Origin of the sequence: Klebsiella sp. w6, from assembly GCF_033100215.1 — a bacterium.
Lineage (GTDB): Bacteria > Pseudomonadota > Gammaproteobacteria > Enterobacterales > Enterobacteriaceae > Klebsiella > Klebsiella variicola.
The window spans coordinates 5,074,386-5,131,450 of sequence record NZ_CP136907.1 but is presented as its reverse complement, the minus strand read 5'-3'; the positions used below and the strand labels follow the sequence as shown (position 1 = coordinate 5,131,450).

Here is a 57,065-nt window from a genome sequence, read left to right as displayed (position 1 = left end):
ACCTCCACCAGGCGGCCAAAGAGACACAATATCGCATGGGTATCGCGAAGCCCTATGGCGAAGCGTTCAGGCTGCCCGGCAAAGGGAAAACGGCCGCCGAGTAATCCCTTTCTTCATGGCGTTTGCCTGACGGCTTCGTCTTATCCGGCCTGCGTTTGCGCAGGCGTTTCCTCATCCCCCAGGCCCGTGCAAGCGCAGCGCCGCCGGGTGATATACATCAGAGGCCGTACCCGCGGTTGTGCCGGAGGGCGGCATAAATGCCTTATCCGGCCAACGAGTCCTTTCGCAGGCTCAAACAGCGTAGGCACGCGCAAGCACAGCGCCACCGGGCGATACACATCAGACGCCGTACCCGCGGTTGTGCCGGATGGCGGCATAAATGCCTTATCCGGCCTACGGGTTCTCCACAGGTTCAAACAGCGTAGGTCCGCGCAAGCGCAGCGCCACCGGGCGATACACATCAGACGCCGTACCCGCGGTTGTGCCGGATGGCGGCATAAATGCCTTATCCGGCCTACGGGTCCTCCACAGGTTCAAACAGCGTAGGCCCGCGCAAGCGCAGCGCCGCCGGGCGATACACATCAGACGCCGTACCTGCGGTTGTGCCGGATGGCGGCATAAATGCCTTATCCGGCCTACGGGTCCCCCCGCAGGCTCAAACAGCGTAGGCCCGCGCAAGCGCAGCTCCGCCGGGTAGGGGATCATAGAGTGGAGTTCGATGAAGAGTCCGGATGCAGAAAAGCAAAAACCCGCCTTTTGGGCGGGTTCTTTAAATAGTGGTGCCCGGACTCGGACTAACGCCGCAGGCGTTGAACAGCGCGCTTGTCGCGCTGGCCCCGAAGGGGTGAGCCGCTGTACGGCGAATAATCGAACGGAGTTCGATGGAGAGTCCGATCGTAGAAAAGCAAAAACCCAGCCATAGGCTGGGTTCTCTAAATAGTGGTGCCCGGACTCGGAATCGAACCAAGGACACGGGGATTTTCAATCCCCTGCTCTACCGACTGAGCTATCCGGGCAACGGGGCGCATTAAACCGTAATCCGCCCACCCCGTCAACCAAATTTCTTAAATTACTTATCGATTGCTTATCTTTGCGGCAATTCTGCGTTCAAAGGCGCGTTTTGGCTTAACTTCACTGCATGCCGTTATCACCCTCGCGGGTTTTCCAGCCGCTGGTAATGGCGATTACGTGGCGCAACCCGGAGATAATATAATCGCCAATGACCTCTTCATCCTCGCGCGGGGAGCTCAGCGTAATTTCCGCATCCACGCCGTGGCGATAGGCGCCATGGTGGCTAAAAATAGTGCCGATATAGCACTTCCCGTTCAGCCAGACCGGAATATAGGCCACTGTCTCATAGATATAGTTGATGGCGACGCCGCTGTAGTAGTTATCCGCCTCGTCGGCGGAGGTGCCCGGTGGGATGGGGCAGATCGGCGCATCGTTGTCGCTGACGGGTTTGTCTTTCAGCAGGCTGCCCTGCATGACCTCCAGCGAACGCAGCAGATCCGCTTTATCGCTGTCGCTGAGGGGTGGGGTTAACGGCTGGTCTTTCTCCGGGGAGCGGATGCTGTTCAGCGTATAGCGATAGCGAACCGTCACCGCGGGCGTCTGGCTCGCAGTGCTGAACGGGCGCAGCAGGTAGAGATTATCTTCGCCAAACTGGCCGTTGTACCACAGGGCATACACCTGACCGTTGATTTTGACCCAGTGGTTCCATTGGTTAGCCCCGCGGCCATTGATAGAAAAGAGGGCGCCGGGCACCCCGGCATCGAAATCATCGCCGTTATCACTGTCGCTGCCGTCGACGGCGGCAAAGTCATTATCGCCGCGCCGGAGCACCCCGGTGTAGCTGAAGAGCCCGGTGCCGCCCACGTAGCTGTCGATGATCAGATCGCGTTTGCCGTCACCGTCGAGATCGATCAGGGTAAAGCTGACTTTACCGTTTTCTGAATCTGCGCTGATCGAGGAGCGCAGAAACGCCTGCCACTCGTCATCGCTGATATCCGGGGAAGGTTTGCTGGTCGAAACCAGGGTGTCATCGGCGTAGGTGAGCGTGAAGTCGGTAATATGGCCGGTTAACGGAAACTGCTCGGCGACCTTATTCAGCGACAATTCTGGATCGCTTTTTTGCGCTTTCAGCACTGCGTTATACAGCGTGCGCAGGGCGAGGTTATCCGCCTCTTTCTGCTGCCTGGGGATCACCTGGCTGACAAAGGTCGGCAGCATCCAGGTGCCGCCGGGGGTGATTTCCCGACACATACCGGTGCTGTACTTCAGGCTGGGGGTAAAGGTTTTACCGTCCCAGACGCGGGTTTCGCCGGTTAGGCAGTCGGCAATGCCCCGTTCTTTGTGCAAAAAGACGATAGTGCCGTTGGCGTAGCTCGAGGCCTCGGTGGTCAGCAACCGTGGCTTGTTCAGCTGGGCGTTATCGACCAGCCACAGCGCATAGCCGTCGTTATAGGGCGCTCGCCAGCAGAGCGCCTGCACCAGAGAATGGGTTTTATCCAGCGCGGTCAGCGTGATCTGGCGCTCTGCCGCCGGGATGGCCGGGTTCTGCCAGTCGTCACAGCGCTGGTTCAGCAGCGGCGTCAGGGAGGGCAGCAGCTTCTGGCGCTGAAGTATGCTCAGCGCCACCGGCTGCGCGTTATGGATCACCGGGGCGGCGATAATCTCCGGGGCGGCAGTGGCTGGCAAAATGGCATCGTCGCCGGCATCGCCTTTATCCAGCAGCGCGTCGGCGGTGCCGGTGCGTCGCTGAAACGCATCCATTTTACCCAGTACCTCGCGGCTGCCGGCGCTGGAAAGCGGCAGGTGCTGGCCGTTAAGGGTGAATTCGATTTTGCGCTGATTCGCCAGGGCCTGTAGCAGGGCGGCAGTCTGATTGCTGTCCAGACGGAAGTGGCTGTCGTCCTGGGCGTCCAGCGCGCCAAGATCCCGGTCGTCGATCAGCAGGCTGGCGGTGGAGTCGGCGGGGATATCGTGCTCGATTTGCGCAAAGGTGGCCGTGGCGGCGAGGCGCTGTTCGCTGCCGGCGTTGCGGGTCAACAGCACGCTGACCTCGCCCATGCGGACGCCGTAACCCGCCGCCCGGCAGGTGCCAGTGTTATCGCAGGCGAGCTCCCAGTCTTTTTGCGTAAAGGAAAAACCTTGCAGGGGAGCCGCCAGCAGAGGTGTGGAGCACAGCCCCAGCCAGGCAGCCCAGAAGAACGCGCGCATATCAATCCCTGTCAGCAATCAGTGAGGGGGAAATTATAGGCGCGACGTGGCGGTTAGGATATCAGAATCAGGTTAAGGCGCCGCCCATACGACACTGGGCGAAGCGCAGAATATCTTCTGCCAGCCGCCGGGCCGTATCCACATCCGTCTGGCTACGCTTGATCAGCAGACGGCTCAGGCAGCCCTCGACGATCAGCTCCATCTGTTTAGCGACCATTTCCGGGTCATCCACCTCCAGCTGAGTCAGCAGCTCATGAGTATAGGCCAGCGAAGCCTGCTTCTGCTGTTCCGCCAGCTGGTGAATGGGGTGCTGGGGATCGGGATAGAAGGTGCAGGCGGCGATAAACAGACAGCCGGGGTAGCGGTGGTTACTAACGCAGGTGGTGAGCGCGGCATAGCGTGCCAGCAGCTTTTGCTCTGCGCTTAAGGTGTCGTCCAGCAGCAACTGTCGGCGCCAGGCATCCACCTGCTGGCTCAGATAGCGAAGCGCGTCGTACAGCAGCGCTTCGCGATCGGGCCAGAAGCGTTTCAGGTCGCTCGTCGGACAGGACACGCGCTCAGCGACCATCTCCAGCGACGTGTTGGCGATACCTTCAATTTCAAGAATTTTAATGGCTTCTGCCAGGACGTCTTCACGTAGCACGGTGTTCTCCTCCATCTTTCCTCCTAAAGTGTCGCTCACGCTTGCCAATCGCGCAAATGGGCGCTGAATGCCGCGGCATCCATAAAGCCGGTGACTCGCCGCTCAGGCTGTTCCTGACCCTCAGCGTTGAAGAACAAGATCGTCGGCAGACCGAGCACCTGCAGGTGTTTCAGCAGCGCGACGTCTTGCGGGCTGTTCTTCGTCACATCAATCTGTAATAACACGGTGCCTTTCAGCGCCTGCTGCACGTCAGGTGAACTAAAGGTGTATTTTTCAAACTCTTTGCACGCCACGCACCAGTCGGCGTAAAGATCGAGCATCACCGGTTGGCCTTTTGCCTGCGCCAGCGCCTGGTTAAGCTCGGCCACCGAGTTGACGCGGGTGAACGTCAGATGCGCCTGCTGCTCGACTGCCGGAGCGCCAAATGCCCAGTCCTGCAGGGGCCGCGCGCTGACCAGCGCGGCAGCAAGCAGGATGATTTGTACCAGCCGCATCCACGGCCGGGTAGCGCCCAGCGAGGTGATAAACGCCCAGCTGAAGAAGGCGACGCCAAGCATTGACCACAGACGTAATCCCCACGGGTCGCCGACAATGCGCTCCAGCAGGAAAACGGGCAGAGCCAGGATCACGAACCCGAAGGCGGTCTTCACATGGCTCATCCACGGGCCGCTCTTCGGCAGCAGACGGTTGCCAAATACGGTGACGAGGATCAATGGCAGGCCCATGCCCAGCGCGTAGAGGTACAGCGTGCCGCCGCCCAGCCAGAGATTACCGCTCTGGGCGATATACAACAGGATGGCGCTCAGCGGCGCGGTGGTGCATGGGGAGCAGATCAGTCCGGCAATGGCGCCCATCGCGAAAACGCCACCGGGCGAGCCGCCCTGGCGCTTATTGCTGAGCAGCGCCAGCCGCGTCTGCAGCGAGGAGGGCAACTGGAGCGTGAACAGGCCGAACATGGAGAGCGCCAGCAGAATAAATACCACCGACAGTCCCGCCAGGACATACGGGTGCTGCAGGGCCGCCTGGAACTGCAGACCGGCGGCGGCCACTACCAGCCCCAGCGCGGTGTAGGTTAAGGCCATCCCCTGGACGTAAATAAAGGCCAGCAGCAGGGCGCGCGCGGTGGAAAGCCGCTGCTTTCCGCCCAGCACAATGCCGGAAATCAGCGGGTACATCGGCAGTACGCAGGGGGTGAAGGCGATACCAATACCTATCAGCAGCGCCCACAGCGCCGTAAAGGGCAGGCGGGCAGGCGTGTCTGCAGGCGGCACTGCGGCAGGCGCAGGTGATGTGGCGAGCTCCGGGGCCGGTCGCGGCTCAACCGGCAGCGGCGGGTTGAACGCCGGACGGCTGCTCGTCGACGGCATGGGCTCGATGGCGGTTGCCTGGCCGTCGGCAGAAGTCGCCAGCACGGCGCTCAGCGGGATCACTTTGGTTTCCGGTGGATAACAGAATCCGGCATCGGCGCAGCCCTGCCAGGTGACGGTGAGGGTGGCGTCTTTCTCCGCCTGCTTCACCGTGACCGGCACGGTCAGGCGCTGGCGGAAAATCTCGCTTTTGCCGTAAAACTCATCTTGATGCCACTCTCCTGCCGGGAGCGCCGGTTCGTCGATCGTCGCCCCGGCGGCGCGAAAGGTAAACTGTTGACGATAAAGATAGTAACCATCCTTGATTTGCCAGCTCAGGTTGACATCGTGCTGTTGCTGCTGAAAGTCAAAGGCGAAGGCCTGGTCAGCAGGCACGAAGTTCGAGCGCCCCGGCGCGTCGAATAACCCGGCGGTGGCTGACGTGCTGCACAGCAGCAGGATCAGCGTAATGATGCGGTAAGCCATGAGAGGTAATCGTTGTCTCCATGAATGACGGGTAGAACCAGCAGTTCAGGGGTTTGATACGGGTGGTGAGACTTCAGGCAATCCAGCAGCGCCTGCTGATGGGCAAGGTCGGTTTTGAGCAGCATCTGAACTTCATACTCCTGCTCGAGTTTCCCTTCCCAGTAATAGAGCGAGGTGGCGCCCGGCAGCAGCGTGGCACAGGCGGCCAGCTTGTCCGCCAGCGCTTTTGCCGCCAGATCCTGGGCGGTCGCTTCATCCGGCGCGGTACAGAGCACAACAACAGCATCAGGCGTAGTCATCATGAACCTCGTATCAGCGAAAAGAGGCACTATAGCACGCAAGATGCGGGGATATTAGCGTCACGATCGGGGGTAGGGGAGGGAAACGGGCAGCGGGCCCGCGCGGGGCCCGCCGCCAGCGGTATTTACAGCATAATCCCGCCAAAGATAAAGCCCAGGATCACGCACAGCGTGATAGCGATAACGCCGGGGATCAGGAAGGCGTGGTTAAAGACGTATTTGCCGATGCGCGTCGAGCCGGTGTCGTCCATCTCCACCGCCGCCAGCAGGGTCGGATAGGTTGGCAGGACGAACAGTGCCGAGACGGCGGCAAACGAGGCGATCGCCGTCAGCGGGCTGACGCCGAGCAGCAGCGCGGCGGGCATCAGCGCCTTGGTGGTGGCTGCCTGTGAGTAGAGCAGCGTGGCGGCGAAGAACAGCACCACCGCCAGCAGCCATGGGTAATTGTGCAGCAGGTCGCCGGCCACGGCCTGGATATCGCTGATGTGCGCTTTAACGAAGGTATCGCCCAGCCAGGCGACGCCGAGGACGCAGACGCAGGCGCTCATCCCGGATTTAAAGGTGCTGGCGTTGAGCACTTCGCCAGTGTCGATTTTGCAGGTGATGCTAATCAGGGTGGCGATGGTCAGCATAAACACCACGATCGCTTCGTTACGCGGCAGCACCGGGTTCTTAATCAGGCCGACGGTATCGCTGATGGCCGTGGCGTAGAACATCACCGCCACGATGCCGATCAAAAACAGGAGGACAGAGCGTTTGGCGTGCGGCTTCAGCTCAAACACCTGGCTGCCGCGCAGTCTAACTTCCCCCTTGGCCAGCCGCTCCTGGTAAATGGGATCGTCTTTCAGTTCGCAGCCGAGGAAGTTGCAAACAATCGCGGTGAGCATTACCGCCAGCAGGGTGACCGGAATACAGATGGCCAGCAGCGTCAGGTAGCTAACGCCCAGCGGCTCAAGGATCCCGGCAAAGAACACCACCGCCGCGGAGATAGGCGAGGCGGTGATCGCTATCTGAGAGGCCACGACCGCAATCGACAGCGGACGAGATGGGCGAATGCCTTGCTCTTTGGCCACTTCGGTGATCACCGGCAGCGTGGAGAAGGCGGTATGGCCGGTGCCGGCGAGTACGGTCATAAACCAGGTCACCAGCGGGGCAAGGAAGGTAATGTACTTCGGGTGGCGGCGCAGCATCCGTTCGGCGAGGCTGACCAGGTAATCCATCCCGCCGGCGACCTGCATGGCGGCGATAGCGGCGATGACCGCCATGATGATTTCAATAACGTCGAAGGGGATCGCACCCGGTTTGATTTGAAAAATAAGCGTCAGGACAAGGACGCCAAGGCCACCGGCAAAGCCGATACCAATGCCGCCGAGCCTGGCGCCGAGATAAATCGCCAGCAGGACAATAACCAGTTCTGCACCAAACATATATGCCTTCCTTGTTTTTTAACAAGTTGATATTGAATTGTTGTATTTTAGTAAAACTAAAAAGCAAAAAAGGCATGTCATCGCTGACATGCCTTTCAATGACTAACCGGAAAGATTACTGTTCGCTTTCATCGGTATAACGCTTCGCTTTATAAGCAGGATGCATCAGGTTTTGCGCGGAGAAAATATCATCCAGCTCCGCCGCCGTCAGCAGCCCACGCTCCAGCACCACTTCCCGCACGCTCTTGCCGGTTTCGGCGCAGATCTTGCCGACGATATCGCCATTGTGGTGGCCGATAAACGGGTTGAGGTAGGTGACGATGCCGATTGAGTTGTAGACGTAGCCTTCACATACCGCTTTATTGGCGGTGATGCCGTTAACGCATTTCTCCAGCAGGTTGTAGCAGGCGTTGGTCAGGATATGTATGGATTCGAACATCGCCTGGCCGATCACCGGCTCCATCACGTTCAGCTGCAGCTGCCCAGCTTCGGAGGCCATGGTCACCGTGGTGTCGTTGCCGATGACTTTAAAGCAGACCTGGTTGACCACCTCCGGCACTACCGGGTTAACCTTCGCCGGCATAATAGAGGAACCCGCCTGCAGCTCCGGCAGGTTGATTTCGTTGAGGCCTGCGCGTGGACCGGAAGAGAGCAGGCGCAGGTCGTTACAGATCTTGGACAGTTTCACCGCCAGGCGTTTCAGCGAACTGTGAACCATAACGTACGCCCCGCAGTCCGAGGTGGCTTCAATCAGATCTTCCGCCGGAACGACCGGTAAGTTGCTCACTTCCGCCAGCTTCTGCACCGCCAGCTGTTGATAGCCGTCCGGGGTGTTGAGGCGTGTACCGATGGCGGTGGCGCCGAGGTTCACCTCCAGCAGCAGCTCCGCAGTGCGCAGAATACTTTTGGTCTCTTCATTAAGCAGCACATTGAAGGCATGGAACTCCTGGCCGAGGGTCATCGGCACCGCGTCCTGCAGCTGGGTGCGGCCCATTTTGAGAATGTCCTGGAACTCCACGGCTTTCGCCTGGAAGCCTTCGCCCAGCTGTTTAATCGCATCGATTAACTTCAGGATGGAGGCATACACCGCGATGCGGAATCCGGTCGGGTAGGCATCGTTGGTGGACTGGCATTTGTTGACGTGATCGTTTGGGTTCAGGTACTGGTATTCGCCTTTCTGATGGCCCATCAGCTCGAGGCCGATGTTCGCCAGGACTTCGTTGGTGTTCATGTTTACGGAGGTGCCGGCCCCGCCCTGGAAGACATCGACCGGGAACTGGTCCATGCATTTGCCGTTATTGAGGACTTCGTCACAGGCGGCGATAATCGCATTTGCCGCGCTTTTGGGAATGGTCTGCAGCTCCTTGTTCGCCAGCGCGGCGGCTTTCTTCACCATCACCATGCCGCGCACGAATTCTGGTATGTCGCTGATTTTGCTGTTGCTAATGTAGAAGTTTTCAATCGCTCGCAGAGTATGAACGCCGTAGTAAGCGTCCGCGGGAACTTCCCTGGTGCCCAACAGATCTTCTTCGATACGAATGTTGTTTAACATGTGAACCTTCTTTTCAAGCTGCCAATGAATTCACCAAATACACAGAATATCCAGGATTCAGTATATTTTCTGGCCGACGATTATTTCCTTAACCGGCCTGGTGCCCAAGATCATATGCTGATGATAGCGAATATCAGTAAGCTTGATCACTTATTACATCGCGGGTGTGAGAAGATTTATTAATCTGTGAAATGGGTCACCGCTTTCCTATTGCTGGAAAAAATAAGCATTTCCGCTGATTGAAAAGCCGCGCAGCATCCCCATCTTAGAGGGATGCGATCAGCAAATTGATGATTACGGGGGCTGAGCTCAGCGCCCGTTGATGAAGGAGACGCCGGTGCGTTGGATTCCGTTTATTGCCTTTTTTCTTTACGTTTACATTGAGATATCGATCTTTATCCAGGTCGCGCACGTGCTGGGCGTCTTTATGACCCTAATCCTGGTGATCTTTAGCTCGGTGGTAGGGATGTCGCTGGTGCGTAACCAGGGCTTCAAAAATTTCCTGCTGATGCAGCAGAAGATGGCCGCAGGCGAGAGCCCGGCGGCGGAGATGATCAAGAGCGTTTCACTGATTATTGCCGGTCTGCTGCTGTTGCTCCCGGGGTTCTTTACCGACTTCCTTGGCCTGCTGCTATTGCTGCCGCCAGTGCAGAAGCACCTGACGATGAAGCTGATGCCGCATCTGCGCTTCAGCCGGATGCCGGGCGGCGGCTTTAGCGCCGGAACTGGCGGCGGTGAGACCTTCGAAGGGGAATTCCAGCGTAAGGATGAGCAGCGCGATCGTCTGGACCATAAGGACGATCCCCGCGATTAATACACGCCCGGCCCGGTCAGCAAATGCGACCGGCCGGTTTCTTTCCTGGCTTACACGCTACCTGTCGCCAGCTTGCGCCTGGGTAAAAACAGCCACAGCCCCGCCAGCATCACCAGCGCGTACAGACTCTTCCAGCCGACCATCGCCAGCAGCAGCAGACAGAGAATACTGCCCACCACCGCCAATAGCCGATAGCGCCCGCGCAGCAAACGACAGCCGGCCAGCATGCACAGCAGATAGATCATGATGAAAATGCCGTTGGCATAGACGATCAGCGCGTCCAGGTTGATATCGAGCAAATAGATACACAGGGTGCTGACCACGCAGGAGCCCAGCACGGCGTTGAGGGCATTGCGCGGGATCTGCCGTGGCGACAGCCGTGCGAGGTAGCTTTCGGGCTTATGCTGCGCCTGCGACCAGACCAGGCGGGCGAAGCTTTGAATATAGATGTTGAGGCTTGCGAAACAGGCGAGATAGCCGATGACGCAGGCCACCCACAGCGCTTCGACGCCGAACAGACGGACCACGATGTTCGGTAGTGACGCCGCCGCCGCCATCTCCTCGCCAAAGGCGTGGAAGTGCAGCACCAGCACGGTACAGGCCCAGTAGACCGAACCGGCAAGCAGCAGGCCTATCATCAGCGCCCTGGGGAAGTCACGCTCGGGATGTTTAAACTCCGAGGCCAGGTGAGCAAAAGCTTCCAGACCGACAAAGCACCAGAACATGACCGATAGCGCGGAGAAGAGCTGACCATGGTCGATCTCCGTCAGGGCGGGGAAGGGGATCTGCGCCGGGCTTATCCCGCCACGCCACCAGACGGCGACGATCAGCGCCACAATCAGCACGGCAACCAGCGTCTGCAGGTTGGCGCTGGAGCTGGCGCCACGCGAACCGATCCACCAGACGATGGCCAGGGTGCCCAGCTCCGCCAACAGTAGCTGCGCATCATGCCAGCCGAACAGCGCCTGGCCGAAGCCGGTGGCGATGTGCAGCGCGGCGGGGAGTCCGACCGGGATAACGGATAAAAACAGCCAGCCGGTGACGCTGGCCAGACGTGGGCCAAATGCCATATCGACAAAGTGGGCCACGCCGCCCGCGCTGGGAAAATGGCGGCCCAGCAGGGCAAAGACGATGGCAATCGGGAAAACAAGGAGAATGAGCAGCGGCCATGCCCACAGACTGTTATCGCCAGCGACCAGCGCCGCCAGCGCCGGGACGGCGAAGACGCCGGTACCCAGCAATGAGGTGGAAAGTAATCCGACTCCCTGTCCCAGTCCCAACTCCTGTTTTAAACCACTCATGATTCCATCCTGCGCCAGTGAAAAAAAAGAGAGTATCACAATCGCTTTTCCTTATGACGCATTGGCCGATAGCGCTGCTTTTTGCGCACTAGCGCAAAGGTAAAAATTTTTTTTGATTTTGCCCTTGAAGCGGGAAATGGCCACCCCCATCTCTCTCTGCACTAGCCGGTAAACCGCGTTCGGCCCGGCGTCACCCATAACTGATAATGACTTTCTCGAAGGAGAGCTATCAATGAGTATTCGTCCGTTACATGATCGTGTGATCGTCAAACGTAAAGAAGTTGAAACCAAATCTGCAGGCGGCATCGTTCTGACCGGTTCTGCGGCAGCTAAATCAACTCGTGGCGAAATCATCGCTGTCGGTAAAGGCCGCATTCTGGAAAACGGAACTGTGCAGCCGCTGGACGTTAAAGTTGGTGACATCGTGATTTTCAACGATGGCTACGGCGTGAAGTCTGAGAAGATCGACAACGAAGAAGTGCTGATCATGTCCGAAAGCGACATCCTGGCAATTGTTGAAGCGTAATTCGCACGACCCTGAACGAATTTGAGGAATAAAAGAAATGGCAGCAAAAGACGTAAAATTCGGTAACGACGCTCGTGTAAAAATGCTGCGCGGCGTAAACGTACTGGCAGATGCAGTTAAAGTGACCCTGGGCCCGAAAGGCCGCAACGTGGTTCTGGACAAATCCTTCGGCGCGCCGACCATCACTAAAGATGGCGTTTCCGTTGCTCGTGAAATCGAACTGGAAGACAAGTTCGAAAACATGGGTGCGCAGATGGTGAAAGAAGTTGCCTCTAAAGCGAACGACGCGGCAGGCGACGGTACCACCACCGCAACCGTGCTGGCTCAGGCTATCGTGAACGAAGGCCTGAAAGCTGTTGCAGCAGGCATGAACCCGATGGATCTGAAACGTGGTATCGACAAAGCTGTCATTGCCGCCGTTGAAGAACTGAAAGCGCTGTCCGTACCGTGCTCTGACTCTAAAGCGATTGCTCAGGTTGGTACCATCTCCGCTAACTCCGACGAAACCGTCGGTAAACTGATCGCGGAAGCGATGGATAAAGTTGGTAAAGAAGGCGTGATCACCGTTGAAGACGGTACCGGTCTGGAAGACGAACTGGACGTAGTTGAAGGTATGCAGTTCGACCGCGGCTACCTGTCTCCGTACTTCATCAACAAGCCGGACACCGGTGCCGTTGAGCTGGAAAGCCCGTTCATCCTGCTGGCTGATAAAAAAATCTCCAACATCCGCGAAATGCTGCCGGTTCTGGAAGCCGTAGCGAAAGCGGGCAAACCGCTGGTTATCATCGCTGAAGACGTTGAAGGCGAAGCACTGGCGACCCTGGTGGTTAACACCATGCGCGGCATCGTTAAAGTGGCTGCGGTGAAAGCACCGGGCTTCGGCGACCGTCGTAAAGCCATGCTGCAGGATATCGCTACCCTGACTGGCGGTACCGTTATCTCTGAAGAGATCGGTATGGAGCTGGAAAAAGCGACTCTGGAAGATCTGGGCCAGGCGAAACGCGTGGTTATCAACAAAGACACCACCACCATCATCGATGGCGTTGGCGAAGAGTCTGCAATCCAGGGCCGTGTAGCTCAGATCCGTAAGCAGATCGAAGAAGCGACCTCCGATTACGACCGTGAAAAACTGCAGGAACGTGTCGCTAAACTGGCTGGCGGCGTGGCAGTAATCAAAGTCGGTGCGGCTACCGAAGTTGAAATGAAAGAGAAAAAAGCACGCGTCGACGACGCCCTGCACGCAACCCGTGCTGCGGTTGAAGAAGGCGTGGTGGCTGGCGGCGGCGTAGCGCTGGTTCGCGTTGCGGCGAAACTCGCTGGCCTGACCGGTCAGAACGAAGATCAGAACGTCGGTATCAAAGTTGCGCTGCGCGCAATGGAAGCACCGCTGCGTCAGATCGTGTCCAACGCCGGTGAAGAGCCGTCTGTTGTTGCTAACAACGTGAAAGCTGGCGACGGTAACTACGGTTACAACGCAGCAACTGAAGAATACGGCAACATGATCGACTTCGGTATCCTGGACCCAACCAAAGTGACCCGTTCTGCTCTGCAGTACGCGGCATCCGTGGCTGGTCTGATGATCACCACCGAGTGCATGGTGACCGACCTGCCGAAAGGCGACGCGCCTGATTTAGGTGCTGCTGGCGGCATGGGCGGCATGGGCGGTATGGGCGGCATGATGTAATCGTGCGCTCTACGGCATAAAAAAGCAGAAACCCCTGGCCAGCAATGGCTGGGGGTTTTTCTTTTGGCGCGCTTTTTAGTATAAGGCTTATACATAAAAATCATTTAAGCTGCATCAGAGCGGCAAGCACCTCCGTTTCGGGCGTGAACTGACAAGCGCGACCGGGGAGGAAATGAACGCGGCTCATGCCGACGCAGTTTGAAGGATGACAGATTTACATCCGGGCCAGTGCGTCCAGCTCATCGATCATGGGGAATAACATGCAGGTAAAATATTTAGCAGGGATTGTCGGCGCAGCCTTACTGTTGGCAGGTTGCAGTTCCAGCAATGAATTAACCTCTGCCGGCCAGAATGTGCGCTTCGTGCAGGAGAAGCCGGGCGCAGAGTGTCAGCTGTTAGGGACCGCGACGGGTAAACAGAGCAACTGGCTCTCCGGCCAGAATGGCGATGAGGGTGGTTCCATGCGCGGTGCGGCGAACGCTCTGCGTAACCAAGCGGCAGCGATGGGCGGCAACGTGATTTACGGCGTCAGCAGCCCGACGCAGAATCTGCTGTCGAGCTTTGTACCTACCGACAGCGAAATGAACGGCCAGGTTTATAAGTGCCCGAACTGATGCGTGACGCCTCTCTCTGCGAGCGCGGAGAGAGGCGTGGTCGCTAGATGAGGATCAGGCGCTAAGCTCCGCTTTCTTCTCCAGATAGAAGGCGTGCAGAGGACGCAGGCACTCTTCCAGACTGAGCATTCTTCCCGGTTGGGAAGGGATAATGGTACTAAAGATCTGGCATGGCGCCAGCTCCGCGTGCATCGCCTTGAGCTTGGGGCTTTTCTCGATAATCCGCGTCACGACGTTGTTTTCCAGCTCCGACAAATGCGGCGCACTGGTTTTGACTACCGCACCGGAGACAATTTTCTTCCCTTCCTCCGTCTCGCAGCAGTACAGTACGCCCAGGTAATGGGAAAACAGGTTCAACTTCCACTCTTCCTGAGGATACTGCTGGTAATCAATATTTGGCTGAGTGGTTAAGTCCACGGCATAGCACATTAAAAAATCCATATTTGAACTTAAGTATTGAATAACTGCTTGGTCATTCACTGTTTTCAACGCTTGTTGAATACCTGCGAGTAATGCCTCTACCTGCCTGTCTTCAATACATAATGTGCAGATTTGCTCATTCTGGAGAACCAGAATGAGAGTCGATTCAGTCTCGCCTGGTTTAAGAGTAATCGACATAATACGCCGCTCAGGATTCGGCTGCTGAATCTCCGCCATCTCTACGGCAGGGATGTTAGCGATCAGCGATTCATTATAAGCGATAAGCTCTTCTTTACAGGTTTCCCCTTTTTCGTGTAATCGCTTATACGTCGCAAGCAGACGGTTTTGAAGTATGAGAAGAAGATCGTGTAGTATGGGCGCTTGCAGATAATATTGCTGACAGAGCCCATTCGGCTGCTTTATTTTTAACAGCAGCGCCAGAAATCGATCTTCAAAGGTAATACCTGCGGTATTAAATCCAATAAACGTTCCTTGCATTATTTTCTCCTTTTTAAGCAGGCGCCAAGGTTTTCGACTGTGACAGGTCGATAACGCGATCGGCGGAGGCAATCGTCGATGGCCGGTGGGCGACAATAATTCTTGTAATACTAAGTGATGAGATGGACTGATTTATGACCGACTCATTGTTTAAGTCAAGATGGCTGGTTGCCTCATCCATAAACAGAATGCTTGGTTTACGATACAGCGCTCGGGCAATTAGAATACGCTGTTTTTGTCCACCGGAGATCCCCAGTCCCAGTTCGCCGACTATGGTTTCATAGCCCATCGGCATCTTCATGATCTCATCATGAATATTGCAACGTTTGGCGCATTCCATTACAAAATCAAGGTCGGCGTTGTCCTGAAAGCCGCTGATATTATCGATAAGCGATCCGGAAAAGAGGCGGTCTTCCTGCAGTACACAGGCGGTGCCAAGTCGATAATTATTAATACCAATTTTAGTGATATCAAGATTATCCGCTAAAACATCGCCACTGGTTGGTGAAAGCAGACCACACATCACTTTTAACAGCGTGGTTTTACCAACGCCTGAAGGACCGACCAGGGCCACGGATTCTCCTGGCTCAACCGTGATATTTAAATTTGAAAAAATCGGCTGAGAAAATGGATCATATTGATAACAGAGGTTTTTGACCTCCAGTTTGGCGCCTGAATCCGGAGAAAATACTTCTCGCGCGGGGAGCTCTTTTTCCGGCTCGCTAAAGACGATCTCTGACAGACGTTCGTTATGTAAAGAGAGCATTCGCAGTTGCATACACAAATCGACCAGGCTGGAGGCGCGCTGCGAGAATTGTCCACGGTAGGCGTTAAATGCCATAAACATACCGAGGGTCATATTATTATCAATAACCATGATGGCACCCAGCCAGAGGACTGCGACCTGATCGATAGCGGTAATGAAAGTGTTCACTCCTCCAAACATCATATCAAAGCGGGTTTGCTTAATACCGGCGTTGCAGGCTTCGATATTAATATTGAGCCAGTGCTGCGAACGACGTTCTTTAAGATTTAGCGCTTTGATGGTTGAGATGCCGTACAGAGATTCCATAAAGTGCGAGCTGGAGCGGGCACCTTTAATCACTTGCTCTTCAGTTACACGGCGATAAAACCGATAGGTTGCCAGGCGCATAATCGCATAGCATAGGGTAAAACCAACGACCACCCAGGTCAGCCAGCCGCCGTACAGCGTCAGCATGATCAGCAGGCCAATAGTCATGATCGAGTCGATAATGCCGCTGACAATACTATTCGTAAACGTCGAGCGTATCGTATCCAGGGAGGAGAAACGTGATTGAATATCTCCAAGATGACGTTTTTCGAAAAACGATAGCGGCAGACTCGTCAGATGATCGAAAAGGGTGGTTTTCCACTGAATATTCGTTAGCGTGTTCAGCGTCAGTGAGGTCCAGGCACGCAGCATACTGATGAAAGTGCGAAATAGCGTAAAAAAGACCAGACCGATACAGATGACCGACAGCAGGCTTTCGTCATGCGCCATAATGACGTGGTCAGTGACTAGTTGGGTGCCTATCGGTAGCAGTAAGCCAATCGCTTCAACGACAACGGAGAAGGCAAATATTTTCAGCAACACTGATTTTAAGCCGACAATATTGCGCATCAGATCTAACAAGCGCAGGCGAGACTTGGCTTTTTCCTGCTGGAAATTCTGATCGGGCCAGAGCTCTAAGGCGATGCCCGTAAAATAATTGGACATCTCCTGATTACCAATGATGCGCTTGCCTAGCGCTGGGTCGTGCACCACAAAGCTGGATTTGCGGACTTTGGTCAACACCACATAGTGGTTCATCCCCCAGTGCAGCACGCAGGGGAGTTTAAGCTGGCGAATCTCGTCAAGGTCTAATGACAGCGCCCGGCTTTTTAAACCAGCATGCTCCGCCGTTTTGCTCAAGGACATCAGCGTGACGCCCTGCGAAGGGCTGCCATAACGCTGGCGGAAATTGAACAGATCAATGTCCAGACCATAGTGGCCGCAAACCATAGCCAGGCAGGCGATTCCACACTCAGCGGCTTCCGATTGTAAGATAACGGGGGTTTTCTTCAGGAGAGAAAAGTTAACTTTTGCGATGATCTTTTCAAACAGTTCGTTATTCATTGACAGGGCCGCTCACACTTTGAGAAATCTTATAAACAGGGGTAAACATCCACATATAAAGCGGGCGCTCTTCAAGAAAGACGACGGCTTGTGCCTTAAGACCATTAGATAAACGCAACGTTTTACCATTGTGTTTGAACTCTTTATCTTTAATTTTCACAATTGCTTTATAAAGTGCCAGTTCCTGTTGTGCGGTACCATCGCCAACGTTAGTGTATTCAGACATTTCCTGTCGGGATGCCGGCATGGAAGATATGGAGAGAATCGTCCCGGGAAATTGGCCAAATTTATCCGAAGGAAATGCATCATATCTTATATTGATCGGATCACCGACTTTAAGATAAGGGATGGCATTATTCGGTAACCAAAGGATAAGATAGTATTCTACATTTCCTGTGGGTTTAATCTGCGCCAGGCTGCTGCCGTTTTCAACGGTCTGGCCTTGCGTTGCCGATAAAGACTCAATTCTACCATCGCTGGTCGCTTTAATAACCAGATTGCCGTTAGCATTGGATTCAACCAGCTGGTTTTTATAGTCATTAGCCTGGTTATACTGGCTGGAAATCTGGTTATCAAAGTCTGCAGCTTTTGTAACCCTGTCACTATTTAACTGGGTGATCTGTGATTCCAGTTGCATCTTTTGACTTACCAGCGACTGATAAGCACTCTGTTGCTGAAAGTATAAAGAGTGTTGGTAGTTATATTGATCCTTGGTGATGAGTCCATCGCTAAGGTATTTATCGTAGCTTGCAAGGTTAGCATGCATTTTTTTGAGTCCGGCCTGGGTGTTTTGTAACATCCGGTTGGTCTCTTTCAACGAATCGGTTGATGTTTTTAATTGTGCGTTTAACGCGTTAATCGTCTGGTTTTTATTATCAACCAGTTTTTTGATAATATCATTGGAGTTTTCAATTTTTTCGTTGATAGCTTCAATTTGTGCAGCGCTAACGTTACCGCTGGAGGTGTTGCGGGATACATCTATCTCATACAGCGGTTGGCCTTTCTTAACAAGATCGCCAATCTGTACATATTGCTTAATAACAAAGCCCTGTTGTGGAGAGAAAACGTTAATAGAATGAGGTAGCGTGATCACCTCACCTTTAACGTCTATACGTTGTGTGAATTTGCAAAATACTATTGCTGTTATTAACGCAATTAGAAACAGAGCGGACAATAAGGTCACGGCCCACGCAGGTAATCCGGCTAGCAATAATGCTTTACCTCTCCAGTGGTGCCTTTTATATTCAATCGCTTCCTTGCGATAGAGTTTATTATTCATGTTTTGCTTTTACTAAGTTGGCTTGTTTTAACTAAGGAAAAACAAAGGCCTAAAAGGCCTTTGTTTTGGTGAATATAACTCTTAGTATGACGGCCAAGGTGTAAAGGTGCCATCAAGACCTGAATCAATGAGATCTTTTAAATAATTAATACACTCATCCCAACCGATTGATGCAGCACCCACAGCCCCACCAACTGCGCCGACTGCCATACCAGCAAACAGACCTACCAGGTTTCCGAATAAACCAAAGCCCAGAAGCCCGCCATTAGTACCGCCCAGGGTGCCACCGATACTGGCGCCGATTGCCCCTACAACTACTGCGCCAAGGAAGGCACTACCTACGGCTTCAACGGCATTTCCCAGTAATGAGGTTACACCTGCTGAAAGTGAAGAAAAGTCCCAGCTATATCCGCCAGAGATCTCTTCCATTTCAAAAACAGTTAATTGTTTCATTAGCATTATTCCCTTAAATATTATATGGGTTGAAATTACGGGTCGATGTAATCGCCCGGTGCAGAACAATAGGAGGAAAAACCGGATTTATCAACAATATCTTTATGAATTATATGTGAATTAAGATAGGTCGATTTAATTTCATATATTATTTTGATCGGCGATGTCATCATAAAAGATGAAGTACTTTTCCGGGGTAGTACTTTAAAAACTATCATATAGGTATATTCATATTAAAGTGAGAAGGTGTGGAGGCAAGTTGCCCTTGCTTTTTGGGGGCATGTACGCCCCCAGACAAGACTATTGGAGAGGTTAATCAATCTTCCTGAATAACAACTTCCATCATTCCTTTTACAAGTCCAAGTGTGACATCGGCGCTACTATCGCTTTGCCGATAATAATCGGCAGTTAAATTGATGGTTTTATTGAGGTCATTGCTGTTATTTATCTTGTAATAGTAGCTATCGGTATCGTAGAAAGTAACAGGGCTACCCGATAGCTTGAATATGACTCCTACCTTATTGGCTGCGCCTGTTCCGGTAAGCATATTGTCGACAATACCATCACCTGAAGCACTAATCCCGCCAATTGGGTTGAACCAGTAGGTCACCGTGTTACCTACTGAATCATTCGGGCAGCTAATATTCATTGCAATGGTCTTCTGCGCTGGCGTTGTTGCCCCGCGAGCCAGTGACATGAGTTGTCCTTTGTCGATGCGATTCAACGTGACCTGCGATCGAGGCGTAGAGATGTTACAGGATGTGGTACGATAGTTAATGTTTTTAATTGTGATTGAACTTACTTCATATAATAATCTATCACTAGCGCTAGGGTTGGTTAGCAAATTTCCCACAGAGAAGGAAACTGATGGGTTTGAGGTGGACTTAGTGCTGGTATCAATTACGGTCTTTGTTTTAATTAACCATACCGTAATAAACTTATAGTTGTTTTCAGATGAGCTCGAAATGGGAACCACCGTTGAGCCCGCCTCAGCGGCTACCAGAGAACCGTTCTTACTACGTAATAAATCTGAGACCTGAAACCCAATTCCATCTATCCCTGTCTCATATACCGGACCACCCTGAATACCCGTGACACCTGGAACCACAGCAGCACCGATATCAATAATGTATTGGTCATTGGTGTTTTTATTACAAGTGAACGTTTTATATGAGCCTGTGCCAAATTTACGAGTATATAATACGGAACCCACAGGGATAGAAGTATCCGTGGGGATTTTAACATTATTTAGCGTTAGCCCCTGACGTTGGACGGAGCCACCGTATGTGCACTTAGCAGCTGCTTCACCACCCAGCATCAGCAATGTTATTAGGATAAAAATTCTTTTCATCAATATATTCCCCTATGGATGACTAACGGCAAACCGCTTCGATTTGACTGATGCCAGTCGCTTTGCCTTCCCTGGCCGGTAAAGTAAATGAAGCATTGCACTGCTGCGCGGCGCTTTTGCCCCACTGAACGTTAAGGATCCCGGTCTGCTGCAAGCCGGACATATAGACCATGCCCGCGTCGCTGACGATGCTTGGCTGCGATTTACTATTTCCGGCGAGCAGGACCATTGCGCCATAAGGTACGTCCTGACCATTGGCGGTTTTCAGATGCACAAAGGCCCGCTGGCCGATATTGCCGTCATAACTTGCACGCACGATGGCACCGCGCGTCGGAACAACGCTCTTCGTGGTTTCTGGCAGTTCCATATCTTCACCAAGGGTGGTGCTGTCCAGTGTGATATCGGTGCGACGATAAGGCGTAACGTACGGGACAATAGCGTAACCGCGATAGTCGGTGGAGATGGTGTTATCGTTGGCCAGTCTGACGTTATCCAGCCCTGGTGCTTTAATCAGCACGGCAGCGTCGGTGATGTCCTGGCCAAGCGTGATGCCATCGGCATGGGCAAGAATGCTGCCGTTGGCGCCGTAGTCAATACGTTGGCTGTTATTGTCATAGCTGTAGCCGGCATTAACGCTGCCGCGGGCGCCGTTATAAGTCCCGCGCATATCGCCGCTGTAGTATTCCCGGTTGCTGTAACCTTGCTGCAGGCTCCACTCGAGGCTGTCGTTATCCAGCCCAACTCCCCCTATGGATACCGACTGATCGGTGGATCCTGGATTGCTGTTGGTTAACTGATAGCTGGTATAGGTACCCGGCAGCCAGTTGCTCAGCGGCAGGGTCACCGTCAGGGTGATGCGTTGATCGTCCTGGGCGTCTTTACCGGAGCTATCCCCGCTCCAGGTGTAACGGTTATAGCTATAGCCCAGATAGTAGTTCACATTGCGGAAGCCGCCGTTGTACCCCACGCTGATCGACTTGTTGGTGCGCTTATCGTCCCAGTAATCTTCAATTAACCCACTAACGGACAGGCTACCCAGGCCTTTACCCAGGCTTTGGTTAACCGTCAGGTTGGTACGGTTACGCAGCGAACGCGGGCTATAGTTGCCGTCATTAGAGTAGCTATCCAGCACCTCGGAGAGGGTATTAAACCCGCGGGTGGAATAGCGGTAACCCGCGATGGTGACGTTAGTGCCGGTTTCGACGATGTTTTTCCCGTAACGTACGCGCCAGGACTGCCCGGAGGTCTTTTCATCGTCTTTCATTTTCGACCAGGCTTGGGTGACGTCTGCCGAGGCGGCGCCTAGCTCGCCGAGGTTATAGCCGAGACCCGTCGATAGCGCCTGGTAGCGCGAGGCCGCCTGCATGCCGCCATATACTGTCAGGCTGCTGGAGACGCCGTAGGTCGCGGTAGCCTGAGTAAATGGCGTTTCATCGACTCCACCATCGTAAGGACGATATTTACCGGAAGTAATCTCATACTCCAGTTGATTTTCACGCACCATGACCGGCAGGGTGGCGAACGGCACAACAAATTCTTGCTTGGATCCGTCGGACTCTTCCACGCTGACGTAAAGGTCGCCGCTACCGCCGCTCGGGTACATATCGGTGATTTCAAATGCCCCGGGCGCCACGTAGGTCTGGTAAACCTGGTAGCCGTTCTGTTTAATGACGACGCGGGCGTTGGTTTTGGCGATACCGCGAATAATCGGCGCATAGCCGCGCATACTTTCCGGCAACATCGTGGTATCGGTGGCCAGCTGAATACCGGTAAACGGCACGCTGTCGAAGATGGTTGAGAGTGAAGAGCTCTCACCCATCACCAGGTTACTGTTGATCGGGCGGATGCTGCGTTGCATATAGAGATAGGCGGAATCCCAGTCCCCGGCATCGCCATTGTTTTTATTCCAGGTGCTGAGGTTGCGGATACGCCATGGGCCAACGTTGAGGCCAGACTGCAGGTTCAGGCTGTAGTATTCATCATTGGCCTGCATGTCGTTCGAGCCGCTGAACTGGTAGTTCACCAGCAGGGCGTTGATGCCATCATCAAACTGATCCGGTGGAATATATCCCTGCGCGGTGGTGGATAAGGCCGCCTGCGGAATAGAGATATTTAAGCGCTGGGCGGTGAAGTCAAAGTCCGCTTTGGTGTCCGGAATGACAGAAAAGTTTGCACAGCCGTTTTGATCCTCGGCTAATTCTGGAAAGGCTTTTATCCTTACGCCATATTCCGCCAGTGCTTTTAGACTCAGGCAGGGAACCAGAGCGGGTTCGCGGTTATCGCTGCTGGCACGATTGTTGGCGACAAACTTTATCGTCCTGGTATCCAGGTAGCGGCCATTAAACATGATATCGACCCGATAATCCCCCGGCGCCTGCGCGTTCTGGGTCTGAAATACGGATAAGTCAGGAGTGGTTGATGGATCGCTACCATTCAATGAGCTAATGAATGAGGGATCGAAAAAGTCACGTGCTTGCGCTTTATTATTCAAACCAGAAAGCAATGCCGGAAGCATTGCAAGGAAGATGGTGGATAGTTTGAATAATCCATTATTCTTATTTGGCATAGACACATCCCTATAATGATAAAATAAATTTCTTATTACAGCGATGAGGAGTAGAGCGACCCAGCTCCGCCATAATCATTGACAACTTTCCAGGTAATACTGGAGGCATTAATATTTTCTTTTAACGTCACTTCTTTAGTCGTCATCGGGGCGACCGAGTTGACTTCCGGCTTCACTTCTTTGCTGCCAATCTGGATGCTATGGAAATAGAAGAAAAAGGGCGTTGGATTTTTGATCGTCAGCTTAGTGCCAGATTTTCGCCATTCGAGCTTTTTCGCTTCCGCATTAGGGGAGAGGTCGAAAAGTGCTTTAGGGCGATAGACCAGACGCATGCGGTGACGGACTGCCAGTTGAATGGTGTTGTTATTCGCTTTGGCATCATCTGCCGGAGGAATCGCCATGACGTTAAAATAGTACATGGATTCCCGGTCGGTCGGCGCATTAACGTTTCCGTTAGAAAACAGACGAACCGTATTCTGTTGTTTCCCTTCAAGGCGGAACAGCGGCGGTGTGGCCATAAAAGAGGGCGCTTTTCCTGCCGGCGCTTCAACCCAGGATTTAATCAGATAGGGAATATCATCTTTATTTTCTATTTGCGCGGTGATTTCACGTGCGCCTTCTTTATACAGATAGCGGGTGGATTCCACTACAATACCGGCATGGGCAATACTGCTGAGGAGTAATGCACAGGAAGCGGTGAAAGTTAATAAAGTCCTGAACATGTTTTTTCTCTGAATGCAAAAAAGGGCCCGCCGTGAAGCGGGGCCCTTTGGGGAAAAATTAGATGGTGTAATCGATAGTAAAGGTCGCAACACCTTTAACCGGGCCTTCGGTTACCGGAGTAGCAGAGTTCACTTTTACATAACCAGTGGTGTACTTCAGCTGAGTACCGGTAGTAGCAGAGTAGCTTTCGGTCATGGTGTCAGAACCGTCGAAGGCTACGCGATGGGAATCGCTGAGACGCTGGATACCGATACCGATACCGGTAGCGCCGCCAGCTGCGGTGTTGTCCAGGATGGTTTTATCGCTGGAGGTGATACCGGCAACGTTTACAGTCAGGCCAGTAACCGGGTTAGCGCTGCCCTGTGCGCAGTCAGTAACTTTAAAACCGAAGTCCTGAGTTTTGAACAGAGTACCTGCCGCTTCAGCATTTGCTTCCGCAGTGGTCACAGTGATCAGCTGAACGATACCGTTGTTCAGGGTACCCGTCGGAGTCACGACGCAAGAGTTAGCTGCATCAGAGACTTCACCCAGTACAGTTACCTGAGCAGTGTTAGTTGCCATTGCCTGAGCACTCAGCACTGCAGATGCAGCGACCATTACAGCTACGATTGTCTTTTTCATTTAATTAATCCATATATAGATACTTAGTCCTGTGTAGAGTCGATAACAGTTATCAAGGGAATGGAGTATGCATTCGCATTGATATTGAAAATAAGCGCCAGCATTCCTTTATATAGTGCTGAGACTAATCATCCTGTTGAACAACGCTACCATATCGCTTGCCATAGCGAACCATGGGAAAGCGGGAGTAATTTAAAAGCATGGTGCAAAAAATGCTTGTGAATTCTTTATGAAATGCCTCTGAATTTAATGCTTTTATAGTAGATTGAGATGCTGCCATTATTTGAGGTGAATTTAATCTGAAAATGCGGGGGCTAAACAAGATAACTGTCGCATATTGATTTATCTCCTGTATTCTGTGTGGCGCCGGTCAATGTGAACTAAACTCGTTCCTTTTTGAAATGATAATGTTCATAGACCATGTTGGCTGAACTAATTAGAATTTATTATGGATAATGGTTTTTCGTGGGGCAGGGATATGGATAACGCTGCGTTATTTAATGGGTGTATGATTAATCATGAAGTTATCTTTAATGCAAATATGAATGAGCTGCGGCCGCTTTCAGGTGACGGAGAGTGTGTCAGCCTCAATGCGCCCACTGCCAGATGCTTGCTGTTACTCTTGCAGAATAGCGGTAAAGTGATTTCGCGGGATGAATTTCTGGCTGCTGTTTGGGAAACCCGGGGAGTGGTGGTGTCACAAAATACGTTCTATCAAAATATCTCTTTGCTGCGAAAATCATTGCTCAAAGCGGGGCTGTCGGCGGATATCATTATCACCGTCAGGCAAAAAGGGTTTAGCGTCGCGCCAGATACCCTGATCATCCCTCTCTCTGATGAAGAGTGCGAGAATATGAATCGGGCGACATTAACGCATTATCAAAATAATAAGGTTGCCGACGTTACTGCCGAGAGCAAAGGTCATTCTGACGATCACGTAGTTATTCCATTAACAGAAAGCTTAGCGATTCAGGGCAATGAGTTGATAGAGAATAAAGTGGAGATACCAGAAAAACAATCGGAACGATTACAGGTAACTTTTAAAATGCCCACCTGGTTAATCGCGCTGATTGTAGTGATGATTGTGATTAATATCGTGGTGCTGGTGGTGCTTCACCGTTAGCTTGTCGCAATAGGGGGTTATCACGTAATGCGATAGCTGACAGCTGACAGCTGACAGCTGACAGCTGACAGCTGATAGCTGTTTACCTAATCCTCTGGCAAGAAATGGCTTCACATGGTTTGTCTGCCAGAGCGTCCTGGCAGACAAGTGAATCTGACGTTTATCGCTGCTTCAGCCCTAAATCCAGCGGCGTCTTGCTGGGTTCCCCGCCGATCTCGCGCGCCAGCTTCGGCACCATGTAGCCGGAGATGAGGGTCAATAGTTCACGCATGATTTCACGGGCTTCATCATCGCTAACCATGAAGTGCGCCGCCCCTTGCACCCGATCCAGCACGTGCAGGTAGTAGGGCATTACCCCGGCGTCAAACAGCGCATTGCTGAGGTCGGCCAGGGTTTGCGCGTTGTCGTTCACCCCGCGCAGCAGCACGCTCTGGTTGAGCAACGTGACGCCCGCCTGACGCAGCATGGCCATCGCCGCGCGGAACTCATCGTCAATTTCATTGGCGTGGTTGACGTGGTTAACCAGGATTACCTGCAGCGACGAACGCTGGAAGCGGCTGGCCAGCGTCTCGGTGATGCGCGCCGGGATCACAATTGGCAGGCGGCTGTGAATACGCAGACGCTTAACGTGCGGAATAGCTTCCAGCTGGGTCATCAGCCAGTCAAGCTCATGGTCCTTTGCCATCAGCGGGTCGCCGCCGGAGAAGATGATTTCATCAAGCTGCGGATGCGCTGCGATGTAGTCCATTGCCGTCTGCCAGTTGCGCCTGGTGCCCTGATTTTCGGCGTATGGGAAGTGGCGGCGGAAGCAGTAACGACAATTTACCGCACAACCGCCTTTCACCAGTAGCAGTGCCCGGTTGTGATATTTGTGCAACAAGCCGGGCACCACGCTGTGCTGTTCTTCCAGCGGATCGGTGGAGTATCCGGGGGCGACGATAAACTCTTCCTCGGCGGTAAGTACCTGACGAAGCAGCGGATCGTTAGGGTTGCCTTTCTCCATGCGGGCGATAAACGCGCGCGGGACGCGCAGCGGGAACAGGCGTCTGGCCTCGCGTCCGGCCAGCAGTTTTTCATCAGCGTCTACATTTAAAAGACGCAGCAGTTCATCAGGACTGGTCACAACATTGGCAAGTTGCGTTATCCAATCTTCTCTGGATGGGGTATTTAGGGTTACAATATGCGCCATTTTGTGGCTTAGCTACCAGTTAAACAATTTCAGAGGGCCTTATGGCGACTTACTATAGCAACGATTTTCGTGCTGGTCTTAAAATCATGTTAGATGGCGAACCTTATGCGGTAGAAGCCAGCGAATTCGTTAAACCAGGTAAAGGCCAGGCGTTTGCGCGCGTTAAACTGCGCCGCCTGCTGACTGGCACCCGTGTTGAGAAAACCTTCAAATCTACCGATTCGGCAGAAGGCGCGGACGTTGTCGATATGAACCTGACTTACCTGTATAACGACGGTGAGTTCTGGCACTTCATGAACAACGAAACTTTCGAACAGCTGTCTGCTGACGCGAAAGCGATCGGTGACAACGCTAAATGGCTGCTGGATCAGGCTGAGTGCATCGTGACCCTGTGGAACGGCCAGCCGATCGCGGTCACCCCGCCGAACTTCGTTGAGCTGGAAATCATTGAAACCGATCCAGGTCTGAAAGGCGACACCGCGGGTACTGGCGGTAAACCAGCGACCCTGTCTACTGGCGCCGTGGTTAAAGTTCCGCTGTTCGTCCAGATTGGCGAAGTGATCAAAGTGGATACTCGCTCTGGCGAATACGTATCCCGCGTGAAATAATTTCGCGTCATGATGACTGGCGCAGCCTCCGTGCTGCGCCGCTCTTTACGCACAGGTACGACGAACACGAGACATGAAGCGCAGCGTAAAACTTCTGGTGTTACTGTTTCTGAGCAGCGCGTTACTGGCTGGCTGCAACACCGCCCGCGGAGTGGGTGAAGATATTCAGGGCCTGGGCCACGCCATCTCTCACGCCGTGAGCTAAATTTCCTTCCGTTTTGCTAGTGGCGGTTGCCTCCTGGCGCGCCAGCTTCCTCCACGAATATTCCTTTTCTCTTAAAAATCGCAAAGATCCCTTCATCTGTGGACGGTTTGTCTATGCTTATAGGGCATGAAAACAAAACTGACACTAAGGATGACATTATGGTGAAAAAAACGATTGCAGCGTTCTTTACGGTTTTGGTCCTCTCTTCAGCACTGACTGCTTGTAACACTACGCGCGGAGTGGGTCAGGATATTTCAGAAGGCGGCAGCGCAATCTCTGGTGCGGCAACCAAAGCTCAGCAATAACGCCGTCGACGGTACGGTTTTACGCCGTACCGTTCTTCACTTCCCCCATCCTGTTGGATATACTCACTGCGACTTTTCATCCACCTTACGGGACGACCCGTAAGCGTTTCTCATCCGGGGACGGCCCCAGCAAAGGAGCCTTATGTCCTGGATAGTCTTATTTATCGCTGGTCTGCTGGAAGTGGTATGGGCCGTCGGCCTGAAATATACCCATGGCTTTAGCCGGCTGGTTCCCAGCGTCATCACCATCGTGGCGATGGTCGTCAGCATGGCGCTGCTTTCGTGGGCGATGAAAACCCTGCCGGTGGGAACTGCTTACGCCGTCTGGACCGGAATCGGCGCTGTGGGCGCCGCCGTGACCGGTATTGTGCTGTTGGGTGAATCCGCCAGCGCTATGCGTATCGCCAGTCTCGCCTGCATCGTGGTCGGCATCATTGGCCTGAAGATTAGCGCGCACTAGTTGTAGCGCTGATTGACCCAGATCAGTTTGCTGACATCAAAGCCCTGCCGGGTAGCAATATCCAGCATCTGCTGCCTGACCTCCGGAGCGATGGTGGGTGCCCGCGCCAGTAACCAGAGATAGTCGCGATCGGGTCCGCAGACCAGCGCGTAACGATACTCCTTATCCAGCGCAATGACGTTATAGCTGCCGTAGAAAGGGCCGAAGAAGGAGATCTTCAACGCGGCGCGGCTGGGCTCCCCGGTAAAGTACGCCACTCCGTCCGTTTTCTGCCACATACCGCGGTCGGGGTTATAGCCTTTATTGACCACGTCCAGGCCGCCGTCATCGCGTGGGTGCCAGGCGATCGTGACCTTTTCCAGACCGCTTTCAAAAGGGTGGTCAAAGCGGGCGATTTCATACCAGGTACCCAGATAGCGCTGAACGTCGAAGGGACTGACCACGGTGATGCCCGGCGGCGGGGTGGGCGTGCTGCAGGCGACAGACAGGAACGAGACGGCAATCGCGGTGATTATCGGCAGGATACGCATGGCATGCTCCTTGCTGGCTTTTAAGCTAAGTGTAGAGTCCAGCAGGGAAAAGGCGGCAAGATTTTTACATGAAGCGAGCCCGGTAGCAGAAATGCGACCGGGCTCTTGCAGGATCAGATAAACAGTACGCCAACGAGGGTGATGACGCTGAGGATTGCCGCCAGGCCGTAGAAGACCCACTTACCGTTGGGTACATGGATTTTCAGGTCGTGCATGGCGTGGTGAATACGGTGTAGACCGCACCACAGCGGCAGAACAATCATCAGAAAGATGAATGCGCGGCCGATAAAGCTTTGGGCAAAAGCCAGCACGCGCTCATAGCTGAAGGCGTCTGCCGGGGCGAGCCCCAGCGGCAGCAAGATGCCGACCAGCAGCACCATCACCGGCGCGACGATCGCGCCCCACATGCCGCCTGCGCCAAACAGCCCCCAGAATACGGGTTCATCGGAACGTTTCGGATTGGGATTAATCATCTCAGCCTCCTTACCAGAACAGGGCGACAAACAGGATCACCACAGTGACCACCGCCGTTACCACCCAGAGCCCTTTAATGACCGGCTCTGGCCCCATTTTTTCGCCTTTGATGATGACGCTGGCGGCTTTCGGCGCCAGCTCAAACCAGGTTTTGGTGTGTAGCAGCGCCGCCGCCAGGGTAATCAGATTGAGGATCACCACCACCGGGTTTTGCAGGAATCCGATATATCCCGCCCAGCTTTCGGCGCCGTGCTTGAGGGCAAACAGCCCGTAAATCAGCACAATGCTAAACCATACTGTCGGTACCGCTGTCCCTTCCCGCACCATGTAGAAGCGATAAAACGGCAGCTTTTTCCACCAGGTGGAGGTCATTGGCCGCACGTAGGGTTTGCGTTTCGTCGTCATAATGCACTCCTTAGCGTGGTTTCAGGGTGGCGATAAGAAAGTCTTTCGAGCTTTCCACCTTGCCCTGCTGGATCGCGGCCGCCGGGTCGACGTGCTTCGGACACACTTCCGAGCAGTAGCCCACGAAAGTACAGGTCCAGACGCCGTTCTGTCCGTTAAGCTGCGCCATACGTTCCTTTTTGCCGTGGTCGCGGCTGTCTTCGTTGTAGCGGTGGGCGAGGGTGATCGCCGCCGGGCCGATAAATTCCGGATTCAGGCCGAACTGCGGGCAGGCGGCATAGCACAGCCCGCAGTTGATGCAGCCGGAGAACTGATGGTATTTGGCCATCTGGGCTGGCGTCTGCTTGTTTGGCCCCTGGTCCGGCGTGCGGTTATTGCCGATGATATACGGCTTAATGGCCTCCAGACTTTCGATAAAGTGGGTCATATCCACCACCAGATCGCGTTCGATCGGGAAGTTGGCCAGCGCCTCAACTTTGATGCCTTTGGTGTAATCGCGCAGGAACGTTTTGCAGGCCAGCTTCGGCACTTTGTTGACCATCATGCCGCAGGAGCCGCAGATCGCCATCCGGCAGGACCAGCGGTAGCTCAGGTCTGGCGCCAGGTTGTCTTTGATGTAGCCCAGGGCGTCCAGCAGCGAGGTCTGCTCATCATAGGGCACGTCATAGAATGCGCTATGCGGTGCGGTGTCGACCTCCGGGTTGTAGCGCACCACTTCGACTTTCAGGTTTTTCATCTCAGCCATGGGTGGTCTCCTTCTTCTCAGCCGCTTCCGCTTCGGCGCCATAGACACGTTTTGCCGGTGGCAGCGTGGTGATCTTCACGTCGCCATATTCCAGACGGGTGGTGCCATCGGCCTCGCGGAAGGCGAGGGTGTGCTTGAGGAAGTTGACGTCGTCGCGCTCGGTACAGCCCTCATCCAGACGCTGGTGCGCACCGCGCGATTCTTTTCGGGCGATGGCCGAGTGCGCCATACATTCGGCAACGTTCAGGCCGTGTCCCAGTTCAATGGTGTACAGCAGGTCGGTGTTGAACACGCTGGAGTTGTCGGTAATGCGCACGCGCTTGAAGCGCTCCTGCAGCTCAGCCAGCTTATCGATAGTTTTCTGCATCAGCTCCGGCGTACGGTAGATGCCGCAGCCTTCCTCCATCGACAGCCCCATTTCGTCGCGGATTTTCGCCCAGTTTTCGTTACCTTGCTGGTTAACGAGATTTTTCAGCCGTTGCTCTACATCGGCGGCCTGTGCATCCAGTGCGGCACTATTTGCCTCAGTCGTCTGTGCGGCGCGCTGCATAGCCTGTTCCCCGGCCAGGCGGCCGAAGACCACCAGCTCGGCCAGCGAGTTGGAACCCAGACGGTTGGCGCCGTGCAGACCGACGGACGAGCATTCGCCCACGGCAAACAGCCCTTTGATCCGGGTTTCGCACTGCTGATCGGTTTCGATACCGCCCATGGTGTAGTGCGCGGTCGGGCGCACCGGGATCGGCTCTTTCACCGGGTCGACGCCGACGTAGGCTTTCGCCAGTTCACAGATAAACGGCAGACGCTCCAGCAGTTTTTTCTCGCCGAGGTGGCGGAGATCGAGGTAGACCACGTCGCCGCGCGGCGTCGGGATGGTGTTCCCTTTCCGCCATTCGTGCCAGAAGGCCTGGGACACTTTGTCGCGTGGACCCAGCTCCATATATTTGTTCTTCGGTTCGCCGAGCGGGGTTTCCGGGCCCATGCCGTAATCCTGCAGGTAGCGATAGCCGTTTTTGTTGACCAGAATCCCGCCTTCACCGCGGCAGCCTTCGGTCATCAGGATCCCGGAGCCCGGCAGGCCGGTCGGGTGATACTGAACAAATTCCATATCGCGCAGCGGCACGCCATGGCCCAGCGCCATACCCATACCATCACCAGTAACGATGCCGCCGTTGGTGTTGTAGCGATAGACGCGCCCGGCGCCGCCGGTAGCCAGCACGACCGCGTTAGCGCGGATCTGCACCAGGGTGCCTTCCATCATATTCATCGCCACCAGGCCGCGGGCCTGCCCGTCATCGACCAGCAGGTCAAGGACGAAATGTTCATCAAAGCGCTGAATTTGGGGAAACTGAAGGGAGGTCTGGAAGAGAGTATGTAGCATGTGGAAGCCGGTTTTATCGGCGGCAAACCAGGTGCGTTCGATTTTCATCCCACCGAAGCGCCGGACGTTGACGCTGCCGTCGGGGCGGCGGCTCCACGGGCATCCCCACTGTTCCAGCTGGGTCATTTCCGTTGGGCAGTGATGAACGAAATAGTCGACGACATCCTGCTCGCACAGCCAGTCGCCTCCGGCGACGGTGTCGTGAAAATGGTACTCAAAGCTATCGTGATCCTGGGCAACGGCTGCGGACCCCCCTTCTGCAGCGACCGTATGGCTGCGCATCGGATAGACTTTAGAAATCAGGGCAATTTTGGCATTGGGGTTGGCCTGGGCGGCGGCGATAGCGGCGCGTAGGCCTGCTCCGCCAGCACCAATTACGGCGAGATCGGCTTGAAAAGTTTGCACGACATTCCTCCAGTTTTAGTGTATTTCGCCGCCGGGCTGGCGAAAAAGTATCACTGCTCCTTTATAGGTACAGGAGTATAGCCGTAGGGTCAGTAAGGAAAATTGACGTGTTCGATTTTTTTATCGATATGTGCGGTTATTTATCAGTGATATTTATGCATTCAGGTTAACGATAGATTAATGGCATGTAATCTGCCGGGGATTGCACAAAATTTGTTTCACTCGCCGGTTGCGAGTAGACTTCGTGCCCTTAATTTGCAATCGGAGAAAGTACCATGAGCGAGACGGCAACCTGGCAGCCGAGCGCACCCATTCCCAATCTGTTGAAACGCGCGGCGGTGATGGCGGAAATCCGCCGTTTCTTTACCGATCGCGGCGTGCTGGAGGTGGAGACGCCTTGCATGAGTCAGGCGACGGTAACGGATATTCATTTGTTCCCGTTCGAAACCCGTTTCGTCGGCCCGGGCCATTCACAGGGACTCAATTTGTACCTGATGACCAGTCCGGAATACCATATGAAGCGCCTGCTGGCGGCGGGCTGCGGTCCGGTTTTCCAGTTGTGTCGCAGCTTTCGTAATGAAGAGATGGGCCGGCATCACAACCCGGAATTCACCATGCTGGAGTGGTATCGTCCGTGCTATGACATGTATCGCCTGATCAACGAGGTGGACGACCTGCTGCAGCAGGTTCTGGAGTGTCAGCCAGCGGAAAGCCTCTCCTATCAGCAGGCGTTCCAGCGTCATCTGGATATTGATCCGCTCTCTGCTGATAAAACGCAGTTGCGTGAAGTCGCGGCGAAGCTGGATTTAAGCAATATCGCCGATACTGAAGAAGATCGCGACACGCTGCTGCAACTGTTGTTCACCATGGGCGTGGAGCCGCACATCGGTAAAGATCGGCCGACGTTTATCTATCATTTCCCGGCCACCCAGGCCTCGTTAGCGCAGATCAGCCCGGAAGATCATCGGGTCGCTGAGCGCTTCGAGGTTTACTACAAAGGTATTGAGCTGGCGAATGGTTTCCACGAGCTGACCGATGCCCGCGAACAGCGTCTGCGATTCGAGCAGGACAACCGCAAACGCGCCGCGCGCGGCCTTCCGCAGCAGCCTATCGATAACAACCTGCTGGCGGCACTAGAGGCGGGCCTGCCGGACTGCTCCGGCGTGGCGCTGGGCGTTGACCGTGTGGTGATGCTGGCGCTGGGTGCCGAAAGCATCGGCGAGGTGATCGCCTTTACGGTCGACCGCGCCTGATGGCGCTGTCACCTCCTGCCGCCTTAGAGCGGGGGAGGTGACAGACCCGCCCTGACCGATCCTCCCTCACGCTATCCCGGTTTTCGCCCGAATACCCACAATCTCCTTCCGTGCTTTTGCTACTATCCGCGCTCATTTTTTGAGGCCAGGCGTTGCCTGTTGGGTGATGCCCACGTTTGGATAGATTTATGCATCAACAATTCAAGAAGATGAGCCTGATTGGGCTGATTCTGATGATCTTCACTTCGGTGTTTGGCTTTGCCAACAGCCCGTCGGCGTTTTATCTGATGGGCTACAGCGCGATGCCGTTTTATCTTTTTTCCGCCCTCTTTTTCTTTATTCCGTTCGCGCTGATGATGGCGGAGATGGGATCGGCTTATCGTCGCGAAGAGGGCGGGATCTATTCCTGGATGAACCACAGCGTCGGGCCGCGCTTTGCTTTCATCGGCACCTTTATGTGGTTTGCGTCGTACGTGGTGTGGATGGTGAGTACGGCGGCTAAAATTTGGGTGCCGTTATCCACCTTTTTGTTTGGCGCGGACAAAACCCAGACCTGGGCGCTGGCTAGCCTGACCCCGACGCAGACGGTGGGCATTCTGGCAGCCTGCTGGATGGGTGTCGTGACCTTTATTGCCGTCAAAGGGATCAATAAAATCGCCAAAATCACCGCCGTCGGCGGCATCGCGGTGATGGGGCTTAACCTGGTGCTACTGCTGGTGAGTGGGGCGATCCTCCTGCTCAACGGCGGCCATTTCGCCCAACCGTTAAACTTCACCCTTTCACCTAATCCCGGGTATCAGTCGGGCATGGCGATGCTGTCGTTTGTGGTATTTGCCATCTTTGCCTATGGCGGAATTGAGGCGGTCGGCGGCTTAGTGGATAAGACTGATAAGCCGGAAAAGAACTTTGCCAAAGGTATTATCATCGCGGCGATCGTTATCTCGGTCGGTTACTCGCTGGCGATTGTGCTGTGGGGCGTGAGCGCCAACTGGCAGCAGGTGCTTGGCGCGCGTTCGACCAACCTCGGCAACATCACCTATGTGCTGATGACCAGCCTTGGGACGACGCTCGGCCAGGCTCTGCACCTGACGCCAGAGTCGGCGGCCCTGACCGGAGTCTGGTTCGCCCGTATTACGGGCCTGTCGATGTTTCTCGCTTACACCGGCGCGTTCTTCACCCTCAGCTATTCGCCCCTGAAAGCGATTATCCAGGGCACGCCAAAAGCGCTCTGGCCGTCGGTGATGACCCGTCTCAACGTCAACGGCATGCCCGCCGCGGCGATGTGGCTGCAGTGCCTGCTGGTCGGGGTGTTTATTGTGCTGGTGTCGTTCGGCGGGGATAGCGCTTCGGCGTTTTATAACAAGCTGACGCTGATGGCCAATGTCTCCATGACCTTGCCCTACCTGTTCCTGACCATCGCCTTCCCGTTCTTCAAGGCGAAAACGCATCTCGACCGGCCGTTCGTGATTTTCAAAAACCGTTCGTCGACGCTGCTGGCGACCGGCGTGGTGCTGCTGGTGGTGACCTTCGCCAATATCTTCACCATTATCCAACCCGTCATCGACAGCGGGGACTGGAACAGTACCCTGTGGATGGTCGGTGGGCCGATCTTCTTCTCACTGCTGGCGCTGGGGATCTACGAAAGCTACCGTCGGCGCATGGCGTCCGGCGCGCTGGTGATGGAGAGTTAAAGAACCTGCCCGGCGGTGCCGCCGGGCAGGGGATGGTTTACAGGCTACCAGCCGTACGGCGGCTGGTTTTTCCGGCCGAGGTCATGGTTTTACTGCTTTGCCTGCCGTCGATACTTTCCAGACGCATCTGGAACGGAGGGAACGGCATATCAATGCCATGCTCGCGGAAGCCCGCCAGGATCAGCTGATGCATCTCATGGCGCAGCGGCATGCGATGCCCCATCTCCGCGGCAAAAATACGCAGCTCGAAAATCTGGATCCCCTGCTGCAGGTCGACGAGAAACGCCTCCGGCGCCGGGGTATCGATGACCAGCGAGCAGCGATGCGCCGCGGCAATGAGGATTTTCGTGACCTCGTCGGTATCGGCGTCCACGGGGGCCGGCACTGTCAGCACCACGCGGGTGACTGAGTCTGACAGCGACCAGTTGATAAACTGTTCGGTGATGAACGCCTTGTTCGGCACGATAATCTCTTTCCGGTCCCAGTCACTGATGGTGGTCGCACGGGTATTAATGCGGGTGACGCTGCCCGTCAGGTCGCGAATGGTGACTGTATCGCCGATGCGGATCGGCTTCTCAAACAGGATAATCAGGCCGGAGATAAAGTTGGCGAAGATCTCCTGCAGGCCAAACCCGAGACCCACACCCAGCGCGGCGACCAGCCACTGCAGCTTCGACCACTCAATACCGATCATCGAGAAGCCCACCAGCCCGCCGACGAGCATCAGCAGATATTTGGTGATGGTGGTGATGGCGTAGCCGGTGCCGGGCGTTAAATCGAGATGCTGGAGGATCGCCAGCTCCAGCAGCGCGGGCAGGTTGCGCACCAGCTGAGTGGTGATGATCAGCACCAGAATGGCAATCAACACCGCGCCAAGCGTGATCGGCTCAAGGCTTTCCACCCCTTGTACCGTCGAGGTCACGTCCCACAGCGAGATATTCTCAAGGAAGCCAAACGCCGAGTGAATTTCCGACCACAGCACGATGACCGACAGCAGCGCGATCAGCATCAGCAGGGAACGCACAAGCCGCAGCGACTGGGTACTGATGGCATCGAGATCGACCTCGCTGACCTCCGTCTCCACCGACCCCTCCGGACTGCTGACGTGAACGGGCTCATCTTCGCCGCGGGCGCGCTGGGCGAGAATTTCCGCGCGACGGTGGCGGGCCCGGTCGAAGGCCAGCCGGCGGCGCTGGATCAGCATCCAGCGGCGGATGATGTGATAGACCACCAGCAGCAAGAACCAGATGGCGACCGAGGTTTCCAGACGCGCAAGCAGCGCCTGGGCGGTGGCGAGGTAGCCGACGGCGGCCGCCAGCATGGCCACCAGCGGGGCGCCAAGCATCAGGTTCCACAGCAGGCGGTTCACCATATTGTCGCCATTCCCCTCTTTATCCAGATAGAGCGGAATACCGGCGTGCTTAAGGCTCAGGGTAACCACCGCCAGCGCGCCGCAGATCAACAGGAAGCACAGGCGGCCCAGCGAAGCGGAGAACTCGCGGTCGTTAAGATTATCAAACATGATCAGCGCCATAATCAGCGGCACAATCAGCCCGATGCTCATCAGGTAGTAGCGCATCGCTTTCGCCACGCGGTTACGCGGCCAGCCGAAGTGGGCGATAAACAGCCCGTTTGGCCGGGCGAAGGTGGCGCAGATCATCACCACCCACAGCAAAGGCACGGTCGCCGTGACCCCATCGCCTATCGCCACCGCCAGCGGGAAGGGCCAGGCGGACTGCAGGCCATAGCCGAGCGTCATCCACAGCACCGGCAGCGGCGAGGCCACCAGTATCGACCAGAAGACCGTGCGCAGCGTCAGCCAGAAGTGATCCTGGGTGACTTTCCCCACCCGGGCGCTGGAGCGCTCAAGGAAGCGGGTGAAATGGCGTCGGGAGCTGATGCTAAAGCCAACCAGCAGCAGGGCGGCAAACAGCGGCAGCAAGGTCTCTTTGCTGGTGAGCATCATCGCGCTGGCTTTGCCCAGCTCGCTGATGGTATCCAGGGAGATCAGACGCCGTAGATCCTGGACAATCTCCAGCGGCCAGGAGAAGCCGATGGGGCTGACGTCCGAAGTCCAGAACAGATAGCGGTGGGTCGCTTCGTTGATCTCTTTCAGCGCGTCTTCCAGCTGGCCGTTGGCGACCTTCAGCTTAGTGAGCTCCAGCATCAGAGTATCGCCGCCGCGCAGCAGCGAGTTCAGCAGCTCGTTCTGCGTGCGCAGCTGCGCCTGCAGGATCTTGTTCTGCTCGCTGGTCAGCGGTTGGCCGTCGGCCTGACGGATCTGCCGCAGCTGTGGTTGCTTACTGAGTAAATCTTCAAAGCGCAGACGCTGCACGCGCAACTGTGCCATTTCCGTATCCAGCTGCTGTGGGCGAGGGCGTTCCGGCAGTCGCGCCACCTGGGCGCGTAAGGCTTCACCCAGCAGGTTGGAAGAGCCCAGCCACTGCGATTGCTCGCGCAGGGTGTTTAACGCCTGGCGCACCTGCAGCGTTTGATTCGTCGCCTGCCGCTGCTGGGAGGCCACCAGATCCATGCGCTGCGCCTGCTGGTTCAGCGCCTGGGAGAGCTCCCGGTTGACCTTGAACTGCGCGGTGATGTCCGGCGGCAGGTTTTCACTGTTCTCCGCCAGCAGTTCGGTGCTCTCCAGCGCCTTTTCCGCCTCCCGCTGGCGCTGGCTGTTCTGTAAATTGCGCAGCGCCTGCAGATAGGCATCCAGTTGTTCGCTCTGCTTTTGCGCCAGCTCGGAACGGGCGCGCGACAGCTCCTGGCGGTTGTTGGCGGAAAGCTGGGCGAGGTCGAGTTCATCCACCAGCGCCTTCAGGCGCGCCGATTCCGCCTGCAGGGCAAGATTTTGTGCCTGGGCGAGAGCATTGTTGCCGGTTTGCGTGCCGATGCGGCGCTCAACCTCATTGAGCTGACGACGGGCATCGGTTTGCTGTTGCGGCAGCTGGTTCAGGGAGTCGGCGATTTCACGCGCGCGATCCTGCTCCTGCTGCGCCTGGCGGCTCGATTCCAGCAGCTGGCTGCTGACCTGCAGGATCTCCTGGTTCAGCGCATCGGCGGTCAGGCCGGTTGGCACCTGGCGCGGTTCTTCGCTCAGATTGTTGAGCTGGGAGCGCAGGCTTTGAAACAGTTTGGGGAAATTATCGATAACGTCCTGATACTGACGGGCGCGCTCGAGGGACGATTTTTGCTCCTCAAGCGCGTTCAGCGCGGACTGCAGAACTTCAACGGTTTCAGGCTGGGCGGGCTTTGCCGCCTTCGCCTGTTCCAGTTCCTGGGTTATCTGTTTAGCATCCGGGGCTGTCGCAGCGTACGCCCCGAAACTGAGGCTCAAGGCCAACAGGAAAGTGTATATCAGGCGCACGGCATAACCCTTTTTGCTGAAGAATTAACCTTGGTCTTGTGTATCGTCAACCAGCGGGCTGGCGCGGTGTTCGGCGCGGATCTCTTCTTCCGGTAACGGCGCGGGTTCAGCAGCGGTGCTGGCTTCCACGGCGGTCGCCAGCGGTTGGCCGATTTTAGTCACGGACAGGCTTTGCAGCGAGTCGACCAGCTTCACCTGGCCCGGGGCAAACAGGTTGATCACGGTGGAACCCAGTTTGAAGCGGCCCATCTCCTGGCCTTTCAGCAGGGCGACGGAGCCTTCGCTGTCACCCGCGGGCCAGGTCCAGCGTTTAATAATGCCTTCGCGCGGCGGGGTCACGGTGCCGGACCACACGGTTTCGATGCTGCCGACGATAGTCGCGCCCACCAGAATTTGCGCCATTGGGCCAAATTCAGTATCAAACAGGCAGATGACGCGCTCGTTACGGGCGAACAGGTTAGGCACATTCTGCGCCGTCAGATGGTTAACCGAGAACAGGTCGCCAGGAACGTAGATCATTTCGCGCAGGATGCCGTTGCACGGCATGTGCACGCGGTGATAGTCGCGCGGCGACAGATAGGTGGTGGCGAAGCTGCCGTTACGGAACAGGTCGGCCATTTGATAGTTGCCGGCCAGCAGGGCTTCCAGGCTGTAGTCATGACCTTTGGCCTGCAGGATTTTATCGTCTTCAATGGCGCCAAGCTGGCTGATCACGCCGTCTGCCGGCATCACCAGCACATTGGGGTCGGTATTCAGCGGGCGTACGTCGTCGCGCAGCGGACGCACAAAGAAATCGTTGAAGGTGCGATAAGCCGCGGTATCCGGCTTCTGCGCCTCTTTCATATCGACCTTGTAGTATTTCACGAACAGATCGATGACCAGTTTCGTCAACCAACCTGCGCGTTTGCTCGCACCCCAGCCTGCGAGGCGGGTGAGCCACAGTTTAGGCAGAATGTATTGCAGTGAAAGTTTAAGATCGTTTAACAAAGTAGCCTCCAGGCCATGATATGTCGTTCCTGACCCCGCCCGCGGGCGGGGTCCTGAAAAAAGGGGACGATTCTATACGTAAACCTCGCCAAATGGCATCCGCGTTAGTCGCAGTTTGACCGCGTCCTGGCAGAGCCTGACGTGATGCTCAGCTTAATGATCAGTCATCGGACGAGGAAAAGTTTTTACGCGTTTTTACCTGTACCTGCTCCATGCTTTCGAGGATGCGGTGGTAGTTCTCAAAACGGCTTTCGGCGATCTTGCCGTTCTCTACCGCTTCGCGAAGCGCACAGCCAGGATCGTTATCGTGTTTACAGTCGCGGTATTTGCAATGGCCTAAATAATCATGGAATTCGACAAAGCCATGGGTGATTTGTTCCGCTTCCAGATGCCAGAGGCCAAATTCACGAACGCCCGGCGAATCAATCACATCGCCGCCGTGCGGGAAGTGGTAGAGGCGCGCCGCGGTGGTGGTGTGCTGGCCTAAGCCGGAAACGTCCGAGACATCATTGGTGAGGATTTGATCCTCATTCAGCCCCAGCAGGGCATTCAGCAGACTCGATTTACCGACCCCGGACTGCCCGGCGAAAATGCTGATGCGGTCGGTCAGGGCCGCTTCCAGCGTCTTGAGACCGTCCTGAGTCCGGCTGGAGACCATGAGCACGCGGTAGCCGATATTGCGGTAGATGTCCATTTGCTCATTGACGAAGCGCAGGCCATCGTCATCCAGCAGATCGATTTTATTCAGGACGATCAACGGCTCGATATCCTGCGCCTCGCAGGCCACCAGATAGCGATCGATAATATTCAGCGACAGTTCAGGCAGGATCGCGGAAACCACCACGATCTGATCGATATTGGCGGCGATAGGCTTCACGCCGTCGTAAAAATCCGGACGCGTCAGGACGGAGGCGCGCTCGTGCACCGCTTCGACGATCCCTTTGACGTTTACGCCGTCGGCGGCGTCTTTACCCGGCCGCCAGACCACGCGGTCGCCGGTGACCAGCGAACGGATTGTCCGGCGAATGTTGCAGCGATGGACGCTACCGTCAGCGGATTCGACGTCGGCATGCATACCAAAGCGACTGATGACAATGCCTTCCGACGTTTCGCCAAACAGGTTGTCATCGTAGTCGGCCTTCTCCGCAGTGGTTTTCAGGCGGCGCTGGTGGTTGGCGTTGACGCGGCGCTGCTGGCCTTTGGAGAGTTTATTTTTACTCAATCGAACTGGCTCCTGGTCGCCCTGATGGGGCAAAACCTCTATGATACACGCTATTTTAGATGAATATAGTCACGCAAGAAGGGTGGAAAATAGCATGAGTGCAAATGAAAACAACCTCATTTGGATCGATCTTGAGATGACAGGGCTGGATCCGGAGCGCGATCGCATTATCGAAATCGCCACCCTGGTGACCGATGCCAACCTGAACATTTTGGCTGAAGGGCCGACCATCGCCGTGCATCAGTCGGATGCTCAGCTGGCATTAATGGACGAGTGGAATGTGCGGACGCATACCGGCAGCGGACTGGTGGATCGCGTGAAGGCCAGCGCCGTCAGCGAGCACGATGCCGAACTGGCGACCATTGAGTTTCTTAAGCAGTGGGTGCCGGCAGGCAAGTCGCCGATCTGCGGCAACAGCATCGGCCAGGATCGTCGCTTCCTGTTTAAGTACATGCCGCAACTGGAAGCCTATTTCCACTACCGCTATCTGGACGTCAGCACGCTGAAAGAGCTGGCTCGCCGCTGGAAGCCGGAAATTCTCGACGGCTTTAAAAAGCAGGGCACCCATCAGGCGATGGACGATATCCGCGAGTCGGTTGCCGAGCTGGCCTACTATCGCGAGCATTTCATTAAGCTGTAAACCAATACCGGGCCTGGTGCGGCCCGGTACATCTTTCTGATTATTTAAACCACTTTTGCTGCATCTGCTGGAAGTCAGGCGTCGCCATGACCGCGGTCAGGGCATCGTTGATGGCATTCAGCAACTCCGGATCGTCTTTGCGCACCGCAATCGCATACTGCTTACCGTAATAAGCCGGGTCGGTGGCCCGCTCATCCATGATGGCGTAGTCAGGGTTCTCTTGTTGCCAGGCGTCAAGGGTGGCGAAGTCGCTCATGACGCCGGTTATTTCGCCGGCTTTCAGCGCGGCTAAAGCGCTGGCGACGTCGTCGTAAGGGATCGCCTGCACGGCCTTCTGCTTATTGCGCAGATAGTGCTGGTGCAGCGTGCCTTTCACCACGCCGATTTTTTTGGCTTTCAGATCGGCAAAGGTATGGGCGACATCTTTATTGACGATCACCACCCCGGAGAGGGCCTGGCGATAGGGGCGGCTAAAGGCGACCTGCTTCTCGCGCATTGGGATCACTTCCATACCGGCTATCACCGCATCAAACTTCTTAAAGCGCAATGCCGGGATCAGGGTATCGAAACGCTGCGCCGTAAACTGGCACTGCGCCTGCATCTGCTGGCACAGGGCGTGAGCGAGATCGATATCGAAGCCGACGGGCTGATTTTTGCCGTTGGCGGTGACAAACGGCGGATTGGCCGTGGTAGTGCCAAAATGGAGCGTCTCGGCTGACGCGGTTCCGATGGCCAGCGTGCTCAGCAGCAGGACGGTGAGGACTTTTCTCATGCTAATTCCCTGTTTGGCGTCGTGGTGGCCACGTTATACGTCGCGCCACCGCACTATGATGCGAGCGATTTTGCGTCATTCAGCCGGGCGGAAAAAGCAATTTTGCCCGTTATGACGCTTATTTATACAATTCAGCGGCGTGGGTGGCGAGAAAATGTCCATTTAAACAAAAAACGCAAAAAAGTGATCGTCAGGGGGTTGCAGGGGCATCGAATTCTCGTATAATGCGCCTCCCGTAACGACGCGGAAATGCAAATTACGACGCCATCAAAATATGGCAAAAAAAGCAGTAACGCGGGAATAGCTCAGTTGGTAGAGCACGACCTTGCCAAGGTCGGGGTCGCGAGTTCGAGTCTCGTTTCCCGCTCCAAAATTTGAAAGCACCATCCTGATCACAGGGTTTCAACTCGCAGATGCGAGGCGAAAGCCGAAGATTAAGCGGGAATAGCTCAGTTGGTAGAGCACGACCTTGCCAAGGTCGGGGTCGCGAGTTCGAGTCTCGTTTCCCGCTCCAAAATTTGAAAGACATACCACACCAGTCGCAGTATTCAGGTTGCTACACGGTAGCTTGAATGACGATGATTAAGCGGGAATAGCTCAGTTGGTAGAGCACGACCTTGCCAAGGTCGGGGTCGCGAGTTCGAGTCTCGTTTCCCGCTCCAAATTTTCTTCCATCTCTTATTTATCCACAGTGCAATCCAGCGCCGGGGATGATTTTCATTTGATATCCAGAAATACTGTGAACAGAGTTATCCACAGGTTGTCGTTCCGTCTTTGACGGCGTAAATGCTTCGCTTTGTAAATAGTATCTTCATATGTCATTGAAATTTAACAATTAAATTTCATTTCGAAATGTTAATCCGATCACTTGACCTCGGTCTGCGCCTTGAAACGCAATGTGTTTTAGATTTTATTCACAGCCTGTGAATGAATCAGGCGTCGCGCGGCAAGCCTTTCTCTACCACCCTGACCAGTCGTAATTTTTTCGGCAGCTGTACTTCGACGGCGTCGGCGTTCCGCTTGTTTATTTGCTCAGCGATAGCCCATTCGATGTGCTCGTCGAGAAGCGGGTGCTCACCCCGGCGACTCTCCAGCGCGCGAAGATGGGCTTCATCCCAGGGCGCATTGCCCAGCGCGACGGCGATATTGCGCAGCCAGCGCAGGTGGCCAATGCGACGAATCGCCGACCCTTCGGTTACCTTCAGAAACCACGCTTCGCTCCAGGCGAACAGCTCCACCAGCGGTGGCGCATGCAACGCTTTGCGTGGACTGAAATCCTCTTCATCGGTGAGCTGTGAGAAACGGTTCCACGGACAGATCAGCTGACAATCATCACAACCGTAAATACGGTTGCCGATAAGCGGACGGAACTCCTCCGGGATAGCGCCTTCCAGCTCGATGGTGAGATAGGAGATGCAGCGCCGGGCGTCGACGGTGTAGGGCTCAACGATGGCGCCGGTGGGGCAGATGGTCATGCAGGCGACGCAGCGTCCGCACTCCTCCGCAACCGGGCTGTCGACCGGTAGAGGCAGATCGATCAGCAGTTCGCCGAGGAAAAAGAATGACCCCGCGTCGCGGCTTAAGATAAGTGAGTGCTTACCTGTCCAGCCAAGGCCCGCTTTTTCTGCGATTGGCCGCTCCAGGATAGGCGCGGAATCGACAAAAGGTCTAAAATTGAGCAAAGCACACTGTTCCTGAATCTTCTCCCCCAGTTTTTTCAGGCGATTACGTAGCAGCTTATGATAATCACGCCCGAGGGCATAACGGCTGACGTAACCCAGTGCGGGATCTTTCAGGGTGCGGGCAAAGGCGGCGTTGGCGGGCAGATAGTTCATCCGCACGCTGATAACGCGTAACGTACCGGGCAGCAGTTCGTGGGGACGGGCGCGCATCATACCGTGACGGGCCATCCACTCCATTTCGCCGTGGTATTGTTTATCCAGCCATGCCTGCAGTTTGGGTTCACTGGCGCTGAGGTCGGTATCGGCGATACCCACCTGCTGGAACCCGAGCTCTGTGCCCCACTGTTTGATTTGTTGCGCTAACTGAACGAGATCGAGGGGCTGTGACATGATGGACCATACAATGACGAAAAACCCTGACAGTATACCATACAACATTTGGCCTGCGGAGGCGCTGCGCCTGGCCGAACGAGAGGCGGCGGACAGCCTAGGGCTGACGCTGTTCGAACTGATGCAGCGCGCGGGCGAGGCGGCCTTTCAGCTGGCCAGCCGCGCTTATCCCGCCAGCGCGCACTGGCTGATCCTCTGCGGACATGGCAACAACGGCGGCGACGGATATGTTGTCGCGCGTCTGGCACAGGCCGCGGGGCGGCGGGTGACGCTGCTGGCGGTAGAGAGTGACAGCCCGCTGCCGGAAGAGGCGCAGGCGGCGCGGGAGGCGTGGCTTAACGCCGGCGGCGTGATCCATGCGGCGACTATCCCGTGGCCCGACGATATCTCACTGATTATTGATGGCCTGCTCGGCACCGGTCTGCGCAGTGCGCCGCGCGATCCCGTCGCGGCGCTCATCCACCAGGCTAACCACCACCCGGCGCCGGCGGTGGCGCTGGATATCCCTTCCGGCCTGAATGCGCAGACCGGCGCGACGCCAGGTGCAGTGGTTCAGGCTGACCACACCCTGACCTTTATCGCCCTCAAACCCGGGCTGCTGACCGGCAAGGCGCGGGATGTCGTCGGGCATCTCCATCATCATGCCCTTGGGCTCGAGCGCTGGCTCGCCGGGCAAAGTACTCCCCTGACGCGGTTTTGCGCCGCCCACCTCGCCGACTGGCTGCCGCCGCGGCGGGCCACCTCCCATAAGGGCGATCACGGCAAGCTGGTGATTGTCGGCGGCGATCGCGGCACAGCAGGCGCTATCCGTATGTGCGGTGAAGCGGCCCTACGCAGCGGTGCAGGGCTGGTGCGAGTGCTTACTCACCCGGAGAGCGTGGCGCCCATTGTCACCGTGCGGCCGGAATTAATGGTAGATGAACTGACGCCCCAGACCCTGAAAGCCGCGCTGGAATGGGCTGATGTGGTGGCGATTGGCCCGGGTCTGGGGCAGCGCGAATGGGGGCGCAGCGCCCTGCGCACGGTGGAAAGTTTTAACAAACCGATGGTCTGGGACGCTGACGCGCTGAACCTGCTGGCATTCAATCCCGATAAACGTCACAATCGCGTGTTAACGCCGCACCCCGGCGAAGCGGCCCGTCTGCTGAACGTTAGCGTGGCAGAAATTGAAAGCGATCGCTTACTTTCTGCGCAGCGTCTGGTAAAACGGTATGGTGGCGTGGTTGTGCTGAAAGGCGCAGGCACGGTGGTGGCCAGTGAAAGCGGGGCGATGGGCATTATCGATGCCGGCAATGCCGGGATGGCCAGCGGCGGGATGGGCGATGTGCTTACCGGCATTATTGCCGCATTGTTAGGACAGCACCTGACGCCGTATGATGCAGCCTGTGCCGGGTGCGTCGCTCATGGCGATGCCGCCGACCGGGTGGCCGCTCGCGAGGGCACCCGCGGTATGCTGGCGACCGATCTCTTTTCCACGCTCAGGCGTGTTGTTAACCCGGATGTGATTGACGTAGACCATGATTAACCGAGTGATTCCTTTACCCGATGAGCAGGCCACGCTGGCCCTTGGCGACCGCATCGCGCAGGCCTGTACCGGCGCCACCGTGATTTATCTGTATGGTGATTTAGGCGCGGGGAAAACGACCTTCAGCCGCGGATTTTTGCAGGCGCTCGGTCACCGCGGCAATGTCAAAAGCCCAACCTATACCCTGGTGGAGCCGTATACCCTCGAGAATCTGATGGTATATCACTTCGATCTCTACCGACTGGCGGATCCTGAGGAGCTCGAATTTATGGGGATCCGTGATTATTTTGCCGACGATGCCATCTGCCTGGTGGAATGGCCGCAGCAAGGCGCAGGTGTCCTGCCTGACCCGGATGTTGAAATTCACCTTGATTACCAGGCACAAGGGCGTGAGGCGCGTATTACCGCGATCTCCTCACGGGGTGAATCTTTACTGGCGCGTTTAGCCATTTAGCCTGAAGGATGACGGGATGAAGTATCGCATAACCACCTGGCTTGCCGCTGCGCTAATGCTCTCGAGTCTTCACGCCACTGCGGCGAGTTTATCCGATATCCAGGTCTCCAACGGAGACCAGCAGGCCCGTATTACCCTAAGTTTTGTCGGTGAGCCGGAGTACTCCTTTACCCCACAGGGTAAACGTCTGGTCGCGCTGGATATCAAGCAGACCGGCGTATTGCAGGGACTACCGCTGCAGTTTAGCGGCAGCAACCTGGTGAAGAGTATTCGCGCCGGTACGCCGCAGGATACGCAGACGCTGCGTCTGCTGGTGGATTTGACGGAAGATGGTAAAACGCGAGCGGTGAAGCAGCAGAACGGGGCGAATTACACGGTGGTCTTTACCATCAACGCCGACGCACCGCCGCCACCGCCACCGCCACCGCCGCCTGTGGTGGTGAAACGGGCTGACCCGCCGCCAGTGATGCCTTCCCGGACGGCGACGTCAGGGCGTAACCCGTTCAGCTCGTCGGGTCATGAACGGCAGACGGCGATGACCTCCTCCCAGCCGGCGATGACCAACAATCAGACCGTGACTCGCCCGGCGGCCCGTACGGTGTCGGCGGATGATAAGGTGATTATCGCCATCGATGCCGGACACGGCGGTCAGGATCCTGGCGCAATTGGTCCGAATGGCACCAAAGAGAAGAACGTCACTATCGCTATCGCGCGCAAGCTGCGGGCGTTACTGAACGCCGATCCGCAGTTTAAGCCGGTGCTGACCCGCGACGGAGATTACTTTATTTCGGTGATGGGCCGCTCTGACGTGGCGCGTAAGCAAAACGCCAACTTCCTCGTCTCTATCCATGCTGATGCCGCGCCAAACCGCGATGCGACCGGCGCCTCGGTGTGGGTGCTCTCGAACCGTCGCGCCAACAGCGAAATGGCCGGTTGGCTCGAGCAGCATGAGAAGCAGTCTGAACTGCTCGGCGGGGCAGGCGACGTGCTGGCGAACAGCCAGGCCGACCCCTACCTGAGCCAGGCGGTGCTGGATCTGCAGTTCGGTCATTCCCAGCGCGTCGGCTACGATGTGGCGACCAACGTGCTGAGCCAGCTGCAGCGCATTGGCAACCTGCACAAACGCCGCCCGGAGCATGCCAGCCTCGGTGTATTGCGCTCGCCGGATATCCCGTCGATCCTTGTGGAAACGGGCTTTATCAGTAACAACGGTGAAGAGCGGCTGCTGGGGAGCGATGATTACCAGGAGCAGATTGCGGAGGCGATTTATAACGGCCTACGCAACTACTTTATGCAGCATCCGCTGCAGTCGGCGCCTCGCGGCGAGGCGGCGCAGACCGCCAGCGCCGCAGCGCCAGGCGGGATGTTGATTAACTAAGGAGCAGGGGATGCCGATTCAGGTTCTGCCGCCGCAGCTCGCCAACCAGATTGCCGCCGGCGAAGTGGTGGAGCGGCCCGCGTCGGTGGTGAAAGAGCTGGTTGAGAACAGCCTTGATGCTGGCGCTACGCGGATTGACATTGATATCGAACGCGGCGGTGCGAAGCTCATTCGCATCCGCGATAACGGCAGTGGCATCAAAAAAGACGAGCTGGCGTTGGCCCTGGCTCGTCATGCGACCAGTAAGATCGCCTCGCTTGACGATCTGGAGGCGATTATCAGCCTCGGCTTTCGCGGCGAAGCGCTGGCCAGTATCAGTTCGGTGGCGCGCTTAACGCTGACTTCGCGCACGGCGGAGCAGCAGGAAGCCTGGCAGGCTTATGCCGAAGGCCGCGATCAGGCGGTAACGGTGAAGCCGGCGGCGCACCCGGTCGGCACCACCCTGGAAGTCCTCGATCTGTTCTACAACACGCCGGCGCGGCGCAAATTTATGCGCACCGAAAAAACCGAGTTCGGCCACATTGACGAGGTGGTGCGCCGCATTGCGCTGGCGCGCTTCGACGTCACCATTAACCTCAACCATAACGGTAAGGTGATACGACAGTATCGGGCAGTGGCGCAGGATGGCCAGCGGGAGCGGCGGCTGGGAACCATTTGCGGCGCCGCTTTTCTCGAACATGCGCTGGCGATCGAGTGGCAGCATGGCGATCTGACCCTGCGCGGCTGGGTTGCCGATCCGCTCCATACCACCCCGGCGCTGGCGGAAATTCAGTACTGTTACGTCAACGGCCGGATGATGCGCGACCGGCTGATCAATCATGCTATCCGCCAGGCCTGTGAAGACAAGCTGGGCGCCGATCAGCAGCCGGCGTTTGTGCTGTATCTGGAGATCGATCCCCATCAGGTGGATGTGAACGTCCATCCGGCCAAGCATGAGGTGCGTTTCCATCAGTCTCGCCTGGTGCATGACTTTATCTACCAGGGCGTACTGAGCGTGCTGCAGCAACAGCTTGATGCGCCGCTGGCGGAAAAAGACGACCCGCCGACGCCGCGCCAGATGCCGGAGAATCGCATCGCCGCAGGCGGCAACCAGTTTGCTCGGCCGTCGGAAGCGCGTGAAGCGGCAACCCGATTCAGCATCACATCGTCGCGTGAGCCGGCTGCCTCCGGCGGCAGTTCTGGCGGCGCGAGCTGGCCGCATGCGCAGCCCGGTTACCAGAAGCAGCAGGGCGCGCTTTATCGTCAGTTGCTCGACACGCCCGCCGCTCCGCGACCCGCGCAGCCGTCCGCCGCCCCGGCGGAACTGGCTGGTCACAGTCAGAGTTTTGGCAGAGTGCTGACGATTGTCGGCGGCGATTGCGCGCTGCTGGAGCGCGAGGGCAGTCTGGCGCTGCTGTCGTTGACCGTTGCCGAGCGCTGGCTGCGCCAGGCGCAGTTGACGCCGGGTACGGAAGCGGTATGTGCCCAGCCGCTGCTGATCCCGTTGCGGTTAAAAGTCACGGAAGGGGAGAAGCGGGCGCTGGCCGCTGCGCAGTCGGCGCTGGCGCAGTTGGGGATCGAGCTTCATACCGATGCCCTGCACGTGACGGTGCGCGCGGTCCCTTTACCCTTAAGACAACAAAATTTACAAATCTTGATTCCTGAACTGATAGGCTACCTGGCGCAGCAAAACGCATTCGACGTCGGCAACATCGCCCAATGGATGGCGCGTAATCTGACGAGCGAACAGGCGTCATGGAATATGGCGCAGGCGATTGCGCTGCTGGCGGACGTCGAACGTCTTTGCCCGCAGCTGGTGAAAACGCCGCCGGGTGGCCTGTTACAACCTGTAGATCTCCATTCGGCGATGAATGCCCTGAAAGATGAATGATGTAACCGAGGCGAGCCTGCCCAAGGCAATTTTTTTAATGGGCCCGACGGCCTCAGGTAAAACCGCGCTGGCGATAGCCTTACGTAAAGTTTTGCCAGTAGAGTTGATTAGTGTTGATTCCGCCCTCATTTATCGGGGAATGGATATTGGCACTGCCAAACCGGATGCCGCGGAGCTTAGCGCTGCGCCGCACCGGCTGCTGGATATTTTGGATCCCGCAGAAGCCTATTCCGCGGCTGATTTTCGCCGCGACGCGCTGGCGGCGATGGCCGATATTGTCGCCGCCGGGCGTATTCCGCTGTTAGTCGGCGGAACGATGTTGTATTTCAAAGCGTTGCTGGAAGGATTGTCGCCCTTACCGTCGGCTGACCCAGAGGTCAGAGCGCGGATTGAGCAGCAGGCCGCAGAGCAGGGGTGGAACGCGTTACATCAGCAATTACAGGAAATTGATCCCGTGGCTGCTGCGCGTATTCATCCAAATGATCCGCAAAGGCTTTCCCGGGCACTGGAAGTTTTTTTCATTTCGGGTAAAACTTTAACGGAACTGACGCAAACGTCAGGAGACGCTCTGCCATATCAGGTGCATCAGTTCGCCATCGCCCCGGCGAGCCGTGAACTGCTCCATCAACGCATAGAACAGCGTTTTCATCAGATGTTAGCTTCAGGTTTTGAAGCAGAAGTACGGGCGCTTTTTGCGCGCGGAGATTTGCATACGGATATGCCTTCCATCCGTTGTGTTGGATACCGCCAGATGTGGTCATACCTCAATGGCGAGATCCCTTATGATGAGATGGTTTATCGAGGTGTTTGCGCCACGAGACAGTTAGCCAAACGTCAGGTCACCTGGCTGCGCGGTTGGGAAGGTGTGCACTGGTTAGACAGTGAACAACCTGAACAAGCGCTCAACAAAGTATTACAGGTTGTTGGTGCGAGCCAGAACTGAACGTGTACAATTGAACGGTATCGTGCGTAATTTTTTTTAAGAATCGTAAGGTTCTGAGTACAAAACAAGCATACATATAAGGAAAAGAGAGAATGGCTAAGGGGCAATCTTTACAAGATCCGTTCCTGAACGCTTTGCGTCGGGAACGCGTTCCGGTTTCTATTTATTTGGTGAATGGTATCAAGCTGCAAGGGCAAATTGAGTCTTTCGATCAGTTCGTGATCCTGTTGAAGAACACGGTCAGCCAGATGGTCTATAAGCACGCAATTTCTACTGTTGTCCCGTCTCGCCCGGTGTCTCACCACAGCAATAATGCTGGCGGCGGTTCCAGTAACTATCACCACGGTGGTAGCGCGCAGGGCTCTTCTGCGCCGCAACAAGACAGCGACGACGCCGAATAAGGCCAGTGCTGTTTTTCCACGCCGGGGAGCCAGGTTTTCTGTGTTCCCCGCTGGTATTTTATAAGGGGTTTACGCTTGTTTGACCGTTATGACGCCGGTGAGCAGGCGGTACTGGTACACATCTATTTTTCGCAAGACAAAGATATGGAAGATCTCCAGGAGTTTGAAACTCTGGCCTCTTCCGCCGGTGTCGAAGCAATGCAGGTGATTACCGGTAGCCGTAAAGCACCGCACCCGAAGTATTTTGTTGGTGAAGGTAAGGCAGTCGAAATTGCGGAAGCCGTTAAAGCGACCGGCGCGTCGGTCGTGCTCTTCGATCATGCCCTGAGTCCGGCGCAAGAACGCAACCTGGAACGTCTGTGCGAATGCCGGGTTATCGATCGCACCGGTCTTATTTTAGATATTTTCGCCCAGCGCGCGCGCACCCATGAAGGGAAACTGCAGGTTGAGCTGGCGCAGTTGCGCCATATGGCAACCCGTCTCGTCCGCGGCTGGACCCACCTTGAAAGACAGAAAGGCGGGATTGGTTTGCGTGGCCCGGGTGAAACCCAGCTCGAAACCGACCGTCGTTTATTGCGTAACCGCATCATGCAGATCCTGTCGCGACTGGAAAAAGTTGAGAAACAGCGTGAGCAGGGGCGGCGATCGCGCGCGAAAGCCGATATTCCAACCGTGTCGCTGGTGGGCTACACCAACGCCGGAAAATCAACGCTCTTTAACCAGCTCACCGCTGCCGAGGTCTATGCCGCGAACCAGCTGTTCGCCACCCTGGACCCGACGCTGCGCCGCATTGACGTCCCTGACGTCGGCGAAACGGTACTGGCCGATACCGTCGGCTTTATTCGCCATCTGCCGCACGATCTGGTAGCCGCGTTTAAAGCGACGTTGCAGGAGACGCGTCAGGCGACGCTGCTGCTGCATGTGATTGACGCGGCGGATGTCCGTGTGCAGGAAAACATTGATGCGGTAAATACGGTTCTCGCTGAGATTGAAGCCGATGAGATCCCCGCGCTGATGGTGATGAACAAAATCGACATGCTTGACGATTTTGAACCGCGCATCGATCGCGACGATGAAAATAAACCGATTCGGGTCTGGCTTTCAGCCCAGACCGGGGTTGGCGTACCACTGCTTTTTCAGGCATTAACGGAACGTCTTTCCGGTGAAGTGGCCCAGCATACGCTGCGCTTACCGCCGAAAGAAGGGCGACTGAGAAGCCGTTTCTATCAGCTTCAGGCGATAGAAAAAGAGTGGATGGAGGATGACGGCAGCGTGAGTCTGCAGGTGCGCATGCCGATCGTTGACTGGCGGCGCCTCTGTAAGCAAGAGCCAACGCTTGTTGACTATGTGGTTTAACCTTGCAGCTTGCCTGAAGATATTGACCCCTGTGGGGATATCAAAAACAAATATGGAGCATATACATGGCGTGGAATCAGCCCGGTAATAACGGACAGGACCGCGACCCGTGGGGGAGCAGCAAACCTGGCGGCAACTCTGAGGGAAATGGCAACAAAGGTGGTCGCGAGCAGGGGCCGCCGGATCTGGATGATATCTTCCGCAAGTTAAGTAAAAAACTTGGCGGGCTCGGCGGCGGCAAGGGCGGACTGGGCGGTGGTAATAACGCGCAGACCCCTCGCGGACCGATGGGCGGGCGTATTGTCGGCATCGTTGCCGCGGCGGCAGTGATTATCTGGGCGGCCAGCGGTTTTTATACCATTAAAGAAGCCGAACGCGGCGTCGTGACCCGTTTTGGTAAGTTCAGCCATCTGGTTGAGCCAGGCCTGAACTGGAAACCGACCTTTATCGATAACGTTCAGGCGGTGAACGTGGAGTCGGTACGTGAACTGGCCGCTTCCGGCGTCATGCTGACCTCTGACGAAAACGTCGTGCGCGTTGAGATGAACGTGCAGTACCGCGTCACCGATCCGGAACGCTATCTGTTTAGCGTTACCAGCGCGGATGACAGTCTGCGTCAGGCGACTGACAGCGCGCTGCGCGGCGTGATCGGCAAATACACCATGGATCGCATTCTGACCGAAGGTCGTACCGTGATCCGTAGCGATACCCAGCGCGAGCTGGAAGAGACTATCCGCCCGTACAACATGGGGATCACCCTGCTGGACGTCAACTTCCAGACGGCACGTCCGCCGGAAGAGGTGAAGGCGGCGTTTGACGATGCCATTGCCGCGCGTGAGAACGAGCAGCAGTACATCCGTGAAGCGGAAGCTTATACCAACGAAGTACAGCCGCGGGCGAATGGCCAGGCGCAGCGTATCCTTGAAGAGGCGCGTGCCTACAAGACCCAGACCGTCCTGGAAGCCCAGGGTGAAGTGGCTCGCTTTGCTAAGCTCCTGCCGGAATACAAAGCCGCGCCGGAAATTACCCGCGAGCGTCTGTATATCGAAACCATGGAAAAAGTGCTGAGCCACACCCGTAAAGTGCTGGTCAATGACAGCAAAAACGGCAATCTGATGGTTCTGCCGCTTGACCAGATGCTGAAAGGCGCCGCCGCGCCGGCAGCAAAGAGCGATAGCAGTGACGCCAGCGATCTGCTGCGTCTGCCACCTGCATCCAGCACAGGCAGCGCCAGCACCTCATCAACCTCGAGCTCAACCGGGGGTAGCATTATGGACCAACGCCGCGCTAACGCGCAGCGTAACGACTACCAGCGTCAGGGGGAATAACGATGCGTAAATCTGTTATCGCGATCATTGTCATCGTGCTGGTAGTGCTCTACATGTCAGTCTTTGTCGTAAAGGAAGGCGAGCGCGGGATTACGCTGCGTTTCGGTAAAGTTCTGCGCGACGACGAAAACAAGCCGCTGGTGTATGCGCCGGGCCTGCACTTCAAGATCCCGTTTATCGAATCGGTGAAGATGCTGGATGCGCGTATCCAGACCATGGACAACCAGGCTGACCGTTTTGTGACCAAAGAGAAAAAAGACCTGATCGTCGACTCCTATATCAAGTGGCGCATCAGTGACTTCAGCCGTTACTACTTGGCAACCGGCGGCGGCGACGTCTCCCAGGCCGAGGTGCTGCTGAAGCGTAAATTCTCTGACCGTCTGCGTTCTGAAATTGGTCGTCTGGATGTGAAAGACATCGTCACCGACTCCCGTGGCCGCCTGACGCTGGAAGTGCGCGATGCGCTGAACTCGGGTTCTGCTGGCACGGAAGACGAGGTCAGCACCCCGGCGGCTGATGACGCTATCGCCAAAGCCGCTGAGCGGGTGGAAGCGGAAACCAACGGCAAAGTGCAGGTGATCAACCCGAACAGTATGGCGGCGCTGGGTATCGAAGTTGTCGACGTGCGTATCAAACAGATCAACCTGCCGGCAGAAGTGTCGGAAGCGATTTATAACCGTATGCGCGCGGAGCGTGAAGCGGTTGCTCGTCGCCACCGTTCACAGGGTCAGGAAGAAGCTGAGAAACTGCGCGCGACCGCAGACTATGAAGTCACCAAGACGCTGGCGGAAGCCGAGCGCCAGGGTCGTATCCTGCGTGGTGAAGGTGATGCTGAATCGGCAAAACTGTTTGCCGACGCGTTCAGCCAGGATCCAGGCTTCTACTCCTTTATCCGTAGCCTGCGTGCCTATGAGAAGAGCTTCCAGAGCAACCAGGATGTGATGGTCCTGAGCCCGGACAGTGATTTCTTCCGCTATATGCGTTCACCGGATTCGGCGCGTAAATAAGCCGCAGAGGGTGTAAGCCTGAAGTGCTAACGCGAAAAGGCGCCTGTTTCAGGCGCCTTTTTTCATACTGCGGGGGCGTGAATTAGTTGCCGAGCAGTTTGTTCAGCAGGCCACCGATCACCGGCAGGCTCGCCAGCGCACTTTCGATGGTGCCACCGATAGTCGACCCAACGCTTTCGCCCAGGGTTTTGCCCAGGTCTGGCGCCAGGTCGGCCAGATTGAGGGTGCCAATCAGCGGCAGGTTGATGCTCAGGGCATCGGTACCCATCGTCCATGCGGCGGCGCCGACCTTGCTGCCTAAGGAAGCCAGGCCATCCTGCAACCAGCCTGCGCCGCTCACATTTTCGATTTCAAACGCGGTTAATTCTCTCATGATAATCTTCCTGATTATGTAGACGTACCGGGTTGTAGTACGCGACGGCATAGTTACAATTTAAAAAATATGGAGCAATACAATTAGTTGTGAATTTTGTTTCACCTTGCCAGTTCATAATGAAGATGAAATACGGGACAATATGAAATGAGTGAATGAATTCACCATGCTGGCCGATGACGCCCGCGAGGGCGACGATAATACTTTTCAATTAGGGTTGATAATGAACTCCACCATTTGGCTGGCGCTGGCGCTGGTTTTAGTACTCGAAGGGCTCGGCCCGCTGCTCTATCCTCGCGCCTGGCGCAAAATGGTCGCCAGCCTGAGCCAGTTACCGGATAATTTATTGCGCCGCTTTGGCGGCGGACTTGTGGTTGCAGGGATTGTGATCTACTACATGTTGAGGAAATCGATTGGCTGATCAAAAAGTGGTCGGATTTGCCTTATTTTGGATGCAAAAAGTGCTGTAACTCTGAAAAAGCGATGGTAGAATCCATTTTTAAGCAAACGGTGATTTTGAAAAATGGGTAACAACGTCGTCGTACTGGGCACCCAATGGGGTGACGAAGGTAAAGGGAAGATCGTCGATCTCCTGACAGAACGGGCTAAATATGTTGTGCGCTACCAGGGTGGCCATAACGCAGGCCATACTCTCGTAATCAACGGTGAAAAAACCGTCCTCCATCTTATTCCATCAGGTATTCTCCGTGAGAATGTAATCAGCATCATCGGTAACGGTGTTGTGCTGTCTCCGGCTGCGCTGATGAAAGAGATGAAAGGTCTGGAAGACCGTGGTATCCCTGTTCGTGAGCGTCTGCTGCTGTCCGAAGCCTGCCCGCTTATCCTCGACTATCACGTGGCGCTGGACGTCGCACGTGAGAAAGCACGCGGTGCGAAAGCTATCGGTACGACCGGTCGCGGTATCGGCCCGGCTTACGAAGATAAAGTTGCTCGTCGCGGTCTGCGCGTTGGCGACCTGTTTGATAAAGCCACCTTCGCTGACAAACTGAAAGAAGTGATGGAATATCACAACTTCCAGTTGGTGAACTTCTACAAAGCAGAAGCGGTTGACTACCAGAAAGTGCTGGACGATGTCATGGCGATTGCCGACATCCTCACCGGCATGGTCGTTGATGTTTCCGATCTGCTGGATCAGGCGCGTAAGCGCGGCGACTTCGTGATGTTCGAAGGCGCGCAGGGCACGCTGCTGGATATCGACCACGGTACCTATCCGTACGTAACTTCCTCCAACACCACAGCTGGTGGCGTGGCGACCGGTTCTGGCCTGGGTCCGCGTTATGTGGATTACGTACTGGGTATCATCAAAGCTTACTCGACTCGCGTAGGCGCGGGTCCGTTCCCAACCGAGCTGTTTGATGAAACTGGCGAGTTCCTCTGCAAGCAGGGTAACGAATTCGGCGCCACCACCGGTCGTCGTCGTCGTACCGGCTGGCTGGACGCGGTTGCAGTACGCCGCGCGGTGCAGATTAACTCCCTGTCCGGCTTCTGCCTGACTAAACTGGACGTCCTCGACGGCCTGAAAGAAGTGAAAATCTGCGTCGGCTACCGTATGCCGGACGGCCGTGAAGTGACCACCACTCCGCTGGCTGCCGACAACTGGGAAGGTATCGAGCCTATCTACGAAACCATGCCGGGCTGGTCCGAAACCACCTTTGGCGTGAAAGAGCGCAGCGGTCTGCCGCAGGCAGCGCTGAACTACATCGCTCGTATTGAAGAGCTGACCGGCGTGCCGGTGGATATCATCTCTACTGGTCCAGACCGTACCGAGACCATGATTCTGCGCGACCCGTTCGACGCGTAATCACTCTCAAGGGGCGCCGTTCGGGCGCCCTTGTTTTTGCTGTTCGCCCGCCCCATTTCAAATAAATTAGCGGCCTGAGCGCTGGCTGGTTTATCATCAATAATAATGATGTCGCTCGACATACCCTGTTTTCTTTTCCCTGAGGTTTATGTGCAGTTAACGAGTTTCACCGATTACGGATTACGCGCGCTGATTTATATGGCGTCGCTGCCGGAAGGACGCATGACCAGCATCTCGGAAGTGACCGAGGTCTATGGCGTCTCCCGTAATCATATGGTTAAAATAATCAATCAGTTAAGCCGCATGGGCTACGTGACTGCCGTGCGGGGGAAGAATGGGGGCATTCGCCTCGGTAAACCAGCAGGGCAGATCCGCGTGGGCGACGTGGTGCGCGACCTTGAACCCTTATCGCTGGTCAACTGCAGCAGCGAATTTTGCCACATTACACCAGCCTGTCGTCTGAAACAGGCGCTAGCTGAAGCCGCGCAGAGTTTTCTCAAGGAGCTGGATAACTATACGCTGGCTGATTTGGTTGAGAAGAATCAACCGCTTTATAAATTATTACTGGTGGAGTGACGCCACTCTGCCGGAGATGACAACGGAGGAACCGATATGTCACAAGATCCATTCCAGGAACGCGAAGCTGAGAAGTACGCGAATCCCATCCCGAGCCGGGAATTTATCCTCGAACATTTAACCAAACGGGAAAAGCCTGCCAGCCGCGATGAGCTGGCCATCGAGTTGAATATTGAGGGCGAAGAACAAATAGAAGCGCTGCGCCGCCGCCTGCGCGCGATGGAGCGCGACGGTCAGCTGGT

The 57,065-nt window shown here is 55.7% G+C and carries 53 protein-coding genes and 4 tRNA genes (2 of these 57 cut by a window edge); 29 read left to right on the top strand and 28 right to left on the bottom strand.

Annotated features, from left to right (window positions below):
- A protein-coding gene (locus R0140_RS25010; RefSeq protein WP_306047856.1) for a PerC family transcriptional regulator crosses the window boundary here: on the top strand, positions 1-104 show its final stretch. 253 nt of this gene lie to the left of the window's left edge; 104 of the gene's 357 nt are visible here — the last part of the coding sequence; its start codon lies beyond the left edge, outside the window; it ends in the stop codon at positions 102-104.
- An 836-nt stretch (positions 105-940) separates the two neighbouring features.
- Here R0140_RS25010 and R0140_RS25005 read toward each other — a convergent pair.
- From R0140_RS25005 to aspA, 7 genes are all read right to left on the bottom strand, one after another.
- A tRNA-Phe gene (locus R0140_RS25005) sits at positions 941-1,016 on the bottom strand.
- Positions 1,017-1,131: 115 nt separating this feature from the next.
- Positions 1,132-3,219 carry a DUF1176 domain-containing protein gene (locus R0140_RS25000; RefSeq protein WP_317703921.1) on the bottom strand — a complete coding sequence of 696 codons (2,088 nt, stop codon included), beginning with the start codon at positions 3,217-3,219 and terminating at the stop codon, positions 1,132-1,134.
- A 67-nt stretch (positions 3,220-3,286) separates the two neighbouring features.
- The gene (locus R0140_RS24995; protein ID WP_032691323.1) at positions 3,287-3,862 is read right to left on the bottom strand and encodes a transcriptional regulator; all 576 of its coding nucleotides are present in this window, start codon (positions 3,860-3,862) and stop codon (positions 3,287-3,289) included.
- A gap of 35 nt (positions 3,863-3,897) precedes the next feature.
- Positions 3,898-5,694 (bottom strand): protein-disulfide reductase DsbD, encoded by a 1,797-nt coding sequence (locus R0140_RS24990; protein WP_008807223.1) that lies wholly within the window; start codon positions 5,692-5,694, stop codon positions 3,898-3,900.
- Positions 5,670-5,993, bottom strand: a complete 324-nt coding sequence (gene cutA / locus R0140_RS24985) for a divalent cation tolerance protein CutA (protein ID WP_008807222.1) — start codon at positions 5,991-5,993, stop codon at positions 5,670-5,672. Before cutA ends, R0140_RS24990 begins: the two co-directional genes overlap by 25 nt.
- Positions 5,994-6,118: 125 nt before the next feature.
- On the bottom strand, positions 6,119-7,420 hold the full coding sequence (locus tag R0140_RS24980; protein ID WP_008807221.1) for an anaerobic C4-dicarboxylate transporter: 1,302 nt from the start codon (positions 7,418-7,420) through the stop codon (positions 6,119-6,121).
- A 115-nt stretch (positions 7,421-7,535) separates the two neighbouring features.
- Positions 7,536-8,972 (bottom strand): aspartate ammonia-lyase, encoded by a 1,437-nt coding sequence (aspA, locus tag R0140_RS24975; RefSeq protein ID WP_002885424.1) that lies wholly within the window; start codon positions 8,970-8,972, stop codon positions 7,536-7,538.
- 337 nt (positions 8,973-9,309) lie between these two features.
- On the opposite strand from aspA, the gene R0140_RS24970 reads away from it, so the two are divergent.
- Entirely contained in the window at positions 9,310-9,786 is a 477-nt protein-coding gene (locus R0140_RS24970; protein ID WP_012543133.1) for an FxsA family protein, read from the top strand.
- 50 nt (positions 9,787-9,836) lie between these two features.
- On the opposite strand, the gene yjeH is transcribed toward R0140_RS24970, so the two are convergent.
- A complete protein-coding gene (yjeH, locus tag R0140_RS24965) occupies positions 9,837-11,087 on the bottom strand; it encodes an L-methionine/branched-chain amino acid transporter (RefSeq protein WP_012543132.1) in 1,251 nt (416 codons plus the stop codon).
- A 232-nt stretch (positions 11,088-11,319) separates the two neighbouring features.
- On the opposite strand from yjeH, the gene R0140_RS24960 reads away from it, so the two are divergent.
- The 3 genes from R0140_RS24960 (at position 11,320) to R0140_RS24950 (ending at position 13,911) form a co-directional block, all read left to right on the top strand.
- On the top strand, positions 11,320-11,613 hold the full coding sequence (locus tag R0140_RS24960) for a co-chaperone GroES (protein WP_003855929.1): 294 nt from the start codon (positions 11,320-11,322) through the stop codon (positions 11,611-11,613).
- A gap of 37 nt (positions 11,614-11,650) precedes the next feature.
- The gene (gene groL / locus R0140_RS24955; protein WP_008807218.1) at positions 11,651-13,297 is read left to right on the top strand and encodes a chaperonin GroEL; all 1,647 of its coding nucleotides are present in this window, start codon (positions 11,651-11,653) and stop codon (positions 13,295-13,297) included.
- A gap of 260 nt (positions 13,298-13,557) precedes the next feature.
- Complete coding sequence (locus R0140_RS24950) at positions 13,558-13,911, top strand: DUF4156 domain-containing protein (RefSeq protein ID WP_004152419.1); 354 nt, start codon at positions 13,558-13,560, stop codon at positions 13,909-13,911.
- A gap of 54 nt (positions 13,912-13,965) precedes the next feature.
- Here the strand turns inward: R0140_RS24950 and yjeJ are convergent, their stop codons facing one another.
- From yjeJ to R0140_RS24910, 8 genes are all read right to left on the bottom strand, one after another.
- The gene (gene yjeJ, locus R0140_RS24945) at positions 13,966-14,829 is read right to left on the bottom strand and encodes a YjeJ family protein (protein ID WP_032741350.1); all 864 of its coding nucleotides are present in this window, start codon (positions 14,827-14,829) and stop codon (positions 13,966-13,968) included.
- Between the two features lie 13 nt (positions 14,830-14,842).
- The gene (locus R0140_RS24940; RefSeq protein WP_032741352.1) at positions 14,843-16,966 is read right to left on the bottom strand and encodes a peptidase domain-containing ABC transporter; all 2,124 of its coding nucleotides are present in this window, start codon (positions 16,964-16,966) and stop codon (positions 14,843-14,845) included.
- Positions 16,959-18,245 (bottom strand): HlyD family secretion protein, encoded by a 1,287-nt coding sequence (locus tag R0140_RS24935; protein WP_110222364.1) that lies wholly within the window; start codon positions 18,243-18,245, stop codon positions 16,959-16,961. Before R0140_RS24935 ends, R0140_RS24940 begins: the two co-directional genes overlap by 8 nt.
- Before the next feature lie 81 nt (positions 18,246-18,326).
- Positions 18,327-18,698 carry a hypothetical protein gene (locus R0140_RS24930; protein WP_032741355.1) on the bottom strand — a complete coding sequence of 124 codons (372 nt, stop codon included), beginning with the start codon at positions 18,696-18,698 and terminating at the stop codon, positions 18,327-18,329.
- A 316-nt stretch (positions 18,699-19,014) separates the two neighbouring features.
- Positions 19,015-20,049, bottom strand: a complete 1,035-nt coding sequence (locus tag R0140_RS24925; RefSeq protein ID WP_032741356.1) for a fimbrial protein — start codon at positions 20,047-20,049, stop codon at positions 19,015-19,017.
- A 22-nt stretch (positions 20,050-20,071) separates the two neighbouring features.
- A complete protein-coding gene (locus tag R0140_RS24920) occupies positions 20,072-22,615 on the bottom strand; it encodes a fimbria/pilus outer membrane usher protein (RefSeq protein WP_023296915.1) in 2,544 nt (847 codons plus the stop codon).
- A gap of 35 nt (positions 22,616-22,650) precedes the next feature.
- Positions 22,651-23,337, bottom strand: a complete 687-nt coding sequence (locus R0140_RS24915) for a fimbrial biogenesis chaperone (protein ID WP_032741358.1) — start codon at positions 23,335-23,337, stop codon at positions 22,651-22,653.
- Between the two features lie 58 nt (positions 23,338-23,395).
- Positions 23,396-23,959, bottom strand: coding sequence for a fimbrial protein (locus R0140_RS24910; protein WP_016160141.1), 564 nt, complete (start codon positions 23,957-23,959; stop codon positions 23,396-23,398).
- A 478-nt stretch (positions 23,960-24,437) separates the two neighbouring features.
- On the opposite strand from R0140_RS24910, the gene R0140_RS24905 reads away from it, so the two are divergent.
- Positions 24,438-25,082: a winged helix-turn-helix domain-containing protein gene (locus tag R0140_RS24905; RefSeq protein WP_022064649.1), complete on the top strand. Its 645-nt coding sequence runs from the start codon at positions 24,438-24,440 to the stop codon at positions 25,080-25,082.
- Positions 25,083-25,242: 160 nt separating this feature from the next.
- Here the strand turns inward: R0140_RS24905 and epmB are convergent, their stop codons facing one another.
- Positions 25,243-26,271, bottom strand: coding sequence for an EF-P beta-lysylation protein EpmB (epmB, locus tag R0140_RS24900; RefSeq protein ID WP_008807210.1), 1,029 nt, complete (start codon positions 26,269-26,271; stop codon positions 25,243-25,245).
- Between the two features lie 41 nt (positions 26,272-26,312).
- Between epmB and efp the strand changes: the two genes are divergently transcribed.
- The 4 genes from efp to sugE all read left to right on the top strand — a co-directional run bounded on the left by efp (position 26,313) and on the right by sugE (position 27,849).
- Positions 26,313-26,879 (top strand): elongation factor P, encoded by a 567-nt coding sequence (gene efp / locus R0140_RS24895; protein WP_002885506.1) that lies wholly within the window; start codon positions 26,313-26,315, stop codon positions 26,877-26,879.
- 73 nt (positions 26,880-26,952) lie between these two features.
- Positions 26,953-27,084, top strand: a complete 132-nt coding sequence (locus R0140_RS24890; protein ID WP_002885511.1) for an entericidin A/B family lipoprotein — start codon at positions 26,953-26,955, stop codon at positions 27,082-27,084.
- 158 nt (positions 27,085-27,242) lie between these two features.
- On the top strand, positions 27,243-27,389 hold the full coding sequence (gene ecnB / locus R0140_RS24885; protein ID WP_004206423.1) for a lipoprotein toxin entericidin B: 147 nt from the start codon (positions 27,243-27,245) through the stop codon (positions 27,387-27,389).
- A 142-nt stretch (positions 27,390-27,531) separates the two neighbouring features.
- Complete coding sequence (sugE, locus tag R0140_RS24880) at positions 27,532-27,849, top strand: quaternary ammonium compound efflux SMR transporter SugE (RefSeq protein ID WP_008807209.1); 318 nt, start codon at positions 27,532-27,534, stop codon at positions 27,847-27,849.
- On the opposite strand, the gene R0140_RS24875 is transcribed toward sugE, so the two are convergent.
- The 5 genes from R0140_RS24875 to frdA form a co-directional block, all read right to left on the bottom strand.
- The gene (locus tag R0140_RS24875; protein WP_012969121.1) at positions 27,846-28,379 is read right to left on the bottom strand and encodes a lipocalin family protein; all 534 of its coding nucleotides are present in this window, start codon (positions 28,377-28,379) and stop codon (positions 27,846-27,848) included. The two genes, sugE and R0140_RS24875, sit on opposite strands and share 4 nt — an antisense overlap.
- A gap of 113 nt (positions 28,380-28,492) precedes the next feature.
- Positions 28,493-28,852 (bottom strand): fumarate reductase subunit FrdD, encoded by a 360-nt coding sequence (gene frdD, locus R0140_RS24870; RefSeq protein ID WP_002885526.1) that lies wholly within the window; start codon positions 28,850-28,852, stop codon positions 28,493-28,495.
- Positions 28,853-28,862: 10 nt separating this feature from the next.
- Positions 28,863-29,258: a fumarate reductase subunit FrdC gene (gene frdC / locus R0140_RS24865; protein WP_023339441.1), complete on the bottom strand. Its 396-nt coding sequence runs from the start codon at positions 29,256-29,258 to the stop codon at positions 28,863-28,865.
- A 10-nt stretch (positions 29,259-29,268) separates the two neighbouring features.
- On the bottom strand, positions 29,269-30,003 hold the full coding sequence (gene frdB, locus R0140_RS24860) for a fumarate reductase iron-sulfur protein (RefSeq protein ID WP_004177729.1): 735 nt from the start codon (positions 30,001-30,003) through the stop codon (positions 29,269-29,271).
- On the bottom strand, positions 29,996-31,786 hold the full coding sequence (frdA, locus tag R0140_RS24855; RefSeq protein ID WP_022064646.1) for a fumarate reductase (quinol) flavoprotein subunit: 1,791 nt from the start codon (positions 31,784-31,786) through the stop codon (positions 29,996-29,998). Before frdA ends, frdB begins: the two co-directional genes overlap by 8 nt.
- A gap of 275 nt (positions 31,787-32,061) precedes the next feature.
- Here frdA and epmA point away from each other — a divergent pair, with 275 nt between their 5' ends.
- Positions 32,062-33,039 (top strand): elongation factor P--(R)-beta-lysine ligase, encoded by a 978-nt coding sequence (gene epmA, locus R0140_RS24850; RefSeq protein ID WP_008807206.1) that lies wholly within the window; start codon positions 32,062-32,064, stop codon positions 33,037-33,039.
- 188 nt (positions 33,040-33,227) lie between these two features.
- Positions 33,228-34,730, top strand: a complete 1,503-nt coding sequence (gene yjeM, locus R0140_RS24845; RefSeq protein WP_012543119.1) for a glutamate/gamma-aminobutyrate family transporter YjeM — start codon at positions 33,228-33,230, stop codon at positions 34,728-34,730.
- Between the two features lie 37 nt (positions 34,731-34,767).
- Here the strand turns inward: yjeM and mscM are convergent, their stop codons facing one another.
- The 3 genes from mscM to rsgA all read right to left on the bottom strand — a co-directional run bounded on the left by mscM (position 34,768) and on the right by rsgA (position 40,306).
- Positions 34,768-38,097, bottom strand: a complete 3,330-nt coding sequence (gene mscM, locus R0140_RS24840) for a miniconductance mechanosensitive channel MscM (RefSeq protein WP_022064597.1) — start codon at positions 38,095-38,097, stop codon at positions 34,768-34,770.
- 24 nt (positions 38,098-38,121) lie between these two features.
- Complete coding sequence (asd, locus tag R0140_RS24835; RefSeq protein WP_012969117.1) at positions 38,122-39,084, bottom strand: archaetidylserine decarboxylase; 963 nt, start codon at positions 39,082-39,084, stop codon at positions 38,122-38,124.
- 160 nt (positions 39,085-39,244) lie between these two features.
- Positions 39,245-40,306 (bottom strand): small ribosomal subunit biogenesis GTPase RsgA, encoded by a 1,062-nt coding sequence (gene rsgA / locus R0140_RS24830; RefSeq protein WP_317703920.1) that lies wholly within the window; start codon positions 40,304-40,306, stop codon positions 39,245-39,247.
- Between the two features lie 94 nt (positions 40,307-40,400).
- Between rsgA and orn the strand changes: the two genes are divergently transcribed.
- Positions 40,401-40,946 (top strand): oligoribonuclease, encoded by a 546-nt coding sequence (gene orn, locus R0140_RS24825; RefSeq protein WP_004206435.1) that lies wholly within the window; start codon positions 40,401-40,403, stop codon positions 40,944-40,946.
- A gap of 40 nt (positions 40,947-40,986) precedes the next feature.
- Here the strand turns inward: orn and R0140_RS24820 are convergent, their stop codons facing one another.
- Positions 40,987-41,718 (bottom strand): transporter substrate-binding domain-containing protein, encoded by a 732-nt coding sequence (locus tag R0140_RS24820; RefSeq protein ID WP_032731766.1) that lies wholly within the window; start codon positions 41,716-41,718, stop codon positions 40,987-40,989.
- A gap of 294 nt (positions 41,719-42,012) precedes the next feature.
- Between R0140_RS24820 and R0140_RS24815 the strand changes: the two genes are divergently transcribed.
- The 3 genes from R0140_RS24815 to R0140_RS24805 all read left to right on the top strand — a co-directional run bounded on the left by R0140_RS24815 (position 42,013) and on the right by R0140_RS24805 (position 42,380).
- A tRNA-Gly gene (locus R0140_RS24815) sits at positions 42,013-42,088 on the top strand.
- A gap of 68 nt (positions 42,089-42,156) precedes the next feature.
- Positions 42,157-42,232: transfer RNA gene (locus R0140_RS24810), tRNA-Gly, on the top strand.
- A gap of 72 nt (positions 42,233-42,304) precedes the next feature.
- Positions 42,305-42,380 (top strand) — tRNA-Gly (locus R0140_RS24805).
- 270 nt (positions 42,381-42,650) lie between these two features.
- Here the strand turns inward: R0140_RS24805 and queG are convergent.
- Complete coding sequence (gene queG, locus R0140_RS24800; RefSeq protein ID WP_064171747.1) at positions 42,651-43,790, bottom strand: tRNA epoxyqueuosine(34) reductase QueG; 1,140 nt, start codon at positions 43,788-43,790, stop codon at positions 42,651-42,653.
- Between the two features lie 13 nt (positions 43,791-43,803).
- Between queG and nnr the strand changes: the two genes are divergently transcribed.
- The 9 genes from nnr to hflC all read left to right on the top strand — a co-directional run bounded on the left by nnr (position 43,804) and on the right by hflC (position 54,052).
- Complete coding sequence (gene nnr / locus R0140_RS24795; RefSeq protein WP_170919909.1) at positions 43,804-45,315, top strand: bifunctional ADP-dependent NAD(P)H-hydrate dehydratase/NAD(P)H-hydrate epimerase; 1,512 nt, start codon at positions 43,804-43,806, stop codon at positions 45,313-45,315.
- Positions 45,308-45,769: a tRNA (adenosine(37)-N6)-threonylcarbamoyltransferase complex ATPase subunit type 1 TsaE gene (tsaE, locus tag R0140_RS24790; protein ID WP_012543113.1), complete on the top strand. Its 462-nt coding sequence runs from the start codon at positions 45,308-45,310 to the stop codon at positions 45,767-45,769. The genes nnr and tsaE overlap by 8 nt, the downstream gene beginning before the upstream one ends.
- Positions 45,770-45,785: 16 nt before the next feature.
- Positions 45,786-47,147: an N-acetylmuramoyl-L-alanine amidase AmiB gene (amiB, locus tag R0140_RS24785; RefSeq protein WP_032731770.1), complete on the top strand. Its 1,362-nt coding sequence runs from the start codon at positions 45,786-45,788 to the stop codon at positions 47,145-47,147.
- A gap of 10 nt (positions 47,148-47,157) precedes the next feature.
- The gene (gene mutL, locus R0140_RS24780) at positions 47,158-49,017 is read left to right on the top strand and encodes a DNA mismatch repair endonuclease MutL (protein ID WP_012969114.1); all 1,860 of its coding nucleotides are present in this window, start codon (positions 47,158-47,160) and stop codon (positions 49,015-49,017) included.
- Positions 49,010-49,960, top strand: a complete 951-nt coding sequence (gene miaA, locus R0140_RS24775; RefSeq protein ID WP_002885652.1) for a tRNA (adenosine(37)-N6)-dimethylallyltransferase MiaA — start codon at positions 49,010-49,012, stop codon at positions 49,958-49,960. Before mutL ends, miaA begins: the two co-directional genes overlap by 8 nt.
- Positions 49,961-50,052: 92 nt before the next feature.
- Positions 50,053-50,361 carry an RNA chaperone Hfq gene (gene hfq / locus R0140_RS24770; RefSeq protein WP_002885659.1) on the top strand — a complete coding sequence of 103 codons (309 nt, stop codon included), beginning with the start codon at positions 50,053-50,055 and terminating at the stop codon, positions 50,359-50,361.
- Between the two features lie 75 nt (positions 50,362-50,436).
- On the top strand, positions 50,437-51,717 hold the full coding sequence (gene hflX / locus R0140_RS24765) for a ribosome rescue GTPase HflX (RefSeq protein ID WP_317703919.1): 1,281 nt from the start codon (positions 50,437-50,439) through the stop codon (positions 51,715-51,717).
- A 65-nt stretch (positions 51,718-51,782) separates the two neighbouring features.
- A complete protein-coding gene (hflK, locus tag R0140_RS24760) occupies positions 51,783-53,045 on the top strand; it encodes an FtsH protease activity modulator HflK (protein WP_012543112.1) in 1,263 nt (420 codons plus the stop codon).
- Positions 53,046-53,047: 2 nt separating this feature from the next.
- A complete protein-coding gene (gene hflC / locus R0140_RS24755; RefSeq protein ID WP_002885662.1) occupies positions 53,048-54,052 on the top strand; it encodes a protease modulator HflC in 1,005 nt (334 codons plus the stop codon).
- Positions 54,053-54,134: 82 nt separating this feature from the next.
- On the opposite strand, the gene R0140_RS24750 is transcribed toward hflC, so the two are convergent.
- Complete coding sequence (locus R0140_RS24750; protein ID WP_008807192.1) at positions 54,135-54,425, bottom strand: hypothetical protein; 291 nt, start codon at positions 54,423-54,425, stop codon at positions 54,135-54,137.
- Between the two features lie 223 nt (positions 54,426-54,648).
- Between R0140_RS24750 and R0140_RS24745 the strand changes: the two genes are divergently transcribed.
- The 4 genes from R0140_RS24745 to rnr all read left to right on the top strand — a co-directional run.
- Positions 54,649-54,846: a DUF2065 domain-containing protein gene (locus tag R0140_RS24745; protein ID WP_002885664.1), complete on the top strand. Its 198-nt coding sequence runs from the start codon at positions 54,649-54,651 to the stop codon at positions 54,844-54,846.
- A gap of 102 nt (positions 54,847-54,948) precedes the next feature.
- Positions 54,949-56,247, top strand: a complete 1,299-nt coding sequence (locus R0140_RS24740) for an adenylosuccinate synthase (protein WP_008807190.1) — start codon at positions 54,949-54,951, stop codon at positions 56,245-56,247.
- A 150-nt stretch (positions 56,248-56,397) separates the two neighbouring features.
- Positions 56,398-56,823, top strand: a complete 426-nt coding sequence (nsrR, locus tag R0140_RS24735; RefSeq protein WP_002885667.1) for a nitric oxide-sensing transcriptional repressor NsrR — start codon at positions 56,398-56,400, stop codon at positions 56,821-56,823.
- A gap of 36 nt (positions 56,824-56,859) precedes the next feature.
- A protein-coding gene (rnr, locus tag R0140_RS24730) for a ribonuclease R (RefSeq protein ID WP_008807189.1) crosses the window boundary here: on the top strand, positions 56,860-57,065 show its 5' end (the start). Its footprint extends 2,233 nt past the window's final position; only the first 206 of its 2,439 coding nucleotides appear in the window; its start codon is at positions 56,860-56,862; its stop codon lies off the right edge, out of view.

What these genes read in the sequence shown, in the direction of transcription:
- R0140_RS24950 (WP_004152419.1), top strand. Translation starts at nt 13,558, where the DNA reads ATGCAGGTAAAATATTTAGCAGGGATTGTCGGCGCAGCCTTACTGTTG.
- R0140_RS24920 (WP_023296915.1), bottom strand. Translation starts at nt 22,615, where the DNA reads ATGCCAAATAAGAATAATGGATTATTCAAACTATCCACCATCTTCCTT.
- R0140_RS24980 (WP_008807221.1), bottom strand. Translation starts at nt 7,420, where the DNA reads ATGTTTGGTGCAGAACTGGTTATTGTCCTGCTGGCGATTTATCTCGGC.
- hfq (WP_002885659.1), top strand. Translation starts at nt 50,053, where the DNA reads ATGGCTAAGGGGCAATCTTTACAAGATCCGTTCCTGAACGCTTTGCGT.
- cutA (WP_008807222.1), bottom strand. Translation starts at nt 5,993, where the DNA reads ATGACTACGCCTGATGCTGTTGTTGTGCTCTGTACCGCGCCGGATGAA.
- R0140_RS24890 (WP_002885511.1), top strand. Translation starts at nt 26,953, where the DNA reads ATGAAGCGCAGCGTAAAACTTCTGGTGTTACTGTTTCTGAGCAGCGCG.
- R0140_RS24750 (WP_008807192.1), bottom strand. Translation starts at nt 54,425, where the DNA reads ATGAGAGAATTAACCGCGTTTGAAATCGAAAATGTGAGCGGCGCAGGC.
- nnr (WP_170919909.1), top strand. Translation starts at nt 43,804, where the DNA reads ATGACGAAAAACCCTGACAGTATACCATACAACATTTGGCCTGCGGAG.
- tsaE (WP_012543113.1), top strand. Translation starts at nt 45,308, where the DNA reads ATGATTAACCGAGTGATTCCTTTACCCGATGAGCAGGCCACGCTGGCC.
- R0140_RS25000 (WP_317703921.1), bottom strand. Translation starts at nt 3,219, where the DNA reads ATGCGCGCGTTCTTCTGGGCTGCCTGGCTGGGGCTGTGCTCCACACCT.
- R0140_RS24905 (WP_022064649.1), top strand. Translation starts at nt 24,438, where the DNA reads ATGGATAACGCTGCGTTATTTAATGGGTGTATGATTAATCATGAAGTT.
- queG (WP_064171747.1), bottom strand. Translation starts at nt 43,790, where the DNA reads ATGTCACAGCCCCTCGATCTCGTTCAGTTAGCGCAACAAATCAAACAG.
- hflK (WP_012543112.1), top strand. Translation starts at nt 51,783, where the DNA reads ATGGCGTGGAATCAGCCCGGTAATAACGGACAGGACCGCGACCCGTGG.
- R0140_RS24940 (WP_032741352.1), bottom strand. Translation starts at nt 16,966, where the DNA reads ATGAATAACGAACTGTTTGAAAAGATCATCGCAAAAGTTAACTTTTCT.
- R0140_RS24910 (WP_016160141.1), bottom strand. Translation starts at nt 23,959, where the DNA reads ATGAAAAAGACAATCGTAGCTGTAATGGTCGCTGCATCTGCAGTGCTG.
- R0140_RS24820 (WP_032731766.1), bottom strand. Translation starts at nt 41,718, where the DNA reads ATGAGAAAAGTCCTCACCGTCCTGCTGCTGAGCACGCTGGCCATCGGA.
- epmA (WP_008807206.1), top strand. Translation starts at nt 32,062, where the DNA reads ATGAGCGAGACGGCAACCTGGCAGCCGAGCGCACCCATTCCCAATCTG.
- R0140_RS24935 (WP_110222364.1), bottom strand. Translation starts at nt 18,245, where the DNA reads ATGAATAATAAACTCTATCGCAAGGAAGCGATTGAATATAAAAGGCAC.
- R0140_RS24915 (WP_032741358.1), bottom strand. Translation starts at nt 23,337, where the DNA reads ATGTTCAGGACTTTATTAACTTTCACCGCTTCCTGTGCATTACTCCTC.
- epmB (WP_008807210.1), bottom strand. Translation starts at nt 26,271, where the DNA reads ATGGCGCATATTGTAACCCTAAATACCCCATCCAGAGAAGATTGGATA.
- miaA (WP_002885652.1), top strand. Translation starts at nt 49,010, where the DNA reads ATGAATGATGTAACCGAGGCGAGCCTGCCCAAGGCAATTTTTTTAATG.
- sugE (WP_008807209.1), top strand. Translation starts at nt 27,532, where the DNA reads ATGTCCTGGATAGTCTTATTTATCGCTGGTCTGCTGGAAGTGGTATGG.
- R0140_RS24930 (WP_032741355.1), bottom strand. Translation starts at nt 18,698, where the DNA reads ATGAAACAATTAACTGTTTTTGAAATGGAAGAGATCTCTGGCGGATAT.
- yjeH (WP_012543132.1), bottom strand. Translation starts at nt 11,087, where the DNA reads ATGAGTGGTTTAAAACAGGAGTTGGGACTGGGACAGGGAGTCGGATTA.
- frdB (WP_004177729.1), bottom strand. Translation starts at nt 30,003, where the DNA reads ATGGCTGAGATGAAAAACCTGAAAGTCGAAGTGGTGCGCTACAACCCG.
- R0140_RS24925 (WP_032741356.1), bottom strand. Translation starts at nt 20,049, where the DNA reads ATGAAAAGAATTTTTATCCTAATAACATTGCTGATGCTGGGTGGTGAA.
- hflC (WP_002885662.1), top strand. Translation starts at nt 53,048, where the DNA reads ATGCGTAAATCTGTTATCGCGATCATTGTCATCGTGCTGGTAGTGCTC.
- frdD (WP_002885526.1), bottom strand. Translation starts at nt 28,852, where the DNA reads ATGATTAATCCCAATCCGAAACGTTCCGATGAACCCGTATTCTGGGGG.
- R0140_RS24740 (WP_008807190.1), top strand. Translation starts at nt 54,949, where the DNA reads ATGGGTAACAACGTCGTCGTACTGGGCACCCAATGGGGTGACGAAGGT.
- ecnB (WP_004206423.1), top strand. Translation starts at nt 27,243, where the DNA reads ATGGTGAAAAAAACGATTGCAGCGTTCTTTACGGTTTTGGTCCTCTCT.
- aspA (WP_002885424.1), bottom strand. Translation starts at nt 8,972, where the DNA reads ATGTTAAACAACATTCGTATCGAAGAAGATCTGTTGGGCACCAGGGAA.
- R0140_RS24875 (WP_012969121.1), bottom strand. Translation starts at nt 28,379, where the DNA reads ATGCGTATCCTGCCGATAATCACCGCGATTGCCGTCTCGTTCCTGTCT.
- groL (WP_008807218.1), top strand. Translation starts at nt 11,651, where the DNA reads ATGGCAGCAAAAGACGTAAAATTCGGTAACGACGCTCGTGTAAAAATG.
- frdC (WP_023339441.1), bottom strand. Translation starts at nt 29,258, where the DNA reads ATGACGACGAAACGCAAACCCTACGTGCGGCCAATGACCTCCACCTGG.
- yjeJ (WP_032741350.1), bottom strand. Translation starts at nt 14,829, where the DNA reads ATGCAAGGAACGTTTATTGGATTTAATACCGCAGGTATTACCTTTGAA.
- R0140_RS24990 (WP_008807223.1), bottom strand. Translation starts at nt 5,694, where the DNA reads ATGGCTTACCGCATCATTACGCTGATCCTGCTGCTGTGCAGCACGTCA.
- mutL (WP_012969114.1), top strand. Translation starts at nt 47,158, where the DNA reads ATGCCGATTCAGGTTCTGCCGCCGCAGCTCGCCAACCAGATTGCCGCC.
- efp (WP_002885506.1), top strand. Translation starts at nt 26,313, where the DNA reads ATGGCGACTTACTATAGCAACGATTTTCGTGCTGGTCTTAAAATCATG.
- R0140_RS24745 (WP_002885664.1), top strand. Translation starts at nt 54,649, where the DNA reads ATGAACTCCACCATTTGGCTGGCGCTGGCGCTGGTTTTAGTACTCGAA.
- yjeM (WP_012543119.1), top strand. Translation starts at nt 33,228, where the DNA reads ATGCATCAACAATTCAAGAAGATGAGCCTGATTGGGCTGATTCTGATG.
- R0140_RS24960 (WP_003855929.1), top strand. Translation starts at nt 11,320, where the DNA reads ATGAGTATTCGTCCGTTACATGATCGTGTGATCGTCAAACGTAAAGAA.
- orn (WP_004206435.1), top strand. Translation starts at nt 40,401, where the DNA reads ATGAGTGCAAATGAAAACAACCTCATTTGGATCGATCTTGAGATGACA.
- amiB (WP_032731770.1), top strand. Translation starts at nt 45,786, where the DNA reads ATGAAGTATCGCATAACCACCTGGCTTGCCGCTGCGCTAATGCTCTCG.